Below are 56,586 nucleotides of genomic sequence, written 5' to 3'. Positions count from 1 at the left end.
TGCTCCACCCCGGCCCGGTGCTGCGCGACGCCGCCACCTGGTATGTCGTCGGTGGCACCGTGACCGGCGATCCGCGCCGCGCGAAGCTCGCCGGGCTTCAGGCACGCTTGCTGGGCGGCGATCCGCGCGCGCTGTCCCTGATCGTATCGAGCGAGGCGCGTCAGGGCGGGATTAATGCGATCACCGATTTCCTTTCCGCGTCGGGCGGAGTCAACGCGATGGCTGACCGCGCGCTGAAAACGCGTTAAGAGCGCATCCTATATGTGCGGGATCGCTGGCATCTATCATCTGGAAACGGCGAAACCGGTCGACCCGGCACGCCTGCGCGCGATGCTTCAGCCGATGCAGCACCGCGGCCCCGACGGATCGGGCGAATGGACCGCACCCGGCGTCGGGCTCGGCCATCTGCGCCTGTCGATCATCGATATCGCGGGTAGCCCGCAGCCGATGGCGAGCGACGACGAACTCGTCACGCTCACCTACAACGGCGAAATCTATAATTTCCGCGAGCTGCGTGCCGAACTCGAAGACCGCGGGCACCGGTTCCGTACCAGCGGCGATACCGAAGTCATTATCGCGGCATGGCGCCAATGGGGCCCCGACTGCCTGTCGCGGCTCAACGGCATGTTCGCCTTCGCGATCCACGACCACCAGCGCGGATGCCTGTTCCTCGCGCGCGACCGGCTGGGGGTAAAGCCGCTTCACTATGTCCGCCTGTCCGACGGATCGGTGGCCTTCGCGTCGGAGCTGAAGGGGCTGCTGCGCAATCCGCTGTTGCGGCAGGAAGCCAATCTCACCGCGATCGAGGATTTCCTCGCCTTCGGCTATGTTCCCGACGACAATTGCATCGTTGCGGGCGTTCAGAAGCTGCCCGCCGGCCATTACCTGATGCTCGAACGCGGCAAGCCCGTCCCCGCACCGACGCGCTGGTGGGCGCCCGACTTCTCGAAGCGGATTCGCGCGAGCGAAGGCGAGGCGGCCGAGCATCTGGTCCACCTGATGCGCGCTGCTGTGACCGACCGGATGGTCGCGGACGTGCCGCTCGGCGCCTTCCTGTCGGGCGGGGTCGATTCGAGCGCGGTCGTTGCGCTGATGGCGGAGGCGAGCGCGAAGGCGGTCAAGACCTGCACGATCGGTTTCGATCAGGCGGCGCTCGACGAGACCGCTTACGCCCAGCAGATCGCCGAGCGTTTCGCGACCGATCACCGCACGCGCACCGTGTCGTCGGGCGACTTTGCGCTCGTCGACCGGATTGCCGACATGTTCGACGAACCCTTTGCCGACGCGAGCGCGCTGCCGACGTACCGCGTGTGCGAACTCGCGCGCGAAGAGGTGACCGTTGCGCTGTCGGGCGATGGCGCCGACGAGGCTTTCGCAGGATATCGCCGCCTGGTGTTCCAGCATCAGGAAGAGAAACTGCGCGGACTGATCCCGGGCTTCCTGCGCCGCGGCGTGCTTGGACCGCTTTCGCACGTCTGGCCGCAGATGGATTGGGCGCCGCGCCCGCTGCGCGCGCGCGCGACGCTCGCCAGCCTCTCGAAAAGCGGTGCGGAGGGTTATGCCGAGGCGGTGGGCGTAACCGGGCTCCAGCAACGCTCGCGCCTGTTCAACGACGCCGCACACCATGCGCTCGGCGATCATGTCGCCGAGACGCGATACTGGAAGGCGATGGCGGAGGCGCCGGCGCGCGAACCGCTCGACCGCGCGCAATATGCCGACCTGATGATCTGGCTGCCCGGCGACATCCTGACCAAGACCGACCGGATGAGCATGGCGGTCAGCCTCGAAGCGCGCGAACCGCTTCTCGACTATCGCCTGATCGAATTCGCCGCGTCGCTGCCCGCGTCGATGCGGGTGAAGGGCAGCACCGGCAAGGCGATCATGAAGCAGGCGATGGAACGCTATCTGCCGCACGACATCCTGTATCGTCCGAAGATGGGGTTCGTGACGCCCGTATCGCACTGGTTCCGTGGGCCTTTGATCGAACAGGCGAAGGCATTGGCGAGTTCTTCGACGCTTGCGCGCTCGGGTTGGTTCGACATGGCGGAAATCGAACGGATCGTCGCGGCGCACCAGTCGGGGCGCCGCGATCATGGCCGCCTGATCTGGCAATTCTTCATGCTCGAAAAGTCGCTGGCGAAACTGTTCGGGATCTAGATTCTCTTCTTCGTACAGGCGCAGGGGCCATGCGAATCGCCACGCCATCTTAACGCTTGGCTGCTAGGCTCGCTTCCGATGACGGTGCATCCCGCCTTTCCGATCGACAGTGTCGAAGCCGCGCCGCTCGCCGTGCGCGTCGTCGATCCGCTGTCGCTTTCGGACGATCTCGCCGCCGCGTGGGACCGGCTGGCCGGCGAGGCGAGCGAACCCAATCCCTTTGCCGAGCGCTGGTGCCTGCAATCGGCGCTGCACCTGCTCGATCCCGAACGGAGCGCGCGGCTGGTGCTGGTGCAGGGCGGCAGCGACGGGCCGCTGATCGGCATCATGCCGGTCGCGCCCGCGGCGCATTATGGCCGCCTGCCGCTGCGTCATGTGACCGGCTGGGCGCACCCCAATCACTTCCACGGCGCGCCGCTGGTGCGCGCGGGTTTCGAAAGCCTCTTCTGGTCGATCCTGCTCGGCTGGTGCGATGCCGCGCCATGGGCGCACACGCTGGTGCAGGCGCCGCGATTGACCGAGGACGGGCCGCTCCACCGCGCGCTGGAGGGCGTCGCGCGGGCGCGTGGCGGCGAGGCCGTGGCGGTGCACCGCGAGGAGCGCGCACTGCTGGAGAGTGCGTCGTCGCCGGAGGAATATTGGGATGCCGCGGTGCGTGCGAAGAAGCGCAAGGAGCTGCGTCGCCAGGCGAACCGGCTGGCCGAGCAAGGCGCGGTGTGCTTTCGCCGCTGGCATCCGGGCGAGGCGATCGACGGCTGGATCGATGCCTTTCTCGATCTTGAGGTACGCGGCTGGAAAGGGCGCGCCGGATCGGCGCTCGCGAGCCACAGCGACACCGGGGCGTGGTTCCGCGCGATCCTGACGGGCGCTGCCGAGGCGGGCAAGCTCGACATGCGCGCGCTCGACCTCGACGACCGCCCGCTCGCGATGCTGATCAACTTCCTCTGCCCGCCGGGCGGCTTTTCGTTCAAGACCGCGTTCGACGAGGATTTCGCGCGCTTCTCGCCCGGCGTGCTGCTGCAACAGGCGAACCTCGACCTGCTCGAGGACCCGCGCATCGACTGGGTCGACAGTTGTGCTGCGCCCGGCCACCCGATGATCGACAGCGTGTGGCGCGAGCGGCGCGCGCTCGTCTGGGTCAATGTCGCCCTGTCGGCGCCGTCCGACCGGTTGCGGTTCGCGATGCTGACGCGGGCCGAGCGCGTCTGGCGGCGCTGGAAGGGTGCTGCGACGCCCGAAAATCAAGTAGAAGGCCTGTCATGACCGCGCACCAGCCGATCGCCCGACCCGTATTCCCCGCCGAGACGCTCGAACGGATGGCCGCGCTCTACCCGTTGCAGGCGGGGCTACTCCATCATCATCTGCCCGATCATCCGCTGCTGTCGCTCGAAGCTCTGGCGCAGCTCGGCGAAAGCCTGCCCGCGAGCGAGGTCGAATATAATCCGGGCAATGTTCCCATCGGCATCCGCCCTGAAGATATCCCGTCGAACGGCCTCTCGATCGGCGAGACGATCCGCACGATCGACAGCAACGGCAGCTGGGCGGTGCTCAAGAATATCGAGAATGTGGGTGCCTATCGCACTTTGCTGATGGACCTGCTCGGCGAACTGGAACCCGTCGTCACGCCGCGCACGGGCGGGATGCTGACGCCGCAGGGCTTTGTCTTCATCTCGTCGCCCGGGTCGATCACGCCATTCCACTTCGATCCCGAGCACAACATCCTGCTGCAACTGCGCGGGACGAAGGTGATGAACGTGTGGCCCGCGGGCGACGAACGCTTTGCCGACCGCCGCGAGCATGAGCGCTATCACGCGGGCGGCCACCGCAACCTGCCCTGGCAGGACGCCTATCGCGACGCCGCGCAGCAGGTGCCGCTCGGTCCCGGCGATGCGGTGCTGATGCCGGTGATGGCGCCGCATTTTGTCGCCAACGGCGATGCGCCGTCGATTTCGCTGTCGATCACCTGGCGCAGCGAATGGAGCTATCGCGAGTCCGAAGCCCATGCCGCCAATGCGGCGTTGCGCCGCGTGGGTCTCGACCCTGCCATGCCGCCACGCTGGCCAAGCTATGCGTGGTTCCGGTCGATGGGCTGGCGCGTCGCGCGCAAGCTCAAACTCGTATCGTAAACGGGCTTCGACAAAGGCGGCGCCCGCCCGTTCCAAAACAGATGACAGATTGCTTTCAATTGGCGCAAATTGCGGTTATGGGCGCGCATCCTTGAATTTCGAGCCCATAGAGGACTGATGGCGAAAGAAGAACTTCTGGAAATGCGCGGCCAAGTGGTCGAACTGCTGCCCAACGCGATGTTTCGCGTCAAACTGGAAAACGACCACGAAATTCTCGGCCACACGGCCGGCAAGATGCGCAAGAACCGCATCCGTGTGCTCGTCGGCGACGAAGTGCTCGTCGAACTGACCCCCTATGACCTGACCAAGGGTCGGATCACCTATCGCTTCAAGTGAGCGGCGCGGCGACATCCCCCGCGCTGGTACTGGCATCGACCTCGCCGCGCCGGCGCGAATTGCTGGCGCGGATAGGCCTTGTGCCGACCCGCATCGCGGCCCCTGAAATCGACGAAACGCCGCTGAAGGGCGAGCTTCCGCGCGACTATGTTGCCCGGCTTGCCGAGGGCAAGGCGCTTGCGGTCGCGCGCGGGGCGGACGAGGTTGTGCTGGCGGGCGATACCACCGTCGCGGTTGGTCGCCGTATCCTCGAAAAGCCCGCCGACGAGGCCGATCTGCGCCGGATGCTCGGCTTGCTGTCCGGCCGCCGGCATCATGTCTATTCGGGGCTGTGCGTCGTCGGAACCGACGGCAAGCCGCGCGTGCGCGTCGTCGATACGATCGTCGCCTTCAAGGCGCTGAGCGCCGCCGAGATCGACTGGTATGTCGAAAGCGGCGAGGGGATGGGCAAGGCCGGCGGCTATGCTATCCAGGGGCGCGCCGAAACCTTTGTCCGCTTCCTGTCGGGCAGCCATTCGAACGTCGTCGGGCTACCGCTGTTCGAGACGCGGGCGCTGCTCTCGAGCGCCGGAATCGCGCTTGGCTGAGTGGCTTTACGAAGCCGGAATCGGCGAGGCGCGGGCCGCGCTGGTCGAGGACGGCGAGATTGTCGAAGCGCGGATCGAGCGCGAAGGCGAGGGACCGCGCCCCGGCGCCATCCTCCATGCCCGGCTCGTCGAGGCCGGGCGCGGCGGCAAGGGCGCGCTGGTTGCGCTCGACTGGCCCGGCGCGCCGCACGCGACTGTCACCGAAATCCCGAAAGCGACGTCCATCGGCGCATCGCTGCTGGTCGAGATCACCCGCATGGCGCTGCGCGAGCGGGCACGCGACAAGCCTGCACGCGCGCGCCTTGCCGAGCCGGGTACTGTAGTCGCTTCCGGCCCCGACCTGCGCATGCGCATTGCCGCCACCGGTACGGCCGTCGTCGACCTGCGGCCGACCGATCCCGACCGCCTCGAACAGGCGGGGTGGAGCGAATTGATCGATTGCGTTCGCACCGGGCACTGGCCCTTCGCGGGCGGCGCGTTGTGGGTCGATGCGACCCCCGCGATGGTGCTGATTGACATCGACGGCGAGGGCGATGCACTGACGCTGGCAAAAGCGGGCGCAGATGCTGCGGCCGCCGTGATCCGCCGCTGCGATATCGGCGGATCGATCGCGATCGACTTTCCTTCGCTGCCCGACCGCGCGGGTCGGCAGGCGGTCGATGCGGCGGTCGACGCCGCGCTGGCCGCGCCGTTCGAGCGCACGGCGGTCAATGGCTTCGGGCTGATGCAGATCATCCGCCGCCGCGAGCGCCCTTCGCTGATCGAGCAGGTCCGTCTGGATCCCGTTGCAACCGACGCGGCACTGCTGCTGCGCCAGGCGGAACGCGCGGTCGGGACGGGCGTATTGACGCTAACCGCGCGGGGCGGCGTGGTCGACCATGTCGCAGCGCACCCCGATTGGGTGGAAGCGCTCCAAAATCGCACCGGCCGCGCGGTTCGCCTCGCGGCCGATCCCGCCATCAAAGGAGCAGGCCATGCCCAGTAAATCGCCGCGCTGCCCGCTTTGCGGCAACCCGCGCGTCCCCGAATTCAAGCCTTTTTGCAGCCGGGGCTGCCGCGACCGCGACCTTTTGACCTGGTTCGGCGAAGGCTATCGCGTGCCCGTCGACCAGGCGCCCGACGGCACCGCGGACGACGATCGTTTCGACGACGGATGATGTCCGGAAAGAGGGCGAAGAAAGGTGCTGGACAGGACGCAAAGCCCTGCCTATAGCCGCCGCTCGCCAGCGTGGCCGACCGGCCGCCACGGTTTGCCTGGGTAGCTCAGTTGGTAGAGCATGCGACTGAAAATCGCAGTGTCGGCGGTTCGATCCCGTCCCCAGGCACCACTTTTCCAAACCGGACGTACAGGGACTTGATGGCGCCGCGTGGCGGCAATCAATCGGTCTCGACGGGCGCGATCAAGCCCGATGGCAAAGAGATTTTCCCGATCGTATAGTTTCCGAACATCGCGTCCGGATCCCGCTTGAGCGACGCACGGATCGATGCCCGGGTCCGCTTCGCCTCGTCGCTGCCCTCCTGGTAAAAATAGTTGGGACATCCTGCCCGCGCGATGGTGACCTTGCCGGATGCGATACCCGCGACGCGCGCGGCCGAGATCGGCCCCCGCCCCTGGACCAACGAAGCGGCCACGACATTTGTGACGCGGTTCACCGCGCCGGATAATTGCCACTGCATCGATTCATACGACGTCAGCACCAGATAAAGTGGCTGCGAACTCGGCTCGATCGTGGCCTCGGCAAGATGGGTCCTCTTGGCTTTTCCCGGAATCGGCGCGGTCGCGGTCAAATCGCTTCGATAGCTTCCAACGACGATCAGCTTCGCATTGGAAGGCACCGGCGGGAGCGTGCAAATTTCCGCCGTCCATATCATTTGATTTTCGCGGATGCGGGGCATCAGCGGGGCGATTTCCTGATCGGTGGCCTGTCCGTCGCCATTGCTGTCGACCCGCCGGAACGCCTGTTCGGCCAGCGGGCGCAGCTCTTCGGCCGTCAGCCGGCCATCGCCATCGGGGTCGAGGATGAGAAGGGCGTTCAGCCGTCCGTCGAATCGTTGATATGGAGCGGTGGCGGCCGCTTCCTGCAGGGTGATGACCCCGTCGCCGTCGGTGTCGTATCGCAGGAGATGATGGTCGATTCGCCGGTCTCGCGTCGTTTGATCATCGGCTTCGTCGCTGGTGCTCGATCCGATTTCCGCGCGCGTGATCCGGAGATCGCCGTCGAGGTCCATCGGAAGCACTTGATGGATCGCCCCCGCACGTGCCTGAGCCGCGCGACGACGGGCGATGAAGTCGATATCGCCTTGGTCGAGGCCGTCGTTGGCTCGGTCGGCCTGGCGAAGGCGGCTGACCATTTCCGCCACATATTGCTCGATATGGACGTTACGATGAAACCCATCGGCGAGTCCGTCGGGGATGTCGGGCACTTGGGATTGCGAAACCGCGGCGGTGCTCAGTCCCAAGCTGATCGCGAGACCTGCGGCAGTGGTGGCGCCCAGTTTTCCAACGGTCATCAAACCCCTCCCTTGGTTGAACCCCTTCCGGCATAGGGCAGCAAGGTTAACCGATGCTATCGGGATCGGGGCATTTGCATTACGCTACGACAACCTTCTTGTTGCGCTGCAAACTGTTGCTTATTCGCCACAAATTTCATGAAAACTGCCAGAAAGTGCGGGGTGCGCGTTGACGCGGCAGGGCGGTGCATTAGACCGGTCGTTCACTGCCGGGCATCTCCCGATAAGCCTTTGGCTGCGTCTCGGCGGTTTTGGAGAGAGAGACATCATCATGACTTTGCGCAACATCCTGTTGGGCGCCACCATGCTGTGCGCCGCCACCACCCCCGCCTTTGCCCAGGATACCGCCGCACCGGCCGACAGCGCCGCGACCGGCGATGTGACCGATTACGGCAACGACATCATCGTCACCGCCAGCAAGCGTTCGCAGACGCTGCAGGACACCCCCGTTGCGGTTTCGGTCACCTCGGCTGCCGCGCTCGAAGAATCGCAGATCCGCGACCTCATCGACCTGCAATCGTCGGTCCCCAGCCTGCGCGTGTCGCAGCTCCAGTCGAGCGCGAACACCAACTTCATCATCCGCGGCTTCGGCAACGGCGCGAACAACGCCGGTATCGAGCCGTCGGTCGGCGTGTTCATCGACGGCGTCTATCGCTCGCGCTCTGCCGCCCAGATCGGTGACCTTCCGAACGTCGAACGCATCGAAGTGCTGCGCGGCCCCCAGTCGACGCTGTTTGGCAAGAATGCGTCGGCGGGCGTCATCAGCATCGTCACGCAAAAGCCGCAGTATGAATTCGGCGGCTCGGCCGAAGTCACCTACGGCAATTACAACGCAATCACCGTCAAGGGCGACGTCACCGGCCCGATCAGCGACACCGTCGCCTTCTCGATCGGCGGCAGCTACAATCGCCGCGACGGTTATGCGCAGGACCTGAAGCTCGACACCGACGTCAACGACCGCAACCGTTGGGGCGTCCGCGGCCAGCTCCTGTTCGAACCGACCGACGCGCTGTCGATCCGCCTGATCGGCGACTATGACAAGATCGACGAAAATTGCTGCATCGCGGGCAATGTCATCGCCGGCCCGACGGTCGCGATCACCAACGCGCTTGCCGGCGGCCCCAGCGTCGATGCGAACAATCCCTTCTCCTACGACGTCTACAACAACTTCCTGTCGTCGAACGAGATCGAGAATTACGGCGGTTCGGCGCAGATCGACTATGATCTCGGCAACCTCGCGCTGACCTCGATCACCGCGTACCGCAAGGTGCAGGCCGACACGAACCAGGATTCGGACTTCACCGCGGCCGACCTGATCGGCGAGAAGAGCGACAATGTCGGCATCGACACGTTCACGCAGGAAATTCGCCTGACGTCGGACTTCGACGGCCCGCTCAACTTCCTGATCGGCGGCTATTATTTCAACGAAAAGGTCGACCAGCAGAGCGCGATCAAGTTCGGCCAGCACTTCCGCCCCTATGGCGACGCGCTGATCCGGGCGGCGAGCGGCAATGCGCTCAACGTCGGCCTGCTCGAAGGCACGCTCGGCGCGCTCGAAGGCGCTCCGACGAAATATCTCGGCACCTTCTTCCGCGCGGGCAATGGTCTCGACGAAGATTATCAGATGAAGAACGAGGCCTTCTCGATCTTCGGCACCGTCGATTTCGAAGTCACCGATCGTCTGACGCTGACCCTCGGCGGCAACTACACCAAGGACCGCAAGCGCTTCTCGACCAACGTGGTCAGCAGCGACGTCTTCTCGGGCGTCAACCTCGACGCGGCGGCCTATACGCCGTTCCGCCAGGCGCTGCTTGTCGGTCAGGGTGTGCCGCTCGCGCAGGCCGCAATCCTCGCCGCCAACCCGACGATGACGCTCCCCGACGGGCGTAGCGCGAACCCGCTGGCCGGCCTGAAGGCGTTCCAGTTCCTGCCGCCCTTCCTCAACCTTCCGAACGCGGTCGAAAGCGGCAAGACGAACGACGGCGATTTCTCGTACAGCGTGCGCGCTGCCTATGAGCTCACCGACACGGTCAATATCTATGCGACCTATGCGACGGGCTTCAAGGCGAGCTCGGTCAACCTGTCGCGCGACAGCCGCCCGCTTGCTTCGGACCTCGCGGCGATCACTGCTGCGGGCTTGCGTACCCCGAACCTCGTCGCAGGTTCGCGTTTCGCCAACCCCGAGGAATCGACCGTTTACGAGTTCGGCCTGAAGGGCCAGTGGGACGTCGCGGCGGTGAACATCGCGGTGTTCAAGCAGTCGATCAAGGGCTTCCAGTCGAACGTCTTCACCGGCACCGGCTTCGCGCTGGCGAACGCCGGCAAGCAGTCGACCTTCGGCATCGAGTTCGACGGCTCGGTGCGCCCGGTCGACGGGCTCAACCTGACGCTCGCGGCGACCTATCTCGACGCCAAGTATGACAGCTTCGTCAATTCGGCGTTCGGCGACATCTCGGGCAGCACGCCCGCGGGTATCCCCGACCTGTCGCTGTCGCTCGGCGGTACCTATACGCATGAATTTGCGGGCGGGACGAAGGCGATCGCGCACGTCGACTACAGCTATGAAAGCCCGGTCCAGATCGTCGAAGGCCTCGGCGGTTTCCCGGCGAGCGTCGCGCAGAATCTGAAGCGTGAAGTCAATTCGCTCAACGCGTCGTTCACGATCCGCCTGACGAACGGCATCGACGTCGGCGTGTGGGGCCGCAACCTCACCAATGCGCAGTACCTCACGACGATCTTCCCGGCCGTCGCGCAGGCGGGCAGCGTCTCGGGCTATCCGAGCCAGCCGCGCACCTATGGCGGCACCATCCGCTACAAATTCTGATCGAGTTGGCCGGGGCGTTCGCTCCGGCCACTCCGACAGCGGACAAAAGAAACCCCGGCCTCTCGATCGAGAGGCCGGGGCTTTTTTGTCGGCGTTGCCGCCGGTGGTTTAGAACTTCACGCCCGCCGCGATGCCGTAGCGGCGCGGTTCGAGGGTGAAGATGTTGGTGTAGTTGCCTGACGACTGGTCGGTGATGTACAGGCCCGTGACGCTGTTGGCGTCGAAGACATTCTGGATGAACCCTTTCACATACCATTTGTCGTCGGCGCCGTTCAGCTGGATCTGGGCGTTGACCTGCGCATAGCCCTTGATGCGGTTGACGTTGCCGTTGAAGATGCTGCCATAGCTTTCACCGGTATAGGCCATGTCAACGCGCGGAACGAGCGACATGTCCCCCATACGCGCCGTATATTGTACGCCGGCGCTGAACTTGTAGTTCGGCGCCTGCGGCAGCTGGTTGCCCTTGATGTTGACCGGAACCCCGGCGGAGAAATACTCGATCCCGCCGAAGTTGGCCGGCGTCAGGCCCGCTGCTGCGAACGCGCCGGCCGCTGCCGCTTCCATCACCGAACAGATGCTGAATGCGCCTGTCGACGCGATTCCGCCGTCGGCGGGGAAAGAGGTCGTCGGCCGCAGGCCGGCACCCGCCTGGACACCGGGGACAAAGCCGCCGTTGATGACCTGCTGGACCCCGTTCACAAAGGCGTTCACCCCCGCGACATTGCCCGTCCGCGATGCGACGGCGCAGTTCGCGGCGTTGGTGATGTCCTTGATGATCACGGCATCGGAGCGGCCGCCGCCGAAGTCGCGCGGGTTGCTCGTGAACTTGTCGTCGGACACCTTGCTGTGCAGATAGCTGAAGCCCAGATTGACCACGACGTCGGGATCGGGCCGCACGATTGCTTCGGCCTCGAACCCGTAGATGTCGGCGCTGACGTTATCATTGACCGCGGTGCGCGCGACGATCTTGCTGAGCTGCAGATCCTTGTACTTGTAATAGAAGGCCGTGAGGTTCAGCTGCAGCGCGCCGCCGCCAAAGGTGTTTTTCGACCCGATTTCGAATGCGTCGACCTGTTCGGGCTTGAACGATTCGGGAACGGCGAAAATCGGCTGCAGCGGCGGATTGATGCCTCCCGATTTGTAACCGCGCGAGTAAGACGCATAGAGCAGGTTGTCGTCGGTGATCTTGAAATCGAGCACCGCGCGGCCTGTCAGCTTGTTGAACTTGACGCTGCGTTCCTGAATGATCTGGTTGCCCGGCGTGCCGGGGTCGGCGTCGAACGATCCGACGAAGGGCGAACCGAAGACGGTGTCGGTCGTCCCCGCATGCGGCGCGAGGAAACTCGCCAGCGTCGACCGGGCGCTCACGCTCTTCTTGTCGTTGTTGTAGCGCAGGCCCGCAGTGAGTTTCAGCCGGTCGCTGAACTCGAAATAGGCTTCGCCGAACAGGCCCCATGACTTGATATTCAGATCGTCGGTGTTGTTGCGGAAGAAGGGCGTCGCGAGGAACGACGGCGGCAGCGGCCCACCCGCGGCCGGCGGGTTCGTCGCCGCGGTGAATGCGCCCAGTACCCCGGTCAGATAGTCGATCGGGAAGGCGTTCACATAATAGCTGTTCTCGGTCAGGTGGTAATCGGCATAGATGCCGCCGACGAGGAAGTTGAACGGCCCGTCGAGGTCGCTCGACAGGATGCTTTCGACCGACCAGCTGCTGTTATACTGGTTCGACCGGTCGAACTGCAGCGACTGGTCGCTACAGATCTTGTTGCCGCCAAAGCTGCCGTAGCCGCTTTCTTCGGCCAGCGACGTACAAAGCTGTCCGGTCGGGCCGTTCGGGATGATCGCCGCGGCGACGGGCCGGAAATAGGGCGTGAACGCCGCGCCGAGCGCACCGTTTGCGGCCGCCTGCAACGTCGCGAGGCCGGTCGCGTAGAGCGCGCGGTTGCCGACATTGCTGTTATAGTCCTGCGACGCGTCGAGCTTGACCTTTTGGTACTGGCCCGAGACCTGCAGCGAGACGGGGCCGAAATTATGCTCGATCTGGCCCTGCAGCGTCAGTTCGCTGGTGAAATAGCTCGGCGTATAGGCGGTATTCACCTCGCGCGGATCCGACGGGATCGTCGTGTTGGCATAAACGTCGGGGCCATAAAGGCTGCCGAGGGCAAAGGCCTGCGGAATGCCGCGGATCGCGAGGAATTCGCGTGAGGTCAGCGCGGCGGTGAAGGTCGCGTTGCCGTTGAAGGGCGAATTGTCGAGGCGGCTGTTCAAACAGCCGAGGATGCCGGTCGGGTCGCGCTGGCAAAGCTGTTTCTGGATGCGCGTGCGCTGATCCTTTTCGCGGAAATAGGACGCGAGCAGGTCGATCGTCGTATCGGGCGAGGGTTCCCAGCGGAACGAGCCGCGGACCGAATAAAGGTCGCGATCGTCGATGCGCGTGTCGAGGAAGCTGTTCTTCGTATAGCCGTCGCGGTTGAGATAAATGCCCGCAACGCGAATGCCCATCGTGTCGCCGAGCGGGATGTTGACCATCGCCTTGCCCTTCATGGAATCATAATTTCCATATTCGGCTTCGGCGGCGGCCTCGAACGTGCCGAGCTTCGGCTTCGCGGTGATCACGTTGACCACGCCCGAGGTCGCATTGCGCCCGAACAGCGTGCCCTGCGGGCCGCGCAGCACTTCGATGCGTTCGAGGTCGAAGAATTCGGTTTCGAACAGGCGGGTCGAAAACAGCGGATCGCCGTTCAGGTGGATGGCGGTCGCGCTGTCGCAGGTCGTGCCGACGCAAAGGTCGCCGATGCCGCGGATCGTGAAGCTCGCGCCGGTGAAGTTGGTCTTGGTGAAGGTGACGTTGGGCAGGGTCAGCTGAAGATCGGACGGAGTCTTGATCTGCTGCGCTTCGAGCGCCTCGGTCGAGAAGGCGCTGACCGCGATCGGCACGTCCTGCAGGCGTTCCGACTGGCGCTGCGCCGTGACGACGATCTCGCCGCCGAAAGCATCGCGTTCCACTTCATCCGCCGCGTCCTGCGCATATGCCGGCGTCGCCACCGTCATCGCAAGGATCGAGGTTCCGATCAGTGCCTTGAACTTCATCTATAGCCTCCCTTTTTCGAACCCGCGCAGTGCGGGGCCGCCCAACGTCAAATTGTGGTAAGGGGAGGGGAAACGACCAGACATGGCAAAGGGCATCGGGCCGAAACGGCCGAGCGCCTGTGTGTATCCCACCTGCCAGCTGTGCTGGTCATCGTCCTCTCCCACCGGCGTCGGGGAATACGCCGGCCTCTCCGGATCACGACCCGCTTGAGCGAGTTCTGTAATGCAAGGTGAAGGTGCGCCGAGTTGACGAAAGCGTCAAGTCACTTGTTTGGCCCAAAAAAGGACGCGAAACCGCGCCTCTCCGAAAAGTCAAAAAGCCAAGATTCCGCAACGTAAAGTTGATGGGAGAGGACAATTTCTTTCCGTCTGGCCCTTGCTTATCGGCGTCCGGACGTCGAAATGTGCGGCATGATGGCAACAGTGAAAGCGCGGCGATGAGCGACAGCAAGAGTGAATTGGGACCCGACGGCAAGCTGGTCGTGCCGGATCATGTCGCCGACGCGGTCCGCACGCTCATCGAATGGGCCGGCGACGATCCGGCGCGCGAAGGGTTGCTCGATACCCCGCGCCGCGTCGCGCGCGCGTGGAAGGAATATTGTTCGGGCTATGCCGACGACCCGGCGATCCACCTGTCGCGCACTTTCGAGGAAGTCGGCGGCTATGACGAGATCGTGCTGCTGCGCGACATCCCGTTCCAGTCGCATTGCGAGCACCATATGGCGCCGATCACCGGCAAGGCGTCGATCGCCTATCTGCCGCGCGACCGCGTCGTCGGCATTTCGAAGCTCGCGCGCGTGCTCAACGGCTATGCGCGGCGGTTGCAGGTGCAGGAGCGCCTGACCGCCGAAGTCGCGAAGTGCATCTGGGACAATCTCCAGCCGCACGGCGTCGCGGTGGTCATCGATGCGCAGCATGGCTGCATGACCGGGCGCGGCGTCCGCACGCCCGGCGTCGGCATGGTGACCAGCCGCCTGCTCGGTTGTTTCCTGAACGACCAGAGCAGCCGCAAGGAAGTTCTGAGCCTGATGGGTTATTGATGGATAGGGGGCGGCCTAGCGCCGCCACATCCTGAGCAGCTGATACTGGACCGCCTGGAGCCGCGTGAAGTTAGCCGGGTCCATCTTGCGGCCCTCGATCGCCGCGACCTCATTGAGTTCGTACATCAGGTTCCGGTGCGTGACGTCGGGAATCAGGCTCTGGATGAAGGTGATTGCGACCAGCCGCTCGCCGCGCGTCACCGGTTCGACCTCGTGCAACGTGTGCGACGGATAGACGATGGCGACGCCGGGCGCTTCCTTGAAGCGCAGGTCGGCATTGCCGAGCTGAACATGCAGGGCGCCGCCGTCATAGTCGGCGGGGTCGTTCAGGAACACCGTGCAACTGACATCGGTCCGCAACTGGCCGTCGGGCAGGGGGATATAGGCGGCGTCGGGATGCAGCCCGTAGTGCATGCCGGGCGTGTAACGCGTCATTAGCGGCGGCGCGATACGCGCGGGAAAGGTGAATTCCATGAAATCGGGATTCTGCACCATCGCGTCGAGCAGGATCTTCGACGAGCGTTCGTAGGCGCCTGCGTCGTGGAGCTGGAGATTGTTCTTCACCGTCGAATGCGGGTTGCTGATCTTTCCGTCGACGAACTTGCCGCTGGCGGCAATTTCGCGCAGCGCGTGAACGGCGCCATCGTCGAGCAGCTGGACGAGCTTGAACATTATCGGCTTTCCCCGTTGCCGCGGATCGGCAGGTCGCCAAGGCTTGTATAGCGTGCGGTGAGCGCTTCAACCCATGCGATCGCTTCGGCGATGGCGGATGCGTGTTCCGCCGCCGCCTGCATCTGCAGTTCGCGGCGAAGGTCCGGGCTGTAACCATGTTCGGGCGCCTTGGAATATTGGCGCATGATCGGCCCGGCGAGCGCGGCGTCGATGCGCGCCTTGTCGGCGGGCAAGGCGAAATGTCCGGCTTGCGCCGCAAGCGCGGCGGCGGGATCGGCGAGCATCGCCTCGAAATCGGCCCACAGGTAACGCGGGTCGCCTGGCGGCAGCGTGTTTTGCGCGGTCGCCATCTCGCAAAGCCAGCTCATCGCGACGCGCGTGACCGGCGGCAACTGCCACAGCGCGTGCGGGAAATCGGGAAGCAGGGCTGCGAGCCGCGCCATGCGTGCGGGGGCCTGCGCCTGCGTCTCGGCCATCGAGGCCTCGCCGGCGAGGATCGTCTCGATATAGCGGGGAAGCGCAGCGTAGAGGAACAGCGCACGGCCATCGCCGCTCGTCAGTTCGCCGGCGATTGCGGTGATCACGCTCGACGCCTTGACCATCACACGCTGGCCGGGGCCGAAGCCGCGACCGAGCCAGCCGCGTATCTGCGCAAGACGTTGGCGGTAAAGTTCGGGCGACCACACCGATTCCGGCCGGTCGATCCGCTCGGCAACCTGCGCCAGCGTGCGCAGCAGCATCGGCTCGCGCAGCGGAAGCGCGCCGCTGGCCTCGGCAAGCAGGCGCGAGGCGAGCGTCGATCCGACATGGCCAATATGGAAGATGAAATCGGGCCGCGGCGCGGCGGGGCCAAGGTCGGGCAGCGCGTCCCACGCCATCCACTCGCGCCCGATGCGATCGGTGAGTAGCCGCTGGTCGAGGAAGCTTGCCGAACGGTAATCGGCCTCGCCGAGCAGCGCGATCAATACCCGGTCGTTCGCAAGATCCGCCATGTGCGGCAGCAGGCTCGCGTCGGCGGCGAAACGGGAATGGAAGCGATCGTCGGCCATCGCCGCTGCCATAGGAAAGGGCGGGGCATAAGAAAAGGGCCGCGTCTCCATCGGGAAACGCGGCCCTTTCAAAAGGCTTTGGCGAGATGAAGCTTAAGCTTCTTCGGCTTCGTCCGCAGCAGCTTCGGGAGCGAGTTCCGAAGGCGGCGTCGCGTCTTCGAATTCGTCCTCGCTGTCGGGTTCCAGAGCCGTCGCAACCGCTTCGGCCTGTTCTTCCTCGAACATCGCGGCGATGACGTCGATGCCCTGCTTCTGCATTTCGGCTTCGTCGGGCGAACGCGCGACGTTGACGCCGACGGTCACGGCGACTTCAGGGTGCAGCTTGACCTTGACGTCGACGAGGCCGAGCGACTTGATCGGGCGCTCGAGTTCGACCATCGACTTGGTCACGCCTTCGACGCCGTCTTCGGCAAGCGCGTCGACGATGTCACGGACCGAAACCGAACCGTAAAGCTGGCCGGTGTTCGACGCCTGGCGGATCAGGACGACCTGCTTGCCGTCGATGTCCTTGGCGCGGCCTTCGGCGTCGGTGCGACGTTCGGCGTTGTCGGCCTCGATCTTCGAGCGGTTGGCTTCGAACAGCTTGCGGTTGGTGTCGTTCGCGCGCAGCGCCTTGTTGTTGGGCAACAGGTAGTTGCGGGCAAAGCCGTTCTTGACGGTGACGACATCGCCGATGCCGCCGAGTTTCTCGATACGTTCGAGCAGGATGATTTCCATCGGTCCGCCCTCCTTACTTCACAATGTAGGGGAGCAGGCCGATGTGGCGCGAGCGCTTGATCGCTTTTGCCAGCTCACGCTGCTTCTTGGTGGACACCGCGGTGATCCGCGACGGGACGATCTTGCCACGCTCCGACAGGTAACCCTGGAGCAGACGGACGTCCTTGTAATCGATGACCGGTGCGTCCTTCTGGCTGAAGGGGCAGGTCTTGCGGCGGCGGAAAAAGGGTCGTGCCATGGTCGTTTTCCTTATTCTTCGCCGTCGCGGTCACGGCCGCGGCCGCCACGACGTTCCTGCTTGCGCATCATCACGGACGGACCCTTTTCGAGTTCGTCGACGCGGATGGTGAGCCAGCGGATGATATCTTCGTTGATCGCAGCCTGGCGCTCGATCTCTGCGATCGCTTCGCCCGACACTTCGGCCGACAGCATCACATAGTGACCCTTGCGGTTCTTCTGGATCTTGTAGGCGAGCTGCTTGAGGCCCCAGGTCTCGGTCTTGTGAACCGTGCCCTTGAATTCGCCGATGACGTTGGTGACGGTTTCCGCCAGCGCGTCGACCTGAGCCTGGCTCAGGTCCTGACGCGCGATAAAGACATGCTCGTAAAACGGCATGGTGCGCTTCCTTCGATTTGGCCGATCGCTGATTTCGCGCCGATCGCGAAACCCCTCCGGCTGTCGTCAAGCCTTGCGTATTGATGCAAAGCAAACGGGGCGAACGGCACAAGGCCTCGCCCCGAATGAGCGCGCCTATACAGATTCGCGGGGAGAAATCAAGCGCGGACGGCCAGCTTTTCCAAGAGTTCGTGGCCGAATTCGGTGAGCGTATCGTCGCGCGCGCCGAGGATGACGATGCGGTCGCACGCCTTGGCCTCGTCGAGCATCGCCGCGCCGCATGCCGCGCGGGTCGTCAGGTGCGCGGCTTCGGCTCCGCCCGCGACGATGTCGGCGACGAGCGCCTCGCTGCCGATGCTGCGATCGACCGTGCCGCCAAAATAGACGGGATCGCACACGAACAGCCGGTCGCCTTCGCGCATCCCGGCGGCGAAGCTGGCCGCAAGTTCCTTGCCCATCTGCCGCAGCGGGCCATAGCCGTGCGGCTGAAAGAAGAGCAGGGCGCGGCCGGGCAGCTCGGCGACGGCGGCGAGGGTCGCGGCGACCTTGTCGGGGTTGTGCGCGAAATCGTCGATGACGGTGACGCCGCCGGCCTGACCCAGCACCTCGTAGCGGCGCGCGAGCCCGGTAAAATCGGCGAGTGCTGCGACCGACTGCGCGACCGGTATGTTGACCGCACGCGCGGCGGCGATCGCGGCGAGGGCGTTCGCGGCATTGTGGCGCCCCGGCATCCGCAGCCGGACCTCGTGGCGGTCGTCGGCAAAGCTCACTGCAAAACGGCAGCCGTCGGGCAGCGCTTCGAAATCGCTGCCGCGCATCGCCGCGCCGTCGCCAAAGCCGAAGCGCAGATTGTTGCCGCCGTTCATCAACGGGGCGGATTCGGGATCGTCGGCGTTGATCACCGCGATGCGCGCCTTGGCGGTGAAGTCGCCGAACAGGCGGTGCAGTTCGTCGAGGCTCTTGTGGTCGAGGCTGATGTTGGTGACCACCGCAACATCGGGCTGGTAGAGCGCGATCGATCCGTCGCTTTCGTCGACCTCGCTGACATAAAAATCCTCATCGCCGACCAGCGCGCTGGCGAAGGGCATCTCGGCGCCCGAAAAATTGCGCATCACCGCGCCGTTCATCACGGTCGGCTTGCGGCCCACGCTCTCGAGGATCCAGCCGATCATCCCGGTGACCGTCGACTTGCCGCTCGTTCCTCCCACGCCGATCGCCTTGCCTGCGGCGTTGAACAGCGCGGCGTTGAGGTCGGCGCGCGTCATCCGGGGAAGGTCGAGCGCCTTGGCCGCGGCGATATCGGGAACGCTGTCCTCGATCGCTGCCGAGGCAACGAGGATCTGGCCCGCCTTCGGGCCGCTGCCGTCCTGCGGATAGAAAGCGATGCCCTGGCTTTCGAGCCAGGCGAATTTCTCGGGCGTCCGGCCTTGGTCGCGGCTGCGATCCGACCCCGAAACCGCGGCGCCGCGCGCCGCGACGATCATCGCGAGCGGCAACATGCCCGACCCGCCGATGCCGCAAAAGAAATAGGATTTGTTTTCGGCCATCGCGGCGCGATATGGGCTTGGGTCAGGTTTGGCAAGGCAGGGCAGGGGACAGGATTTGCGTATCGGGATCGTTGCCCCTTCGACCCCCATCCTGCCCGACGATGCGGAAGCCGTGCGCGCGCTCGCCAGCCTCGGCTATTCGGACATCGAACTCGAATTCGATCCGCAGTGTTTTGCGACGCACGGTCATTTCGCCGGTGAGGACGGGCACCGCTTCGCCGCGCTGGTCGAGATGGCGAACCGCCCCGATATCGACGCGGTCTGGTTCGCACGCGGCGGTTACGGCGCGTGCCGGATCGCCGAGGATGCGGTCGCCGCGATGACCGACGTCGCGCGGGGCAAGGCGTTCCTCGGCTATTCGGATCAGGGCAATTTGCTGGGCGCGCTCTATCGCGAGGGTTTCGACCATGTCGCGCACGGCCCGATGGTCGCCGATATCCGCCGCGATGGCGGCGATGCCGCCGTTTTGCGTGCGCTCGACTGGCTCGTCGCGCGCGATCCTGCTGCGTGCGAGGCGGGGTTGCAGCACGGCGCGCGTCACGCGGCCTTCAACCTGATGACGCTGTCGATGCTGCTCGGCACCCCGCTCGAACCCGACCTGTCGGCGCATGTCCTGCTCGTCGAGGAAGTGAGCGAATATCTCTACGCCTTCGACCGCGCCTTCTTCCATATGGCGACCAGCCTCGCGCCGCGCGGACTCGCCGGTTTGCGGCTCGGCCGCGTCAGCGCCGTTCCCGAAAACGACCGCCCTTTCGGCATGGAGGCCGAAGAGATTGCGCAGGACTGGTGTCATCGCACCGGCATTCCGTGGCTCGGGCGGGCCGACATCGGCCACGACGCGGCGAACAAGGTCGTGCCCTTCGGCTTGCATCGCGCGGGGTGAGGGAATAGGCGCGGGCCAAATCCATATTCTTCAGGGGACGCATCATGCGCGCATTCATCTTTCCGGGTCAGGGCAGCCAGGCCGTCGGCATGGGCAAGGCCTTGTTCGAGGCCTCGCCCGTCGCGCGCGAGGTGTTCCAGGAGGTCGACGACGCGCTCGGCCAGAAGCTGTTCCAGCTGATGAGCGAAGGCCCCGAGGACCAGCTCACCCTCACCGAAAATGCCCAGCCCGCGATCATGGCGAACGCGATCGCGACCTTGCGCGTGCTCGAAAAGGAAGGCGGCGTGACGCTCGCCGCCAAGGCCGATTATGTCGCGGGCCACAGCCTCGGCGAATATAGCGCGCTCTGCGCCGCGGGCGCCTTCGACCTCGCGACCACCGCGCGGCTTTTGAAGACGCGCGGGCAGGCGATGCAGGCGGCGGTACCCGTCGGCGTCGGCGCGATGGCGGCGCTGCTCGGCGCCGACATCGACACCGCGCAGAAGCTCGCCGATGCGGCGGCCGAGGGCGAGGTCTGCACCGTCGCCAACGACAACGACCCGTCGCAGGTCGTGATCTCGGGCCACAAGGGCGCGGTCGAACGCGCGGTCGCGCTGGTCAAGGATTTCGGGATCAAGCGCGGCGTGCTGCTGCCGGTGTCGGCGCCCTTCCACTGCCCGCTGATGCAGCCCGCCGCCGACGCGATGGCCGAGGCGCTCGGCGCGAACCCGCCTGCCGCGCCGCTGGTACCGGTGGTGGCCAATGTCACCGCGAGCCCGGTCAGCGACGCCGACACGATCCGGGACCTGCTCGTGAGCCAGGTCACCGGCCGCGTTCGCTGGCGCGAAAGCGTCGCCTCGATGGAGGACATTGGCGTCACGCACTTCGTCGAATTCGGCGGCAAGGTCCTCTCGCCGATGGTCAAGCGCAGCGCCTCGGGCGAAGTCGAGACGGTCAGCGTGATTTCGATGGACGACATCGAAGCCCTGCTCAAGTCGCTCTGACCGACGAATAGGCCTTTTCTCTACTTAAGAGATAAAGTATCATCGCCTTTCGGTTCAGGCCAAGGGAGAGGGCGATGGACGGGTTCACGCGAATTTGGGCTTATGGTCAGTGGGCGCTGGTGGCCGGGCTGCTGGCGGCACCGCTCTGGGTCGGCGCGTCCCCGGGGTCGTCGCAGCAATTTGCGGCCACGACGCAGGGGAGCGGGCAAATGCGCGCCTTTGCGGGAGAAGCCGAATTCAGGGCCTTTCTCGCCAAGCGCCTGAAACGGGCGCAGGAGGAAGCGAGAAAGGCCGGGAACGTCGTCTACGATCTGTCGGAGCCCGCCGCGCTGGAGGTTGCAGCGGCCGGTGCGGATGCCGCTGCCGCCCCGGAGGAGCCCGCCGCGCGCGCCGCGCCCGAGGGCGACGGCATCACCAACGTCCAGACCGCGGGGGTCGACGAGGGCGGCATCGTCAAGAAACAGGGCGATCTGCTGATCGTGCTTCGCCGTGGCCGCCTCTTCACCATCGACGCCGCGGGCGGCGGCATGCGTCCGGTCGCGGCGGTCGATGTCTTTCCCGGCCAGAGCGACCCCGAGGGCACCTGGTACGACGAAATGCTCGTCAGCGGCGATACGGTGGTCGTGCTCGGCTATAGCTATGCGCGCAATGGCACCGAAGTGAACCGCTTCCGGCTGTCGGACGACGGCAAGCTTGAGTGGCGCGACACCCATTATCTGCGCTCGGGCGACTATTATTCGTCGCGCAACTATGCCTCGCGGCTGATCGGTGACAAGCTGATCTTCTACGCACCGCTCTATCTGGAAGCCGATCCGGGCAACAGCCTGCCCGCGCTCGCGGCGTGGGAAAAGGGCAAGGTCGGCCGCTTCAAGCCCTTCGCGACCGCCGAGGAAATCTACATGCCCGAGCCGGCCTGGCACGACGACCGGCTGTCGGGCGAGATATTGCACAGCGTGATGATCTGCGATCTCGGCGGCGACGGGATGGATTGCGACGCGAACAATGTCCTCGGCGGCTGGGCGCGCAATTTCTACGTCTCGCAGGACGCGGTTTATGTGTGGACGGGCTTCGGCCCCGAGTGGGGCGAAAGCGCCGACGACAATCGCGCCATGCTCTATCGCATCCCTCTTGATGGAAAGGCGCCACAGGCGGTCGAGGTCGCCGGCATGCCGCTCGATCAATTCTCGTTTCGCGAGGAAAAGGACGGCTCGCTCCACGTGTTGACGATGGCGGCGGGCGGCGGCGATGCGATGTGGCAGGCAGAGGCGAACGACAAGGGCGATATGGCGTTGCTGCATCTCGCCGCGACGCGCTTCGGCAACGGCGCGGAGAAGGTAGACGCAAAGGATTATCGCGCGCTGCCGGGCGTCGAGAGCTGGGAACGGCAGAACCGCTTCGTCGGCGACTGGCTGCTATATGCGGGCGGGCAGGGGCATCGCGACTTGCGGAAGGAGGATGCGAAGACCGCGCCGCTCTATGCGGTGCCGCTGAACGGAGGAGCCGTCGTGCCGCTCGATCCCGGCCATGGTGTCGGGCGGATCGACATCATGGGCCGCGACGCGATCGTCGTGGGATCGGGCGAGGGCAATGCGCTGGTCTTCTCGACGGTCGCGCTCGGCGCGCGTCCTGCCCTCGCGAGCCGCTTTCGTTTCCCCGCGGCGGGTGAGGGCGAGAATCGCAGCCACGCCTTCTTTTACCGACCCGATCCCGGCAGCGACGGCGACGACGGGCTACTGGGGCTGCCGGTGATGCGCGAGCGCGACGGCGGCACCCGATATCTCGGCAGCGCGGCGTCGATCCTCTATCTGCGCCGCGACCAGCGCGACCTGTCGCTCGCCGGCACGCTCGACGCGCGGCCGGGGAAAGGCGAAGATCATTGTCTCGCCTCGTGCGTCGACTGGTACGGCAACGCGCGTCCGGTGTTTTTTGGCGGTCGCATCTTCGCCCTGATGGGCTATGAGCTTGTCGAAGGCCGCTGGCAGGCCGGGACGGTGCGCGAAAGCGCGCGCATCGACTTCACCCCGCGCCGCCGGACGGGCCGCTGACAAGGAGCTACAGGATAAAATGTTCGATCTTTCAGGGATGACCGCGCTGGTGACGGGTGCCAGCGGGGGTATCGGCTCGGCCATCGCGCAGGCGCTCGCGGCGCAGGGCGCGCGGCTCGCGGTGTCGGGTTCCAACGCCGACAAGCTGGGTGCCTTTCGCGACACGCTCGGCGGCGACCATGTCGCGCTGCCGTGCAACCTCGGCGACGGCGCGGCGGTCGATGCACTCGTGCCGTCGGCGGTCGAGGCGCTGGGCGGGCTCGACATCCTCGTGAACAACGCCGGGGTGACGCGCGACAATCTGATCATGCGCATGAAGGACGAGGAGTGGATGGACGTCATCCGCATCAACCTCGAAGCCAATTTCCGCCTCGCGCGTGCTGCGGCGAAGCCGATGATGAAGGCGCGTTTTGGCCGTATCATCTCGATCACCAGCGTGGTCGGCGCGACGGGTAATCCGGGGCAGGCCAATTATGCCGCGTCGAAGGCGGGCGTGACCGGCATGACCAAGGCGCTGGCGCAGGAACTCGCGAGCCGCGGCGTCACCGCGAACTGCGTCGCGCCGGGCTTCATCGCCACCGCGATGACCGACGACCTGCCCGACGCGCAGAAAGAAGCGCTCAACCAGCGCATCCCCGCGGGCCGGATGGGCGCCGGCGACGATATCGCGGCCGCCGTGGTCTATCTGGCGTCGAAGGAAGCCGGATATGTCACCGGGCAGACGTTGCATGTGAACGGCGGGATGGCCATGCTATCCTGAGCCAGGCGGGGCGTATGAGCCCCGGTTGGGGAGGGACGCTTTATGCTCAGATTCCTTTGGTGCAGCGGCATGCTGGCGGCGGCGATGCTGCCGGTCGCGGCGTCGGCGCAGCTGGGAGACAAGCTTGATTGTGCGGTCGACAGGGCCGACCCCGCGTTCAGGACTCTGCTCGCCGACGCGTTGATCGGCGACGGCGGCAATTCGGGTTCTGAACGGTTGATCGGCCAGTTTTCGACCATCGCCGATGCTTGCACCGCCGGCTTCACGCTCGATGCTGCGCAGAAAAAGGCCTATCTGGACTATGGGGTCAGCCGCATATTGCGCGAATGGCTGATCTCCCGGCTGGCCGGTTACGGGCTGTCCGGCTCGACGATCGACACGGCGCTCGACTTTGGACCGGGCCGAAGCAATCCGCGCCTGTCGGGCGAGATGGGCGAAGAGCAGGTCAAGATATTGGTCCAGGCCTTCATCGAAGGCGGAATCGATGCCGAAAACCTCAGCTCGCCCGCATGGGAAAGCGTCGGCACCTATGCAGCGGTGTCGTCGATCTATTGGCGCCAGCGCCAGGCATTGTCAGCGTGGACCGTGATTCCGCGAGCACTCCTCGCCGAGCCGGAACAGGCCGTTGCAGCGACACCTCCGGTGGAGGCGGTCGCGGCCCCGGTTCCGGCGCAGCCGACACCCGAAGCGGTGATCGCGCCGCCGCCAGCCGAAGCGGAACGAGCGCCGTCGCCGGAGCCCGTTCCGCCGTCGGAGAACTAGAAGCTCGCCCGAGCCGTCAGGCGGAAATCGCGGCCGGCCAGCGGCACATAGTCCTTGGTAAAGCTGGCGTGGCGGCGCGCTTCGACGTCGAAGATATTGTTCGCCGACAGGCCGAGCGTCAGATTCTTCGTATCGGGAAGCGGACGCCAGCTGATCGAGGCGTTGACGAGCGTGAAGCCGTCGGTCGGGGTCTCGAACTGTGCGGTGCGCGTCTGGTCGTCGGTCCATTCGACCTCGACGCGTGCATCGACACGCTCGCCCTGCGCTTCGAGCCCGCCGAGGATGCGGAGCGGCGGGATACGCGGGACATTGCGGTCGAGACCTGCGTTCTTGATCTTCGCACGCGTCATGTCGGCGGTCACGTCGCCGACGATGTTGAACCCGCCGATCTGCGCCAGCCGCGCGCTCGCTTCGGCCTCGAAGCCCCAGACGCGCGCGTCGCGCTGGAAATATTGGAAGACAGGCAATTCGTCCTCTTCGGCGCCCGTCGCGGCCGAATAGATGAAATTGTCGAACCAGTTCGAATAGCCGGTGAGGCTGAGGTTGAAGGCGTCGGTCTTGATCTTGAACGAGGCTTCGGCGCCCCAGTTGGACTCGCGCTTCAGATTCGGGTCGCCAAGCTCGAAGCTTTGGGTCGCGATGTGCGGACCGTTCGACAGCAGCTCCTCGGCCGATGGCGCACGCACCGCGCGCGATACCGAGACGCCGAATTTCGCGCCCTCGAACAGGTCATAGGTCGCACCGAGCGCGCCCGAAAAGCTGTCGAAATTGCGTTCGAAGCCCAGCGTCTGCGCGCGCACATTGGTCTTTTCATAGCGCGCCGCGGCTTCGAGGCCGAGCGGACCCATCGTCAGTTCCTGCAACGTGAACAGCGCGAACTGGTCGGTCAGGTTGCGCGGCACAAAGGCTTCGGCGCCGACCGCATCGAAGTCGCGGTGGCTATATTGCACGCCGCTCGCGCCGCGCCAGCCGCCGCGGTCGTTCTGCGCCAGCTCGATCCGGCCTTCGACGCCCTGGTTGGCGAATACGGTGCCGATTTCGTCGCCTTCGAACTCGGTGTGCTTGTAATCGGCAAAGCCTGCGCGGATGCGCAGCTTGTCGAAGAAGCCGTCGCCCAGCTCGACTTCGCCGCGCAGGTCGGCGCGCCATTGCTTCATACCGATGGTGACGGGGCCTTCGCCATGCTCGTGGCCGCCCTCTTCATGCTCGCCGCCATGATCGTGCGCGGTGTCCGGGCGGTCGGGCACGCCATAATTGGTGTCGAAATAGCCGATCGAAATGCCGAGCTGGCCACCATCGTTGATCAACGAGATGCCGCCACCGGCGGTCCAGGTCTCGCTCTGCGTATTGTCGATCTTGCCGCGCTTGCCCGCCTGCGCCGTAAGTTCCGCCGCCTCGTCGAGATGTCCGTCCTCGACTTCATGCTCTGCAAGATGGAGCAGGTCGTCGCGAATTCCGGGGGCATAGACAAAGCCGCCGCTGCGCGTGTCACCGGTCTTGCGCCAGCTGCCGTCGAGGTGCGCGACGATCTGCGGGCTCAGCGCGACGTCGATCGAACTGCCGATGTTGCGGTCGTTGGCGGCGGTCGCATAGCCGCCGATCGCGTCGATATGGACATGGTCGGCGGGCACCTTGCGGGGAATCCGGCGGTCGAACATGTTCACCGCGCCGCCGATCGCCTGGCTGCCGAACAGCAGCACCGCGGGGCCGCGCAGGATTTCGATGCGCTCGACGGTCAGCGGGTCGATGGTGACGGCATGGTCGGCCGAGGTGTTCGACGCGTCGATCGATCCGATACCGTCGGTCAGCACGCGCACGCGCTCGCCCGAAAAGCCGCGGAGGACGGGGCGCGACGCACCGGGTGAGAAGCTCGTCGCCGATACGCCGGGCTGGCGGGTCAGCGTGTCGCCGATCTGCCCGCGGATATCGCGCGCCAGTTCGTCGCCTTCGAGCACCGACACATTGCCGAGGATGTCGAGGCTGCGGACATAGGGAGCGGTCACGACGATCGGCTCGCCCGTGTGCACATCATCGTCGCTTCCTGCCGCGGCGCGGTCCTGCGCAAAGGCGGGGGCGGCGAGGAAGAGGGCAAAGGTGAAACCGGCAGAGCAAAGCAAACGCATAAGGGGAGAGTCCTGTTATATGGCGACCTGGTGGCGCACCCAGTAATGATATACTGTTACAATGACAACCCCCGAGGTCGCTTCGGCCTGTCGTTCGTCGGACGCCGATGTCCGTTAGTCGACAAACGCCGGCCATCGGCGGGGCAAGCGAAGCTGTCTTGCGGCGCGACGGGGGCCGCCCTAGATCAGGCGCATGACTATTGCTGCAAACAGCCTCGACCTCATCGGCAACACCCCGCTGGTGCTGCTGAAGGGACCGAGCGAAGCCACCGGCTGCGAAATCTGGGGCAAGTGCGAATATGCGAACCCCGGCGGATCGGTGAAGGACCGCGCCGCGCTTTATATCGTTCGCGACGCCGAGGCGAACGGCAGCCTGCGCCCCGGCGGCACGATCGTCGAGGGAACCGCGGGTAACACCGGCATCGGCCTAGCGCTCGTCGGCAACGCGCTCGGTTACAAGACGATCATCGTCATGCCCGACAACCAGAGCGCCGAAAAAATGGCGACGATCCGCGCCTTGGGTGCCGAACTGGTGCTCGTCCCGCCCGCGCCCTTCGCCAACCCCGGCCATTTCGTCCACACGTCGCGCCGCATCGCCGAGGAAACCGACAATGCGATCTGGGCGAACCAGTTCGACAATATCGCCAACCGCAAGTCGCACATCTTCGGCACCGCCGAAGAAATCTGGGAGCAGATGGACGGCCGCATCGACGGCTTCACCTGCGCCGCGGGCACCGGCGGCACGATCGCGGGAACCGGGCTGGGGCTGAAGGCGCATAATGCCGACATCGTCGTCGCGCTCACCGACCCGCACGGCGCCGGGCTCTATAATTATTACCAGTGCGGCGAACTGAAGGCCGAAGGAACCAGCGTCGCCGAGGGGATCGGGCAGAACCGCATCACCGCGAACCTCGACGGCGCGCCGATCGACACCCAGTTCCGCATTTCGGATGCCGAAGGGCTGGCGGTCGTCCGCGCGCTGCTCGACGAGGAGGGGCTGTGCCTCGGCCTGTCGTCGGGGATCAACGTCGCGGGCGCGATGGCGCTCGCGCGGCAGCTTGGCCCGGGCAAGCGGATCGCAACCATCCTGTGCGACAGCGGGTTTCGCTATCTTTCGACGCTCTACAACCCCGAATGGCTGGCGAGCAAAGGTCTGGAGGCGGCGGCGTGAGCGGGATCAGGATCGACACCAGTCCGGCGCCGCAACCCGCGCCGCCCCCGGCGCCCGTCGCACCGGTGAACGACACGATGCGCCGCCTGCAGATCGGCATTGCGGGGGTGCTCACGGTGCTGCTGCTCGTCGGCATGGCGGGGCTGATCGGCGAACGTGCGCGTGAACGCGCCGCGGGCGACGTCGCCGCAACGGCCGAGGTGAAGATGCCCGGCGACGAGCTGAAAAGCAGCGGTGCGCCATTGGAAGAGCTCGGCGTGCAGGCGGTCCAGCCTTCGTCGAAGGATGAAAATGCCGCGACCGCCGCGAAGGTGCCGCAGGCGGCGCCCTCGGTGTCGAGCGTCCCCGACCTCGAACCCGACCCCGCCCTCCAGCGCGCGCGCCAGTCGAAACAGTGACCGCGGCACCGCGCCGGCCGATGCTGCGCGCCCTGACAATTGCCGTCGCAATTGCCGCGCTGGCGTGGATCGCGGGCGGACAGGTGTTGCTCGGACGCATCGACCCGACGCTGGCGATCCCGTTGCTTGCGCTGCCGATGCTGCTCCTCGCGCGATGGCAACGCGATGAACCCGCCGCGACGCGAAAGCGCACCTGCCTTCTGACCCTCCTATTCCTGGCGATCGCGCAGGCCGCGCTTGCGGTCATTCTCGCGGGATCGGCGGGGTGGCTGCAACTGCTCGCGACGATTTTGGCAGGCGCGCTTGCGGCATGGCTCGGCGACCGGATCGTCCAATGGCGCCCCGGAACGCGAGGACTGTCGTGGCTGGCGGGGCTGCTGCTTGTGGTCGGCTGGTTCGGCGGCGGACATGCGCTGCTCGCATCGCTTTACCGACCCGGCGCGGCTTCCGCCGATGCGCCCGCGGTCACGATGCTCACCGGCCTGCCGTTGCGCTGGTCGGCGGGCGAGGGGATTGCGGCGATGATCGCCGAAGGGACGAATGACGACCCCGCGCTTGCCCGCCTGATGACAGCGGGGCCGGTGTCGCTGGTCGACAGCCTCGCCGACCATGTGCCGCCGCCCGGCGGCACCCTGCTGATCGCGCACCCCCGCGCGCTGGCGCCGCAGGAACTGGTTGCGATCGATGCCTTCGTGCGTGGGGGCGGGCGGGCGGTCGTGCTTGCCGATGCGCTCTCGGGCTGGCCCGCCCGCCATCCGCTGGGCGATCCACGCAATCCGCCGGTGACCAGCCTGCTCACCCCGCTGCTCGATCATTGGGGTGTGACGCTGGGCGCGGCGCCCGGCGACGAGGGCGCCGCGCTCCCCGCCGATATCGATGGCGCGCGCCTCCGCCTGTTCAGCGCCGGGCGCTTCGACCGGCTGCCGACGGCCTGCCGCGCCTTCGCCGACCGTCATGTCGCGCGCTGTTCGATCGGCGCGGGCGAGGTATGGCTCGTTGGCGACGCCGACCTGATCTTCGCGCCGCTGTGGCGACCGCTTGTCCCCGGCGCCGACCATTTGCGGCAGGCCGACACGATGGAATGGCTGTTCGCGCACCTTTGGCGCGGCGCGGGGAGCGCCTCGCTGCACCCGCTCTGGATCCGCGCCCGCGCCATTTGAGTCGGCGTTTTCGCCCCGATTTACCCCGACTGTCGTACACGTGCGGCGCCTTGCCTGCGCCATGAGACCGGTATTTACCCAATTCGGAGCGCTTTTTGCGGTAAATGGGGGTTAGATTCCCTATTTCACCCTAAATTACCCCTTTCCACCCCGATCTATAGTTGATACTCAGGAATCGGAGAGGGGCAATCTCCACCCGTGCCGAACCAGCTGGAATCCCGCGATTCCGGGGACGGGGAAGTTTTGCCCGGTGGCGCGAATACGGGGGGCAGAGCGATGGCGATTGTGACGCCCGGCCAGTATGCGGGCACCAATTTCGCCGCGATCGATGGCAAGGGGCGGATCGCCGTCCCCTCTCAGTTCCGCAACAATGTGCCCCTCACTGCGGACGGCCAGCGCGTGCTTTGGGTCGGTTTCCACGAGAAGCTGCCCTGCCTCGTCGCCTATGGCCAGGATCAGTATGACCGGCTGAACGGCGAGATCGAACGCGACCGCGAAACCGCGCGGCTGCGCAACCTCGACTTCGACGAGGATGCCGAATTCAAGAAGCGCTTCAGCTACACCGAGCCCTATACGCTCGACGACAGTGGTCGCTTCCTGCCCAGCTTCATCCACCGCGACCGCGTCGGCGATGCCGGCGCGACGGCTTTTGTGGGGTCGGGCCGCCGCCTCGAAATCTGGTGGCTGCCGACCTTGGCCGAATGCGCCGAGGCCGATCCGGTCCTCCAGCGCCTGGCTGCCTCGTGGGATGCCATGAAAGGGAAGGGGCGAAAGTGACCGATCTTCCCCCCGAACTTCCTCGGGATCCCCGTCACGATCCGGTCCTCCGTGAAGAAGTCATCGCCGCGCTCGCTATCCTTCCCGGAGAACGCCACGTCGATGCGACCTTCGGTGCCGGCGGCTACACGCGCGCGATGCTCGCCGCGGGCGCCGACGTCATCGCCTGCGACCGCGATCCCGATGCGATTGCGGGCGGACAGGCGCTCGTCGAAGAAGCTGGCGGCAAGCTCACGCTGGTCCACGGCCGCTTCGGCGAAATCGACCGGCTGCTTGCCGAGCGCGGGATCGACGCCGTCGACGGCATCACCTTCGACATCGGCGTCTCTTCGATGCAGCTCGATCAGGGCGAGCGCGGCTTCTCGTTCCAGAAAGACGGCCCGCTCGACATGCGCATGGCGCAGGAGGGCGAAAGCGCCGCCGACTGGTTGAACCGCGCCGACGAGACCGAGATCGCCGACGTGCTTTTCCATTATGGCGACGAGCGCCAGTCGCGCCGCGTCGCGCGCGCGATCGTCGCGGCGCGCCCGCTGACCCGGACCGGCGAACTGGCGACGGTGATCCGCAAGGCGCTGCGCCATCCGCCCGGCGCGCCCAAAGACCCCTCGACGAAGAGCTTTCAGGCGATCCGCATCCACATCAACGGCGAGCTCGACGAACTCGTCGCGGGGCTCAATGCCGCCGAGCGGCTGCTCCGCCCCGGCGGCCGGCTTGCGGTTGTCAGCTTTCACAGCACCGAGGACCGGATCGTGAAGAATTTCCTGCGCGAACGCTGCGGTGGCGATGCCGCGGGTTCGCGTCACCGGCCCGCGCCGACGACTCCTCTGGCGCGGGCCGCAACCTTCGAAACCCCGGCGCGCAAGGTCCGCCCGGGCAAGGCCGAAGAGGCGCGCAACCCGCGCGCCCGATCGGCGACACTGCGTAGCGCGATCCGGACCGCTGCTCCGGCCCATTCGACGATGAAGGAGGCAATGTCATGCTGATGGCGGCCCGCAAGCTCCAGGGGATCGGCCTGGTCCTGCTCGTGCTCATCTTCGCGATGATGCTTTACCCCGTGTCGCTCAAGGTTGCGGCGACGCGCAGCGAATTGACGCGCATCGAACGGCAGATCGACCGGACGCGCGACAATATCCGCTATCTCGAATCCGAACTCGCGGTGCGCGCCTCGATGCGCCAGCTCGAACAATGGAACGCCGACACCTTCGGCTATTCGGCGCCCGACGCCGGCCAATATCTGTCGAACGAACGCCAGCTCGCCTCGCTCGACCGCCTGCCGCGCGCCCGCGGCGCCAACGAAGTCGCGCCGGTGCTGATGGCGATGGTCTCGCCCGTCGGTACCCCCGCGCCGGTCAAGGCGGCCGTTGCGCCGAAACCCGCGGCGGCCAAACCCATCGTGATCGCGCAGGCCGATATTCGCAGCGATACGCCGCCGCGGATGGCGCCGACGCGCCGGCGCGAACAGCTCAAGATGATCGAGGACCAGCTGCTCGCCGAATCGACGCTCGCCGATCTCAAGCGCGCGGCCGCGGCCGAGGCGGCGGGAGGAAAGTCCGGCCGATGAACACGCTGGTCGTCCGTCCGACCCGGGTTCGTACCGCTGGTGTGCGGCAGCAGATCCTGCTGACCGCGCAGCAGCGTTTGATGATCCTGATGCTTTTGTTCGGCGCGGCCTTTTTCCTCGTTTCGGTGCGTCTCGTCTATTTCGCGCTGTTCGACACCTCGGCGAACCGCGGCGCGGCGACCGCCTTCATTCCGGCACGCGCCGACATTATCGACCGCAACGGGGTGCCGCTTGCGCGCACCATCGACGGCTATTCGATCCGCGTCGTGCCGTCGAAGCTGCTCAACAACCGGCAATATCTCGCCGACGAGCTGGCCAAGATTTTCCCCGACACGCCGCGCGAGGAACTGCTCGCAAAGGTCAGCGGCTCGCGCCCGACCTATATCCGCCGCCGCGCGCTGCCCGACCAGGTCGCCGCGGTGAACGCGATCGGCGACGTCGGTTTCGATTTCCCGCGTGAAAAGGAGCGCCTCTATCCGCAGCTCACCCTCGCGGCGCATGTGCTCGGCTTCACCAACGCCGAAGGCCATGGCGTCACCGGCGTCGAGGGCGCGCTCGACCAGCGGCTGATCGACAAGGCGACGCGCGGCCAGCCGCTCGCGCTGTCGATCGACGCGCGCGTGCAGGGCGTGCTCGAAAGCGAATTGAGCGCGGCGGTCGCCAATCTCGAGGCGATCGGCGGCGCGGGCGTCATTCTCGACGTCCACACGGGCGAGGTTGCGGCGATGACCTCGCTGCCGACCTTCAACCCGAACAAGCTGACCGGCAGCGACCCGGCGACGCGCCGCAACGCCGTGACCTATAATCTCTACGAGCTGGGTTCGACCTTCAAGCCGCTGTCGATCGCCGCCGCGATCGATGATGGCGTGGTGACGAACATGGCGCGCCGCTACGATGCGTCTGCGCCGCTCGCGATCGCGGGGTTCCGTATCCGCGACAGCCATCCCGGGCGCTGGTACAATGTCCCCGAAACGCTGATCCAGAGCTCGAACATCGCGACCGCACGCATCGCCGACGAACTCGGCCGCGAGAATATGGAGCGGCTCTTCCGTAACCTCGATTTCGACAAGCGTCCGCAGATCGACCTCAAGGAACGCGCCTTTCCGCTCTGGCCGCGCGATTGGGGGCGGTTGACGACGATGACGACCAGCTATGGCCACGGTATTGCGGTGACCCCGATGCACCTCGCCAGCGCCTATGCCGCGCTCGTCAACGGCGGCATCTATCGCCCCGCGACGCTGATGAAGCTCGGCGACAAGGCGCCGCCGCAGGGGCGCCGCGTGTTCAAGGCCGCGACCAGCGCGCGGATGCGCCAGCTCCTTCGCCTCATCGTTTCGGACGGCACCGGCAAACAGGCCGACGCGCCGGGCTTCCGCGTCGGCGGCAAGACCGGATCGGCCGAAAAGCCGGGCGCGGGCGGCTATCGCCGTCATTCGCTCGTCTCGACCTTCGCCGCGGCTTTCCCGATGGACAATCCGCGCTACATCGTTCTCGTGATGATCGACGAACCCAAGGGCAATGCGTACAGCTCGGGCCAGCGTACCGCCGGCTGGACCGCGGCGCCCGTGGTGCGCAAGGTCGTCACCCGCGCGGGCCCGATGCTCGGCGTCTTCCCCGACGAAAGCCGCGACGTCGATGTCTCCGAATTGATCCCGCTCGTGCGCAAGGGCGAGGAAGCGAACTGATGCGTCTCGCCGCGCTGCTCGACGATCAGGGACTGGAGGGCAGCGATCCCGTCGTGACGGGGCTCGCGATCGATCATCGCAAGGTAGCGCCCGGAACGATTTTCGGCGCCTTCGTCGGCGAAAAATTCAACGGCGAGGATTTCATCGCCGCCGCGATCGAAGCGGGCGCGGTCGCGATCGTCGCGCGCCCCGAAGCGAAGGTTGAGGGCGCGGTGCATGTCGCCGATACCAATCCGCGCCGCGCCTTTGCGCATATCGCGGCGCGCTTCTTCCACCGCTTCCCCGCGACCTGCGTCGCCGTCACCGGCACGAACGGCAAGACCTCGACGGTCGAGATGACGCGCCAGTTGTGGCGTATGGCGGGGTTCAACGCCGCATCGATCGGCACGCTTGGCATCACGACGTCGCTCGAAAGCGCCTCGACGGGCCTCACCACGCCCGACATCGTAACCTTCCTGTCGAACATGTCGGGCCTCGCCGCCGAGGGCGTGACGCACGCGGCATTCGAGGCATCGAGCCACGGCCTCGACCAATATCGCACCGAAGGACTGCCGGTGAAGGCGGTCGCCTTCACCAACCTCAGCCACGACCATCTCGACTATCACGGCACGATGGACGCCTATCTGGCCGCGAAGCTCCGCCTCTTCTCCGAAGTCGTCGAGCCCGGCGGTTCGGCGGTCGTCTGGGCCGACGACGAATATTCGCCCGCCGTGATCGACGTGGCGAAGGCGCGCGGCGTCCGGCTGCTGACCGTCGGTGCAGGCGGCGAAACGCTCCGCCTCGTCTCGCGCGAACCCACCCAGCTCGGCCAGTCGCTGGTGATCGCCGCGGGCGAACTCACCCAAAAGGTCGAATTGCCGCTGATCGGCGCCTATCAGGTCGCGAACGCGCTCGTGTCGGCAGGGCTCGTCATCGCGACCGGGGGCGACGTTGCGCAGACCCTCGGCAATCTCGCGCGGCTCCAGCCAGTGCGCGGACGGCTCGAGCGCGCCGCAATCACCAAGGCCGGTGCGCCGGTCTATGTCGATTACGCCCATACCCCCGACGCGATCGAGGCGGCGCTCGATGCGCTGCGCCCGCACGCGACCGGCCGCCTGATCCTCGTCTTCGGGGCGGGCGGCGACCGCGACCAGGCGAAGCGCCCCGAAATGGGCAAGGCGGCTGCTGCGAAGGCCGAGGTGCTGATCATCACCGACGACAATCCGCGCGGCGAAGACCCTGCCGTCATCCGCGCCGCTATCGCCGCCGCCGCGCCGGGTGCGCAGGTGATCGGCGACCGCCGCGCCGCGATGGCGGCCGCGATCGCCGAGGCGCGCGCCGACGATATCATCTGCATCGCGGGCAAGGGCCATGAACAGGGCCAGATCGTCGGGCGCGGCGACGACATGCGCGTCATCCCGTTCGACGATGTGATGGTTGCGCGCGAGGAGGCGGCATGAACCCGCTCTGGACCGCGCGCGCGATCGCTTCGGCAACGGGGGGAAGTGCGAGCGCCGATTTTACCGTCCACGGCGTCGCTTTCGATTCGCGCGAGGTGACGAATGGCGACCTCTTCATCGCGATGAAGGGCGAGGCCGCCGACGGCCACGCCTTTATCGACAAGGCGATCACCGCCGGTGCCGCGGGCATCGTCTGCGAAACCGCGATCGATCATCCGCACGTCCGCGTCACCGACAGCGCTGCGGCGCTGAATGCGCTGGGCATCGCGTCGCGCGCGCGCAGCCATGGCCGGATCATCGGCGTCACCGGCTCGGCGGGCAAGACGGGAACCAAGGAGGCGCTGTTCGCCGCGCTCGACCGCTTCCGTCCTGGCCGCGCGCATCGCTCGGTCAAGAGCTACAACAATCATGTCGGCGTGCCTTTAAGTCTCGCACGCATGCCCTCGACCGCCGACTTCGGCGTGTTCGAAATGGGGATGAACCACGCGGGCGAACTCGCCGACCTGACGCGCATGGTGCGTCCGCACGTCGCCATCGTCACGACGATCGCCCCCGCGCACATGGAGTTTTTCAGCGGCGAAGAGGCGATCGCCGACGCAAAGGGCGAGATTTTCGAGGGACTCGAGCCCGGCGGCACCGCGATCGTGCCGTTCGACAGCCCGCATTATGCGCGCCTTCGCGCCAAGGCGGAGCAGCACGCCGCGCATGTCGTCAGCTTCGGGCTGGACGAAGGCGCCGACGTACGCGCGGTCGACTGGCTTTCGGACGGGAAGGGCGGCTCGCTCGTCACTGCACAGGTGCAGGACTCGCTGCTCTGTTTCACCATCGCACAGGCGGGCGCGCACTGGGTGGCCAATTCGCTCGCGGTCCTCGCGGCGGTGAAGGCGGTCGGCGGCGACCTTCCGGCGGCGGGGCTCGCCTTTGCCGAGATGGGTGGACTCACCGGGCGCGGCGCGCGGCACCGCGTCGAAGTGCCGGGCGGCCATATCCTCGTCATCGACGAAAGCTACAACGCCAATCCCGCCTCGATGGCGGCGACGATCGACCAGTTCGGCACCGAATCCGCCGACCGCAAAGTGGCGATTCTCGGCGCGATGAAGGAGCTGGGCGCGGGCGGAGAGGCATATCACGCGGGCCTTGCGGCTCCGCTCGTCGCGGCGGGAGTGCAATTCGCCCTGCTTGTCGGCGAAGAGATGGCGCCGCTTGCCAAAGCGCTTGAGGGCCGCATCGATTTCGAGCATGTGCCCGCGCACTCTGCCGCGACCGCGCGGCTCAAACACCTGATCCGCGCCGGCGACGCCGTGCTGGTGAAGGGGTCGAACAGCGTCGGGCTGTCGCATGTCGTGGCGGCGCTGACCAACGGGGATTATTGATGCTTTACTGGCTGGCGGAATGGCTTGGCTTTCCGGGGGCTCTCAACCTCATTCGTTACCTGAGCTTCCGCTCGGGGGCGGCGGTTGCGACCGCGCTGATCATCGGGCTGTGGATCGGCCCGCGTTTCATCCTGATGCTGCGGATGCGGCAGGGGAAGGGGCAGCCGATCCGCGACGACGGGCCGCAAAGCCACCTCGCCAAAAAGGGCACGCCGACGATGGGCGGGCTGATGATCCTGATTTCGCTGATGATCTCCGCGCTGTTGTGGATGGACCTGTCGAACCGCTTCGTCTGGGCGTGCCTGTTCGTGACCGGCGGGTTCGCCGTGGTCGGATTTCTCGACGACCTCGACAAGGTGACCAAGGCCAGCCACCGCGGGATTCCGGGGCGCGTGCGCCTGCTGATCGAGTTCGTGATCGCCGCGGTCGCGGTGCTGCTGATCGTCTCGCGCACCGGCACCGACCTCTATCTGCCCTTCTTCAGCGGGATCGTGATCCCGCTCGGGCCATTCTATTATGTCTTCGCGATGGTGCTGATCGTCGGTTTCGGCAATGCGGTGAACCTGACCGACGGGCTCGACGGGCTCGCGACCTTCCCGGTGATCATCGCCAGCCTGACCTTCCTCGTCATCGTCTATCTTTCGGGTAACGTGAAATTTGCGGGCTATCTCGGCATCCCGCACGTTCCAGGCGCGGGCGAGCTTGCGGTCTTTGCCGCCGCGATCATCGGCGCCTGCCTCGCCTTCCTGTGGTTCAACGCACCCCCGGCGGCAGTCTTCATGGGCGACACGGGCAGCCTCGCGCTCGGCGGCGCGCTCGCGACGATCGCCGTCACCGCGCAGCACGAACTCGTCCTCGTCCTCGTCGGCGGGCTGTTCGTGGTCGAGGCGTTGTCGGTGATCATCCAGGTCTTCTGGTACAAGCGCACGGGCAAGCGCGTGTTCCGCATGGCGCCGATCCACCATCATTTCGAACAATTGGGCTGGCCCGAATCCACCGTCGTCATCCGCTTCTGGATCGTCTCGATCGTCCTCGCGCTCGCAGGGCTCGCGACCTTGAAACTCCGGTGATCACCTCGCGCGTCTTTGCCGGCCGCCGCTATGCGGTGCTGGGACTGGCGCGCTCGGGTCTCGCGACCGTCGAGGCGCTGATCGCCAGTGGCGCCGGCGTCACCGCGTGGGACGACCGCGAGGAAGCGCGCGACGACGCGATGGCATTGGGCGCCGACATCGGCAACCCGCTCGACATCGATCTCATCGGCTTTGCGGGCGTCGTCGTGTCGCCCGGCGTGCCGCTCAACCGTCACCCGATCGCCGTGCACGCGCGCGAGGCGCATGTACCCGTGATCGGCGACGTCGAACTTTTCGCCGAGGCGCAGGGCGAGTTGCCGCCGCACAAGGTGGTCGGTATCACCGGCACCAACGGCAAGTCGACCGTCACCGCGCTCATCGCGCATATGCTGGAGAGCGCGGGCGTACCGGTGCTGATGGGCGGCAATATCGGCCTGCCGATCCTCAGCCGCGAGCCGCTCCCCGAAGGCGGGGTCTATGTCCTCGAACTGTCGAGCTACCAGATCGACCTGTCGCACAGCCTCGCCTGCGATATCGCGGTGCTCACCAACCTCAGCCCCGATCACCTCGACCGCTACGACGGCTTTGCCGGCTATACAGCATCGAAGGCGCGGCTCTTCGGGCTCCAGCATCAGGGTCAGGTCGCGATCGTCGCGGTCGACGACGACCCGTCGAAGATGATCGCGAGCCGGATCAATCATCGCCTGCACCGCGTGTCGGCGAAGGATATCGATCCGGTCGATCAGATCCGCTGGACCGCGCTGCAAGGGCCGCACAACGCCCAGAACGCCGTGTGCGCGATTGCGGTGTGCCGCGTGCTGGGGCTGGATGACGAACAGATCGAGCGGGGGCTGGCGACGTACAAGTCGCTCCCGCATCGCATGGAATTGGTCGGCGAAGTCGGGGGGGTCAGCTGGTTCAACGACAGCAAGGCTACCAACGCGGCTTCCGCTGCACCGGCGCTGGCGGCTTTCCCGCCGGCGCCGGACCAGCGTCTTCACTGGATCGCCGGCGGCAAGGCCAAGGGCGACGGACTTGCGGCGTGCCATCCGTGGTTCGGCCACGTCAAACGCGCCTATCTGATCGGCGAGGCGATGGAGCCCTTCGCGGCCGAGATCGGCGACGCGATCCCGGTCGAGCGCTCGGGCGATATGGCGACCGCGGTGAAGCAGGCGGCGGCGGCGGCGAAACCCGGCGATATCGTGCTGCTGTCGCCGGCGTGCGCCTCGTTCGACCAGTTCAAGGACTATGAGCAGCGCGGCGACGCGTTTCGCGCCGCGGTACAGGCGCTCGGGGCATGAGCGGGGGGGACAATATGGACGCGACCGAACGGCCGGTGATCGCCACGACGACGCGTACGACAAAGCGCCGCGGCCCGCGCCTCAGCCGCGCCGACCGCACGCCGCTCGGGCTGTGGTTCTGGGAAATCGACCGCGTCCTCCTGCTGCTCGTGTCGATCCTCGTCGCGATCGGGCTCGTTGCCGTCGCCGCGGCATCGCCCGTCGCCGCGCAGAAACTATCGACCTCGACCGCGTCGCTCGACCCGCTCTATTATTTCTATCGCCAGCTGATGTGGGTGATGGTCGGCGTGCCGGTGATGCTCGCGGTGTCGATGCTGCCCAAGCCGCAGGCGCGGCGCTTCGCGATTTACGGCACCATCACCTTCCTCGTCCTGCTCTTCCTCGTGCCGCTGATCGGTACGTCGGTGAACGGTGCGCAGCGCTGGATCGGTAGCGGCGTGTTCCGGCTCCAGCCGTCGGAATTTCTCAAACCCTTCTTCGCGGTGTCGCTCGCGTGGATCCTGTCGCTGCGGCTGCACGACCAGAGCCTGCCCGTCGTCCCGCTCGCCGCCGCGCTCACCGGCGTTATCGCGCTGCTGCTGATGGGGCAGCCCGATCTGGGGCAGACGATCATCTTCGCTGCGACCTGGTTCGTGCTCGTGCTCGTCGCCGGCCTGTCGATGCGGATCATGGGGATGCTCGCAGGCGCGGGTGTCGTCGGGATCATCCTCGCCTATTTCTTCTATCCGGTCGCGCAGCAGCGCATCAACATCTGGCTGTTCGCCGAAGGCGACAGCTTCCAGGTCGACAAGGCGCATGCGACGCTGACGGCCGGGGGACTGATCGGCACAGGCCCCGGCGCGGGCCTTGCCAAATTCCAGCTTCCCGAAGCGCACACCGACTATATCTTCTCGGTCATCGGTGAGGAATTCGGGATGATCGCGTGCATCGCGATCGCGATCCTCTATCTCGCGATCATCGTCCGCGTCCTCGTCCGCCTGCTCGACGAGGAAGACAGCTTCCTGATCCTCGCCGTCGCGGGGCTCGTCGCGCAGTTCGGCGGACAGGCGGTGATCAACATGGCGGTGAACACGCAAATCTTCCCGTCGAAGGGGATGACGCTGCCGTTCATCAGCTATGGCGGTTCGTCGTTCATCGCTTTGTCGATCGGCATGGGTTTGCTCTTGTCGCTGACCCGCCGGAACCCCTATGCGGCTCGGGTATCGATGACCCGAAACTGGAACAAGAAATGACCGCAACACGCCACTTCCTTCTCGCCGCCGGCGGGACGGGGGGACATATGCTGCCCGCTTATGCCCTCGCGGGCGAACTGATCGCGCGCGGACACCGCGTTGCGCTGGTCAGCGACGACCGCGGGCTGAAGATTCCGGGGGCTCCCGCCGAACTCGAAACGCACGTGCTTCCCGCGGGCCGCGTATCGGGCGGACCGGTCGGCTGGCTCAAGGCCGCGCTCGCGATCCGCAAGGGACGCCGCATGGCGATCGACCTGATCCGCGATTTCGATCCCGCCGTCGTTGTCGGTTTCGGCGGCTATCCCTCGCTTCCCAGCCTGCTCGCCGCGGGCGCGACGAAGCGTCCGCGCGTACTCCACGAACAAAATGCCGTGCTCGGCCGCGTCAACCGGATGATGGCGCCGCGCGTCGATGCGGTCGCGGTCGCCTATCACAATATCCAGCGCTACCCCGAAGGGCATGAGCTGAAGAAGCATATCACCGGCAATCCGGTGCGCGACGAGATCGTTGCGATCCGCGACGACGGCTTTCCGCCGCTGCCCGAAGACGGCATCTTCCGCCTGCTGGTCGTCGGGGGCAGCCTTGGTGCGACGGTGCTGAGCGAAGTCGTGCCCGCGGCCATTGCGATGCTGCCGCGCGCGCTGCTCGACCGGCTGCAGGTCGTGCAGCAGTGCCGCGAGGATGATCTGGAGGCGGTGCGCGCCAAATATGCCGAGCTTGGCGTCGCGGCGGAATGTGCCCCTTACATCAAGGATTTTCCCGAACGGCTCCGCTGGGCGCATATGGTCATCGCGCGCGCTGGGGCGTCGACCGTCGCCGAACTGGCCTGCGCGGGGCGCCCCGCGATCTTCGTTCCCTATCCAAGCTCGATGGACAACCACCAGACCTATAATGTCGTCGACCTTGTCGAAGCGGGCGGGGCGATCGCGTTCCAGCAACCCGATTTCACGCCTGCCGAGGTGGCGAAACATATCCAGCGCATGGCGCTCGAACCCGGCGCGCTCGAAGCCGCCGCCGAACGCGCGGCAAGCTGCGGGCTTCCCGATGCGACGCGCGACCTCGCCGACCTCGTCGAATCGCTCGCTGCGCCGCCGATGATGGATGTGATCCGCGTCGGCGCCTCGTCGCGTTCGGCCGCGGTCGCCGGCGGCGTCGCCGCTACCCGTGCGGGAGATCACTGATGCGCGGCGTTGCGACCGATATCGGCACCATCCACTTCATCGGCATCGGCGGCATCGGCATGTCGGGTATCGCCGAGGTGATGCACAACCTCGGCTATCAGGTGCAGGGCAGCGACATTGCCGATGGCTATGTCATCGAGGGGCTGCGCAAACGCGGGATCAAGGTCGCGATCGGGCATGAGGCGTCGAATGTCGATGGCGTCGCCGTCGTCGTCACCTCGACCGCGGTCAAGCGCGGCAATCCCGAGGTCGAGGCCGCGCTCGCGCAGCGCATCCCGCTCGTCCGCCGCGCCGAGATGCTCGCCGAGCTGATGCGGCTGAAATCGACCGTCGCGATCGCAGGCACGCATGGCAAGACGACGACAACCAGCCTCGTCGCGGCGCTGCTCGACGCGGGCGGGATCGATCCGACCGTGATCAACGGCGGCATCATCAACAATTATGGCTCGAACGCGCGGCTCGGCGCGTCGGACTGGATGGTGGTCGAAGCTGATGAGAGCGACGGCAGCTTCCTGCGCCTCGACGGGACGATCGCGGTCGTCACCAATATCGATCCCGAACATCTCGATCATTATGGCAGCTTCGACGCGATCAAGGACGCGTTCGTCGAGTTCATCGAAAATGTGCCCTTTTATGGCGCGGCCATGCTCTGCCTCGACCATCCCGAGGTACAGGCGATCATCCCGCGCATCCGCGACCGCCGCATCGTGACCTATGGCTTTTCGGCCCAAGCGGATGTGCGCGGCACCAATGTGACGCCCGGCCCCGACGGCAACCGCTTCGATGTCGTCGTGCGCGACCGCGACGGCAACAGCCGGACGATCGAGGGTATCCACCTGCCGATGTCGGGCCGTCACAATGTCCAGAACTCGCTCGCGGCGATTGCGGTGGCGCTGCACATGGGGGTCAGCGACGACAAGATCGTGTCGGGCTTCCACGGCTTTGCCGGGGTCAAGCGCCGCTTCACCAGAGTCGGCGAGATTGCGGCAGGTGAGGGCGTTGTCACCGTGATTGACGACTATGCGCACCATCCGGTCGAAATTCGCGCTGTCCTGTCAGCCGCGCGCGAAGGCGTCGGCGCGGGCCGCGTCGTCGGCGTTGTCCAGCCGCACCGCTTCACGCGCCTGCGCGACCATATGGACGACTTCCAACAGGCGTTTAACGACGCCGATATCGTGCTCGCGCTGCCCGTCTATGCCGCAGGCGAAGCGCCGATTGATGGCGTGTCGTCGGACGCGCTGGTCGAAGGCCTGCGCGACCGCGGGCATCGCCAGGCGAATGTCGTCGCCGATGCTGGCGGGCTCGCTTCGGCCATCGCGGCGAGCATCGCCGCGGGAGACCTCGGCGCGGGCGACATGATCATCTGCCTCGGCGCGGGCGACATCACCAAGATGGCCGCGGGCCTCGCGGCGGCGGTCGAGGCGGCGTGAGCGCTGCCGATACCCTCCCGGCCGTGCGCGGCAAGCTGACGGCAAAGGCGCCGCTGGCGCCGCTCGTCTGGTTCAAGTCGGGCGGTCCCGCCGACTGGCTGTTCGAGCCGAAGGACGCCGACGACCTCGCCGATTTCCTTCGCGACCTCGATCCTTCGGTTCCCGTGATGGCGCTGGGTCTCGGATCGAACCTTATCGTTCGCGACGGCGGTTTTCCGGGCGTCGTCGTCCGGCTCGGCAAGGCCTTTGCGAAAGTCGAAGCGATCGATGCGACGACGCTGCGCTGCGGCGGCGGCGCGTCGGGCATCCTCGTTTCCTCGACCGCGCGCGACGCGGGCATCGCGGGCATGGAATTCCTGCGCTCGATTCCCGGCACTGTCGGCGGCTTCGTTCGCATGAACGGCGGCGCCTATGGCGGCGAGGTCAAGGATATCCTCATCGACTGCGACGTCGTGCTGCGTTCGGGCGAGCGCAAGACGCTGCCGCTCGCCGACCTTGGCTATACCTATCGCCACAGCGAATTGCCCGAAGGCGCGGTCGTTATCGGCGCGGCCTTCCGCGGCCGGCCCGGCGAGGCCGCCGCCATCCAGGCCGAAATGGACCGCATCTCGGCAAGCCGCGAAGCCTCGCAGCCCTTGCGTTCGAAAACCGGCGGCTCGACCTTCAAGAACCCCGACGGGCACAAGGCCTGGCAGCTCGTCGACGAGGCTGGCTGCCGCGGTTTTACCGTCGGCGGCGCGCAGGTCAGCGAGAAGCACACCAATTTCCTGATCAACGCCGGTGAGGCGACGAGCGCCGATATCGAGGCCCTCGGCGAGGAAGTCCGCCGCAGGGTGAAGGACAAGAGCGGCATCGAATTGCAATGGGAAATACAGCGCGTGGGAGTGAAAAAGTGAGCCGGGGTCCTTGGCATGTTGCCGTCCTGATGGGCGGCTGGTCCGCCGAACGCGAAGTGTCGTTGATGAGCGGCAATGGCGTCGCCGACGCCCTCGAAAGCCGCGGCCACAAGGTTACGCGCATCGACATGGACCGCGACGTCGCGCTGCGGCTGGCCGAGGCGAAACCCGACGTCGTGTTCAACGCGCTCCACGGCGTTCCCGGCGAAGACGGGACCGTGCAGGGCATGCTCGACCTGATGGGCCTCAAATACACCCACAGCGGCCTCGTCACCTCGGTGATCGCGATCGACAAGGAATTGACGAAGCAGGCGCTCGTGCCGCATGGTATTCCCATGCCGACGGGGACCATGGTCGACAGCGAAAGCCTCTTTTCCATCGACCCCTTGCCGCGCCCCTATGTGCTGAAGCCCGTAAACGAAGGCTCGTCGGTCGGCGTCGCGATCGTCAAGGACGACAGCAACTACGGCAACCCGATCGCACGCGAAGCCGTCGGCCCTTGGCAGGAGTTCGACCGCCTGCTCGCCGAACCCTTCATCAAGGGGCGCGAGCTGACCGTCGCGGTGCTCGGCGATCAGGCGCTCGCCGTCACCGAACTGCGCGTCAAGTCGGGCTTCTACGACTATGATGCCAAATATACCGATGGCCTGACCGAACATGTCTGCCCCGCCGATGTGCCCGACGAGGTGGCGCAGCGGATGAAGGATCTGGCGCTTCAGGCGCACCGCCTGCTCGGCTGCAAGGGCGCGTCGCGCTCGGACTTCCGCTGGGACGACGAACATGGCCTGACGGGCATCTTCCTGCTCGAGGTCAATACCCAGCCGGGGATGACACAGCTTAGCCTCGTGCCCGAACAGGGGCGCGCCGTCGGCATGGATTATGCCGAACTCGTCGAACGCATCGTGGGGGAAGCGTTGTCATGAGCAGCACGAAGATCAAGCGCGCCAAGGCGCCGCCGCGGCGGCCAGCGCGCGCGCCCAAAAAGCGCAAGACGATCAAGACATCGCGCGTCAACGCGATCATCAACGCGTTGCCGATCAGCCCGCAGCGGTTGCAAAGGCTTGCGAACTGGACGATCGGTCTCAGCCTGTTCGCGGTCGCCGGGATTGCCGCGCACGCGACCGGCGTGACCGCCAAGGTGCATGAGGAATATGCGCAGGCGGTCGGCCGCGCGGGGTTCCAGGTCAAGAAGGTCGAGGTCGTCGGCGCCGACCGCATCGACCGGCTGAAGGTTTACGACATCGCGCTCGCGCAGAAGGATCGCTCGATGGCGGCGGTCGACCTCGAGGATGTGCGCGGTGACCTGATGCGCTACGGCTGGATCAAGGATGCGCGCGTGTCGCGCCGCCTGCCCGATACGCTCGTCGTCGATATCGTCGAGCGCACCCCGGCGGCGATCTGGCAGCATAACAATCGTCTGTCGCTGATCGACGAAAAGGGCGTCGTGCTCGAACCCGTCACCGTCGCAACGATGCCCGACCTGCCGCTCGTCATCGGGCCGAAGGCGAACCAGCGTTCGCAGGACCTGGATCGCCTGCTGACCGAAGCGAGCAGTCTCAAGGAACTGCTCGCGGGCGCGACCTGGGTCGGCAACCGCCGCTGGGACCTCCGCTTCCGCAGCGGTGAAACGCTGTCGCTTCCCGAAGGCGAGGCCGAGGCGAAGGCCGCGCTCGCCAAATTCGCGCATATGGACGGCGCGAACCGCCTGCTCGGCCGCGGTATATTGCGCTTCGACATGCGCGACCCCGCACGCTTCGTGCTGCGCCTGCCGCACGAAGGGCAGGTGGCGCCCGCGAAGCTCGACGACGCGCGCGCCGCGGTCGACGCGGTCGCCGAAGCGTCGGCGGAGAAGGGCTAAGCCATGGCGCCGCCGCGCATCGAAAAGATCATTACCGCGCTCGATGTCGGGTCGTGGAAGGTGTGCGCGCTGATTGCCGGGCAGACCGCCGACGGCCAGCTCCATGTGCTCGGCACGGGCCAGCGCGAAAGCCGCGGCGTCCAGCGCGGCTATGTCGCCGACATGGAGCAGACCGAGCATATCGTGCGCGAGGCGATCGAGCAGGCCGAGCGGATCGCGGGCCTCAATATCGACGACGTGTGGGTCGCCTTTTCGGCGGGCGGTCTGATCAGCGACGTCGCGCCGATCGAAAGCGAGCTCGGCGGGCACCGGATCGAAAAGGAGGATGTCGACGACCTGCTCGCCGCGGGCCGCGCCGGCATCGATCCCGAAGGCCGCATGATCCTCCACGCGCAGCCCGCGCTCTACACGCTCGACGGACTTAACGGGGTGAAGAACCCCATCGGGCTCCACGCCGACCGGCTCGGCGTCGATATCCACATCATCATGGCCGACGGCGCGCCGGTGCGAAACCTCGAGGCCGCGGTGCGGCAGGCGCATCTCGACGTCAACGCGGTCGTCGCCTCGCCGATCGCGGCGGGGCTGGCCTGCCTGTCGGACGAGGAACGCGATCTCGGCGTCGCGCTCGTCGAACTCGGCGCAGCGGTCACCACTGTCTCGCTCTATGCCGGTGGTATGCTCGTCGAGATGGCATCGCTGCCCTTCGGCGCCAGCGATATCACCGACGATATCGCGTCGGCCTTCGGCATCCGCCGCAGCCAGGCGCAGCGGCTCCAGAGCTTCTACGGTTCGGCATCGGCCAGCCCGCGCGACAATAACGAGATCATCGAGCTCGAACCCGGCGCGCCGACGAATGGCGATTCCCCGCGCATCACCCGCGCGCAGCTCGTGTCGGTGATCCGCCAGCGGCTCGACGCGATGATGGGGGAGATTGGCCGGACGCTGAAGGACCTGCATTTCGTCGGCCCGATCGGGCGCCAGGTCGTGCTCGTCGGCGGCGGTGCCGACCTGAAAGGGATCGCCGATTACACGCAGGTCGCGCTCGGCCGCGCCGCGCGCGTCGGGCGACCGCGCGGCTTGCACGGCTTGCCCGATGCGCATAGCGGCCCCGCTTTCGCGACGCTCGCGGGTCTGGTTCTCTATGCCGCGTCGGACCCGGTCGATCTTCGCGATCTGCCGATGATGGCGCAGGATGTGTACAAGCCGGCCGGTACCTCGATCCTCCATCGGTTGATGGCCGCACTGAAAAGCAGTTTTTGAATGACACGCGACGAAAAGGTTAATTTTTTGGGTGATTCCCACGTCACAATAGTGCAATGCGGATGCAGAAAACCGGGCGGACGGACTACCGCCCGGTCGGGTCGCAAGGTTGGGGAAGCGGCACCTGTCCGCCGCTGCAGGGAGACTATTTGATGAGCATCAATATTGGCCCGCCGCAGGTCGATGAGCTGAAGCCGCGCATCGCGGTGATCGGCGTCGGCGGCGCGGGCGGCAATGCCATCGCAAACATGATCGCGGCACGCGTCGAGGGCGTCGATTTCGTCGTCGCCAACACCGACGCACAGGCGCTGAACGCTTCGCCGGCCGAACGGCGCATCCAGCTGGGGACGCAGATCACCCAGGGGCTGGGCGCAGGTTCGCGGCCCGAGGTCGGCCGCGCGGCCGCCGAGGAAAGCATCGCGCAGGTCGAAGAGGCGCTGAACGGCGCGCATATGTGCTTCGTCGCGGCCGGCATGGGCGGCGGCACCGGCACCGGCGCGGCGCCGGTCATCGCCAAGGCGGCGCGCGACCGCGGCATCCTGACCGTCGGCGTCGTGACCAAGCCCTTCACCTTCGAAGGCAACCGCCGGATGCGTTCGGCCGAAGCCGGCATCGCCGAGCTTCAGGACCATGTCGACACGCTGATCGTCATCCCGAACCAGAATCTCTTCCTCGTCGCCAACCCGAACACGACCTTCAAGGAAGCGTTCACGATGGCCGACGAAGTGCTCCAGCAGGGCGTGCGCGGCATCACGGACCTGATGGTCATGCCCGGCCTCATCAACCTCGACTTTGCCGACGTGCGCAGCGTGATGCGCGAAATGGGCAAGGCGATGATGGGCACCGGCGAAGCCGAAGGCGACGGCCGTGCGCTCGAAGCCGCGCAGAAAGCCATCGCCAATCCGCTGCTCGACGGCGTGTCGATGGCGGGCGCGAAGGGCGTCATCATCTCGATCACCGGCGGCGAGGACATGCGCCTGATGGAAGTCGACGAAGCCGCGAACCATATTCGCGAGCTGGTCGATCCCGACGCCAACATCATCTGGGGCAGCGCCTTCAACGACAATCTCGACGGCAAGATCCGCGTGTCGGTGGTCGCCACCGGCATCGACGGCAGCGGCGAAGCGGCAACACCGGCATCGCCCGCGGCGCGCAGCTTCTCCTTCGCCCCCGCGCGTGCGGCAGCGCCCGCGCCGGTGGCCGAAGAGGTTGTCGCACCCGTGGCCGAAGAAGAGCCTTTCGTCGCAGCTCCGGCACCCGAAAGCCATGATCCGGCTCCCGGCTTCTCGCTCGGCGATACGCCCGAGCCCGAGGCTCCGGTTGCCGAAGAAGAGCCGATGGAATTGTCGCAGGTCGCCGCGACCTATGACGATACGGCCGACGAACTCGTGCTCGGTGCGCCCGAAGCACCGGTTGCCGATTATCGCTCGGCTCCCGCTGCGGAACCTGCACCGGCGGACGAATCGCCCGCGCGGTCGGTTGGCGGCGGCACCCTGTTCGAACGCATGTCGCGGCTGTCGCGGGGCGCATCGGCGCCCGAAAGCGATGACGGCGGCAAGGAAGACGGGGTCGATATCCCGCGCTTCCTCGGGCGTCAGAACAACCAGTAACAGGGTATCGGGCGGCCGCCCGCCGGGCACGGCAGGCCGGGAATCGGGATGATTTGCCCATGCGGCAAGTGAAAATGACGGCGAAGCCGGCGCGCGCGCGATATATGGCCTGCGCGCTCGGCGCGCTGTTGCTCTCGGGCACCGGACTGGCGCCCGTACAGGCGATGCAGGCGACGCCGCCCGACGCGGCGACGAAGGCCGCGATGCAAAAGCGGACGGCGGCGCGCACCTTGCTGTCGTCGTCGCTCGCGCGGATCGCGTCGAACAACAGCGACACCTCCGCGCTGCTCGATGCCGGCCGCGCGTCGATCGACCTGGAGGATTATCGCGCCGCGGTGGGTTTCCTCGTTCGCGCCGAACAGGCGAACCCGCGCGACGGCGCGGTCAAGGCCGCGCTGGGATCGGCGATGGTCCACATGGAAAACCCGACGCGCGCGCTCGACTATTTCGGCGAAGCGCAATTGCTCGGCGCCTCCGAGCGACTGTTCCTCGCCGACCGCGGCCTCGCGCGCGACCTGCTCGGCCAGCAGGATGCGGCGCAGCGCGACTACCAGCTCGCCTTGTCGATTTCCCCCAACGACGAACTGACACGCCGTTACGCGCTGTCGCTCGGGATCAGCGGCGACGCCGACCGCGCGATCGCGATGCTGACGCCGCAGCTGCGCGCACAGGATCGCAGCGCATGGCGGCTGCGTGCGATGATCCTCGCGATGAACGGGCGCGACGGGGAGGCGACCGAGATCGTCAATGCGACGATGCCGCCCGCGATGGCGCAGAATATCCTGCCCTATCTGACCCAGATGGACCGGCTCAATCCGGCGCAACAGGCGGCCGCCGCGCATTTTGGTCGCTTCCCGAACGGACAGCTCGGCCCCAAACGCAAGCCGGTGCAGGTCGCCGCCGCCGTGCCGCCGCCACCGCCGCCCGCCGCGACGGGGAAGCGCCCGGCCACCAGCGGCAAGCGGCAAGTGATCACTTGGGCGACGCCTGCACCCACACCCGCACCCGCGACGCGCAAACCCGATCCGGCGCCGGTGACGCGCCCGCCGGTTGCTGCCGCGAGCACACCCGCACCATCAGCGGCGACGCCGCCACCGCCGAGCACCGCAGCCGCAGGCCCGCCGGTGCTCCAGTCACCATTCCGGCAGACGATTCGCACGGCGGTTTCGCCTCCGCCGGCTTCGCCGCAGCCCGGCACGCCAGCTCCCACTCCGGCGCCCGTTACTGCGACCCAAGCGACCCCCGAACCGATCGGCGCTGCCGTCGACGCGAGCAAGGGCCCGGTCGGTCCGGGCTTTTCGATCGCCGACATGGGCCGCTCGTCCGCCGCTGTCCCGGCCCCCGCGCCGTCACCCGTCGCGATCGCGCCCGCTCCGTCCGCTCCGCCGCCTGAAAGCGTAGCAGCCGCTGCTGCGCCGGCTGCCGTCGCCGCGGCCCCGCTTGCATCGCTTGCCGACATCGTGGGGTCGATCGAAATCCCCGCCGAGGAACTGGCGCGGCCCGACAATGCGATCGGTGCCGACACGCTGGCGAAACTGCTCGACGACAAGCGCAAGGCCGAGGCAGCCGAGGCCGCGAAGCGCGAGAAGGACGCCGCGGCGGCGAAGCTCAAGGCCGAAGCCGACGCCAAGGCGAAGGAAGAAGCTGCCGAGAAAAAGGCCAATCCCGCGCGCCTCTGGGTACAGGTCGCGACCGGCGCCAATGCGAAAGCGCTCGCGACCGACTTCGGCAAGTTCGCAAAGAAAAGCCCCGCCATCTTCAAGGGCAAGGCGGGCGCGACAACCGAATGGGGCAAGACCCGCCGCCTCCTCGTCGGCCCGTTCAAGGATCGCAAGGCCGCGCAGGACTGGCTTGCCGACTACAAGAAGGCGGGCGGCGACGGCTTCCTCTTCAACAGCGAGGCGGGCCAGTCCGTCGATCCGGTCAAGTGAGCGTTGCTGACTGTGCCAGCGATCCCGGGCGCAGCCGCGGGCGGCGTTATGACGAGCCCGGCCGTGTCGTACGCGGGCCGCGCGACGATTTCCAGCGCGACCGCGACCGCATCATCCATTCGATCGCCTTTCGTCGCCTGCGCCACAAGACGCAGGTGTTCGTCGCGCCCGACGGCGACCATTATCGCGTCCGCCTGACCCACAGCATCGAGGTTGCGCAGATCGGCCGCGGCATCGCGCGCGCGCTCGGGCTCAACGAGGACCTCACCGAGGCGTTGTGCCTTGCGCACGACATCGGGCACCCGCCTTTCGGCCATGCGGGCGAGGATGCGCTGAAGGCGGCGATGGCGGCGCATGGCGGTTTCGACCATAATGGCCATACGCTGCGCACATTGGCGCGGCTCGAATGTCCCTATCCGCGCTTCGACGGGCTCAACCTGACCTGGGAAACGCTGGAGGGGCTCGCCAAGCACAACGGGCCGGTGACGAACCCCGGCTGGGCGCTTGCCGAAATCGACGGCGATTTTTCGCTCGACCTCGGCAGCCATGCCAGCCTCGAGGCGCAGATCGCGGCGGTCGCCGACGATATCGCCTATGATAATCACGATATCGACGACGGGCTGCGCGCGGGTCTGCTCGACCTCGACCAGTTGATGGAACAGCCCTTCGTTGCCGCCAATTATCGCGCGGTCGAGGGACGCTTTCCGGGGGCGCCGCGCGACCGGCTGCTGCGCGAACTGGTCCGCGACCAGATCGGCGTGATGGTCAACGACGTGATCGCCGCGACCACGGCCCATGTCGCCGATGCCGGTGTGGCGAGCGTCGAGGGGGTCCGGGCGGCCGGCCGTGCGCTTGGCGGCTTTTCGGCGGGCCTCGCGGCGGAAGAGCGCGAGCTCAAGCGCTTCATGTACGCCAATCTTTACCATCACCCCGAACAGGTCGCCGCCGCCGAAGGGGCGAATCAGGTCGTCGGGCGGCTGTTCGCGGCCTACGCCGACGATCCGCGCCTGATGGGCGCGGACTGGTCCGCGCGCCTGCCGCAGGAAAATTGCGCGACAGTGCGCCATATCGGTGATTATATCGCCGGCATGACCGACCGCTTCGCCATCGACCGCTATGCGGATATCTTCGGGCGCGACGCGGTGCCCGACGCGCTGGCGCATGCCTGACGTGCTGATCGTCGGCGCGACGGGGCTCGTCGGGCGCGCGGTGATCGACCATTTCGGTTCCCATCCCGTCACCGTGCTTGCGCGCCGCGAAATCGAGGGGCTGGCGGCGCATCACAAGCAACTGGTCGCGCCCTCGGACGGCTGGGGCGATATCATCGCCGCCGAAGGGCCCGCGGTCCTCATCGCCTGCCTCGGCACGACGATCCGGCAGGCGGGATCGCAGGCCGCCTTTCGCGCCGTCGATCATGATCTCGTCCTCGCGGCGGCACGCGGGGCAAGGGCGGGCAGCACGCCGCACATGATTTCGGTCAGCTCGGTCGGCGCTGCTGCAAAAAGCTCCAATTTCTACCTTCGTACCAAGGGCGAGACCGAAGACGACCTGCGCGCGCTCGGCTTCGACCGGCTCGACCTGATCCGCCCCGGCCTGCTGCGCGGTGACCGGCCGGGCCCGCAGCGGTTGGGCGAGGGATTGGCGACGATCGCGGCACCGCTGACCGACGCGCTGCTCCACGGATCGTTTCGCCGCTACCGCTCGATTTCGGGCGATACGGTCGCGGCAGCGATTGTATCGCTCGCGCGGCAGGGCGGTTCGGGCGTGCATATCCACGAAAACGACGCAATCCGCGCGCTGGCCGATTGACTCCGTAAAGGGGCAGCGCCAAGGCTCGCAGCGTCTGTCGGGCCTCTCACAAGAGATTCGACCGGCCGCGCGGGAGAGCGTGAGGGCAGGGCAACCGGCGCCTCACCACCGAAGGAGCAACCGCCCCGGAAACTCTCAGGTCAAACGGACCGCGCAGGCTGGAACGGACACTCTGGAAAGCGTTCCGGTCGTTTCGCCGGAACCACCGAAGGGGTAACTCTGTCTTTTGATGGAGGAAAACTCTCAGGTTCCCGTGACAGAGGGGGCATGGCGAAGGGCGCGGCGATGGGTCGCGCCTATGCCGTGCAACCGCGGGAGACTGGCATGACCGACACGGAATTCACAGGCGACGAAGCGGCCATCGAGACCGCGACGCTGCCGCTCGACGCCTGGCACCGCGCGAAGGGTGGCCGGATGGTCGAATTCGCCGGCTACTGGATGCCGATCCAGTATGAAGGCATCATGGCCGAACATCTGTGGGTCCGCGAAAACGCCGGCCTGTTCGACGTCAGCCATATGGGACAGCTGGCGCTCTCGGGCGACAATGTCGCCGAGGCGCTCGAAACGCTCGTTCCCGGCGACATCTCGGCGCTCAAGCCCGGCCGGATGCGCTATTCGCTGCTGCTGGGCGAAGACGGCGGCATCCTCGACGATCTGATGATCACCAACGAGGGCGACCAGTACGGCATCGTCGTCAACGGCGCGGTGAAGTGGGAAGATATCGGCCACCTCCGCGAAAATCTGCCCGATAACATCACGCTCAATCACAACGAGGATTATGGCCTGCTCGCGCTGCAGGGGCCGAAGGCGGTCGATGCGCTGACGCGGCTGGTGCCCGAGGCGGCGACCCTCGTCTTCATGCAGGCGGCCCGCGCGACCTGGCAGGGGCATGCGATCGCGCTCAGCCGCTCGGGCTACACCGGTGAGGACGGGTTCGAGATTTCGCTGCCCAACGAAGCGCTGACCGCCTTCGCCGACGCGCTCTGCGCGATGGAGGAAGTGAAGCCGATCGGGCTCGGCGCGCGCGATTCGCTACGGCTCGAGGCGGGCCTGCCGCTCTACGGCCACGACCTCACCCCCGCGATCGACCCCGCCGAAGCCGACCTCGGCTTTGCGATCAGCAAACGCCGCCGCGCGGAAGAGAATTTCCCGGGCGCCGCACGCATCCTCGGCCATCTCGAAGACGGCCCGCCGCAGAAGCGCGTCGGGCTGCTCGTCGATGGAAAATTGCCGGTGCGCGAAGGCGCGAAGCTGTTCGACGGCGAGGACGAGATTGGCGTCGTGACCTCGGGCGGGTTCGCGCCGAGCGTCGGCGCGCCGATCGCGATGGGTTATGTCCCCACGGGCCTGTCGGCGCCCGGCACCGCGGTCGCTGCCGAAGTGCGCGGCAAGCGCGTGCCTTGCACCGTCGCCGCCATGCCCTTCGTTCCGCATAATTATATTCGTAAAACAGGAGGTTGACTGATGCCGCGTTATTTTACCGAAGAGCATGAGTGGATCGACGTCGACGGCGACGTCGCGACGGTCGGCATCACCGACTTCGCGCAGGGCCAGCTTGGCGACATCGTGTTCGTCGAGGTTCCCGACACCGGCGCCGAGCTCAGCAAGGGCGGCGACGCCGCGGTCGTCGAATCGGTGAAGGCGGCAAGCGACGTCTACGCCCCCGTCGACGGCACCGTGACCGAAGGCAACGGCCAGCTCGAGGAAGACCCCGCGCTCGTCAATTCGGATCCCGAAGGCGAAGGCTGGTTCTTCCGCATGACGCTGGCCGACAAGGGCCAGCTCGACGGCCTGATGGACGCTGCCGCGTACAAGGTCTTCTGCGACACCCTGTAACCGATCGCCCCTCCCGCGGGCGGGAGGGGGAGGGATGAGATGAGCGATACCGCGCTGACCCATTGCCGCCTGATGGTGGCGACACCCATCTATGAGGGCGCGCAGGGCACCTATGTCCGCGCGGCGCTCGACCTTGCGCTGCGCGCGCAGGCGATGGGCGTGGCGGTGCGGTTCGAATTCATCCTCTACCAGCCGTCGATCACGCGTGCGCGCAACATGCTCGCCGCGATGTTCCTCGCGAGCGACTGCACGCACATGCTGTTCGTCGATGCGGACATCGATTTCTCGCCCGACGACGTCTTTTCGATGGTGCGCGCGATGGACGCGCATCCCGAAGTCGGCATCCTCGGCGGCGCCTATCCGCGGCGAATGGTCAATTGGCGGAACGTCGCGCGCGCCGTCGAGCTGGGGCTTGCAAGGGATAATCCCGCCGATCTTGCGCGCTATGCGGGCGAATTCGCGCTGCATTTCCTGCACCCCGACCAAAGCTTCAAGATGACCGACCTCGTCGAACTGTCGCGGCTCGGAACGGCGATGATGCTGATCCGCCGCGACGTGCTCAAGGGCGTGCACGCCGCCTTGCCCGAGCTGGTTTTCCGGCCCGATCCGGCCGAGCGGCAGGCGCATGGCGTCGGTGAGCTCGAACCCGCTTTTTTCTGCCCGCTCATCGAACCCGAAAGCCAGGCGCTGCTTTCGGACGATTATGCCTTTTGCCGCCGGGCCCGCGATGCGGGCTTCCGTATCTGGCTCGCCCCATGGGTCCGGACAACCCATGCGGGGCCGACCGTCTTTTCGGGCACACTCGCCGACACCGCGCAGCTTTTTTCTTCAAATCCAGCTTCTTCTCCGGAGTAGTTCATGCGTTATCTCCCCCTGACTTCCGATGATCGCGTCGCGATGCTCGCGACCATCGGCGCATCGTCGATCGACGACCTGTTCGTCGATGTCCCCGCCGAGGCCCGCCTCGATGGTCCGATCGCCGGCCTGCCGAACCATGCGAGCGAACTCGCGGTCGAGCGCCACATGGGCGCGCTCGCACGCCGCAGCCGCGCGGCGGGCGAAGGTCCCTTTTTCCTCGGCGCCGGCGCCTATCGCCACCATGTGCCCGCCAGCGTCGATCATCTGATCCAGCGCGGCGAATTCCTGACCGCCTACACACCGTACCAGCCCGAAATCGCGCAGGGCACGCTGCAGATGCTGTTCGAATTCCAGAGCCAGGTCGCGCGGCTGCTCGGCACCGACGTCGCCAATGCGTCGATGTACGACGGTTCGACCGCCTGCTGGGAAGCGATCGTCATGGCGCGCCGCATCACCAAGCGGGCAAAGGCGTTGCTGTCGACCGGCCTCCATCCGCATTACCGCAGCGTCGCGCGCACGATGGCCAAATATACCGGCGATATACTCGTCGACGGCGACCCCAGCCTCGAGCCCGGCACCGACTGGGCGGCGCTTGGCGAGAGCATCGACAAGGACACGAGCTGCGTCGTCGTCCAATATCCCGATATCCTCGGCCGCATCGACGATATGACGAAGCTCGCCGAAGCGTGTCAGGCCTCGGGGGTGCTGCTGATCGCGGTGGTGACCGAACCCGTCGCGCTCGGCCTCATCAAGTCGCCCGGCGAAATGGGCGCCGACATCGTCGTGGGCGAGGGGCAGTCGCTCGGCGTCGGGCTCCAGTTCGGCGGTCCTTACGTCGGCCTTTTCGCGTGCAAGACCAAATATGTGCGCCAGATGCCCGGACGCCTCTGCGGCGAGACGGTCGACGCTAACGGCAAGCGCGGTTTCGTTCTGACGCTCTCGACGCGCGAACAGCATATCCGCCGCGAAAAGGCGACGAGCAATATCTGCACCAATTCAGGTCTTTGCGCGCTGGCTTTCAGTATCCACATGACTTTGCTCGGCGAAGCGGGCCTGCGCCAGCTCGCCGCGATCAACCACAGCCGCGCAAAGGCGGCAGCGGCAGAACTGGCGAAGGTCCCCGGCGTGTCGGTGCTGAACGACAGCTTCTTCAATGAATTCACGCTGCTGCTCCCGACCGCGGCGCGGCCGGTGATCCACAAGCTTGCGGAGAAGGATATCCTCGGCGGCGTCTCGCTCGGCCGTCTCTATCCCGACAACACAGGCCTCGAAAACGGCCTTGTCGTCGCCGTAACCGAAACCGTGACCGAGGTGGATATTTCCGCCTTCGCCGCAGCCCTGAAGGAGGTGCTGGCATGACCGCGCTCAACCGCGCCGGCTGGCGCCCCGAAATGAATGTCGCCGGCGGCGCCGACGACAATGTCACCTTCACCGGCAATCGCGCGCTGATGCTCGAAGAGCCGTTGATCTTCGAGATTGGCGGCAGCGAGACGACGGGGGTCGACTTCGACGAAGCCGCGCCTGCCGCCGACCTCGGCGCGCTCGCGCGCACCGCGCCGATCGGCCTGCCGGGACTCAGCGAATCCGAAACGGTGCGCCACTATACGCGCCTCAGCCGCCAGAATTACGCGATCGACCTTGGCCTGTTCCCGCTCGGCAGCTGCACGATGAAGCACAACCCGCGCCTCAACGAAAAGGTCGCGCGGATGCCGGGCTTTGCCGACGTCCACCCGCTCCAGCCGCAGGAAACGGTGCAGGGCGCCTATGCGGTGATCCACGAGCTCGCCGAATGGCTGATCACGCTTACCGGTATGGACAGCGTCGCGATGTCGCCCAAGGCGGGCGCGCATGGCGAGCTTTGCGGCATCCTGTGCATCAAGGCGGCGCTCGAAGCGCGCGGCGAAGACCGCCGCGTGATCCTCG

52 protein-coding genes, 1 tRNA gene and 2 riboswitches (2 of these 55 cut by a window edge) are annotated in these 56,586 nt (G+C 66.4%); of the genes, 44 read left to right on the top strand and 9 right to left on the bottom strand.

Annotation, left to right across the window (positions count from 1 at the left end; all coding sequences use genetic code 11):
• The 9 genes from xrtA to ACIPPQ_RS09750 form a co-directional block, all read left to right on the top strand.
• Window positions 1-248: the final stretch of an exosortase A gene (gene xrtA / locus ACIPPQ_RS09790; RefSeq protein ID WP_446543912.1), read on the top strand. Its footprint begins 1,231 nt before the window's first position; only the last 248 of its 1,479 coding nucleotides appear in the window; its start codon lies beyond the left edge, outside the window; it ends in the stop codon at window positions 246-248.
• A gap of 13 nt (window positions 249-261) precedes the next feature.
• A complete protein-coding gene (locus ACIPPQ_RS09785; RefSeq protein ID WP_446543911.1) occupies window positions 262-2,157 on the top strand; it encodes an XrtA/PEP-CTERM system amidotransferase in 1,896 nt (631 codons plus the stop codon).
• 78 nt (window positions 2,158-2,235) lie between these two features.
• The gene (locus ACIPPQ_RS09780; protein ID WP_446543910.1) at window positions 2,236-3,420 is read left to right on the top strand and encodes a GNAT family N-acetyltransferase; all 1,185 of its coding nucleotides are present in this window, start codon (window positions 2,236-2,238) and stop codon (window positions 3,418-3,420) included.
• Entirely contained in the window at window positions 3,417-4,283 is an 867-nt protein-coding gene (locus tag ACIPPQ_RS09775; RefSeq protein WP_446543909.1) for a cupin-like domain-containing protein, read from the top strand. The genes ACIPPQ_RS09780 and ACIPPQ_RS09775 overlap by 4 nt, the downstream gene beginning before the upstream one ends.
• 117 nt (window positions 4,284-4,400) lie before the next feature.
• Window positions 4,401-4,619 carry a translation initiation factor IF-1 gene (gene infA / locus ACIPPQ_RS09770; RefSeq protein ID WP_010162480.1) on the top strand — a complete coding sequence of 73 codons (219 nt, stop codon included), beginning with the start codon at window positions 4,401-4,403 and terminating at the stop codon, window positions 4,617-4,619.
• On the top strand, window positions 4,616-5,206 hold the full coding sequence (locus tag ACIPPQ_RS09765; protein WP_446543908.1) for a Maf family protein: 591 nt from the start codon (window positions 4,616-4,618) through the stop codon (window positions 5,204-5,206). The genes infA and ACIPPQ_RS09765 overlap by 4 nt, the downstream gene beginning before the upstream one ends.
• Complete coding sequence (locus ACIPPQ_RS09760; RefSeq protein ID WP_446543907.1) at window positions 5,199-6,191, top strand: ribonuclease E/G; 993 nt, start codon at window positions 5,199-5,201, stop codon at window positions 6,189-6,191. The genes ACIPPQ_RS09765 and ACIPPQ_RS09760 overlap by 8 nt, the downstream gene beginning before the upstream one ends.
• The gene (locus tag ACIPPQ_RS09755; protein ID WP_327457523.1) at window positions 6,181-6,363 is read left to right on the top strand and encodes a DNA gyrase inhibitor YacG; all 183 of its coding nucleotides are present in this window, start codon (window positions 6,181-6,183) and stop codon (window positions 6,361-6,363) included. The genes ACIPPQ_RS09760 and ACIPPQ_RS09755 overlap by 11 nt, the downstream gene beginning before the upstream one ends.
• 95 nt (window positions 6,364-6,458) lie before the next feature.
• A tRNA-Phe gene (locus tag ACIPPQ_RS09750) sits at window positions 6,459-6,534 on the top strand.
• Between the two features lie 49 nt (window positions 6,535-6,583).
• Here the strand turns inward: ACIPPQ_RS09750 and ACIPPQ_RS09745 are convergent.
• Entirely contained in the window at window positions 6,584-7,102 is a 519-nt protein-coding gene (locus ACIPPQ_RS09745) for a hypothetical protein (RefSeq protein WP_446543906.1), read from the bottom strand.
• Between ACIPPQ_RS09745 and ACIPPQ_RS09740 the strand changes: the two genes are divergently transcribed.
• On the top strand, window positions 7,079-7,753 hold the full coding sequence (locus tag ACIPPQ_RS09740) for a hypothetical protein (RefSeq protein WP_446543905.1): 675 nt from the start codon (window positions 7,079-7,081) through the stop codon (window positions 7,751-7,753). The genes ACIPPQ_RS09745 and ACIPPQ_RS09740 overlap by 24 nt on opposite strands.
• 235 nt (window positions 7,754-7,988) lie before the next feature.
• Complete coding sequence (locus ACIPPQ_RS09735; RefSeq protein ID WP_446543904.1) at window positions 7,989-10,541, top strand: TonB-dependent receptor; 2,553 nt, start codon at window positions 7,989-7,991, stop codon at window positions 10,539-10,541.
• A 108-nt stretch (window positions 10,542-10,649) separates the two neighbouring features.
• On the opposite strand, the gene ACIPPQ_RS09730 is transcribed toward ACIPPQ_RS09735, so the two are convergent.
• Window positions 10,650-13,631 carry a TonB-dependent receptor gene (locus tag ACIPPQ_RS09730; protein WP_446543903.1) on the bottom strand — a complete coding sequence of 994 codons (2,982 nt, stop codon included), beginning with the start codon at window positions 13,629-13,631 and terminating at the stop codon, window positions 10,650-10,652.
• A 437-nt stretch (window positions 13,632-14,068) separates the two neighbouring features.
• On the opposite strand from ACIPPQ_RS09730, the gene folE reads away from it, so the two are divergent.
• Window positions 14,069-14,671, top strand: coding sequence for a GTP cyclohydrolase I FolE (gene folE, locus ACIPPQ_RS09725; RefSeq protein ID WP_446543902.1), 603 nt, complete (start codon window positions 14,069-14,071; stop codon window positions 14,669-14,671).
• A 15-nt stretch (window positions 14,672-14,686) separates the two neighbouring features.
• Here the strand turns inward: folE and ACIPPQ_RS09720 are convergent, their stop codons facing one another.
• The 6 genes from ACIPPQ_RS09720 to ACIPPQ_RS09695 form a co-directional block, all read right to left on the bottom strand.
• Complete coding sequence (locus ACIPPQ_RS09720) at window positions 14,687-15,343, bottom strand: Fe2+-dependent dioxygenase (RefSeq protein WP_446543901.1); 657 nt, start codon at window positions 15,341-15,343, stop codon at window positions 14,687-14,689.
• Window positions 15,343-16,392, bottom strand: coding sequence for a hypothetical protein (locus ACIPPQ_RS09715; protein WP_446543900.1), 1,050 nt, complete (start codon window positions 16,390-16,392; stop codon window positions 15,343-15,345). The genes ACIPPQ_RS09720 and ACIPPQ_RS09715 overlap by 1 nt, the downstream gene beginning before the upstream one ends.
• 93 nt (window positions 16,393-16,485) lie before the next feature.
• A complete protein-coding gene (gene rplI / locus ACIPPQ_RS09710; RefSeq protein WP_327457511.1) occupies window positions 16,486-17,109 on the bottom strand; it encodes a 50S ribosomal protein L9 in 624 nt (207 codons plus the stop codon).
• 13 nt (window positions 17,110-17,122) lie between these two features.
• Entirely contained in the window at window positions 17,123-17,347 is a 225-nt protein-coding gene (rpsR, locus tag ACIPPQ_RS09705) for a 30S ribosomal protein S18 (RefSeq protein WP_037517582.1), read from the bottom strand.
• Between the two features lie 11 nt (window positions 17,348-17,358).
• On the bottom strand, window positions 17,359-17,724 hold the full coding sequence (gene rpsF / locus ACIPPQ_RS09700) for a 30S ribosomal protein S6 (protein ID WP_446543899.1): 366 nt from the start codon (window positions 17,722-17,724) through the stop codon (window positions 17,359-17,361).
• 158 nt (window positions 17,725-17,882) lie between these two features.
• The gene (locus tag ACIPPQ_RS09695; RefSeq protein WP_446543898.1) at window positions 17,883-19,271 is read right to left on the bottom strand and encodes a Mur ligase family protein; all 1,389 of its coding nucleotides are present in this window, start codon (window positions 19,269-19,271) and stop codon (window positions 17,883-17,885) included.
• 55 nt (window positions 19,272-19,326) lie between these two features.
• On the opposite strand from ACIPPQ_RS09695, the gene ACIPPQ_RS09690 reads away from it, so the two are divergent.
• From ACIPPQ_RS09690 to ACIPPQ_RS09670, 5 genes are all read left to right on the top strand, one after another.
• A complete protein-coding gene (locus tag ACIPPQ_RS09690) occupies window positions 19,327-20,154 on the top strand; it encodes an LD-carboxypeptidase (protein ID WP_446543897.1) in 828 nt (275 codons plus the stop codon).
• A gap of 44 nt (window positions 20,155-20,198) precedes the next feature.
• Window positions 20,199-21,137, top strand: coding sequence for an ACP S-malonyltransferase (fabD, locus tag ACIPPQ_RS09685; RefSeq protein ID WP_446543896.1), 939 nt, complete (start codon window positions 20,199-20,201; stop codon window positions 21,135-21,137).
• A gap of 74 nt (window positions 21,138-21,211) precedes the next feature.
• Window positions 21,212-23,182, top strand: coding sequence for a beta-propeller domain-containing protein (locus ACIPPQ_RS09680; protein ID WP_446543895.1), 1,971 nt, complete (start codon window positions 21,212-21,214; stop codon window positions 23,180-23,182).
• A gap of 19 nt (window positions 23,183-23,201) precedes the next feature.
• Window positions 23,202-23,942 carry a 3-oxoacyl-[acyl-carrier-protein] reductase gene (gene fabG / locus ACIPPQ_RS09675; protein WP_446543894.1) on the top strand — a complete coding sequence of 247 codons (741 nt, stop codon included), beginning with the start codon at window positions 23,202-23,204 and terminating at the stop codon, window positions 23,940-23,942.
• A gap of 42 nt (window positions 23,943-23,984) precedes the next feature.
• A complete protein-coding gene (locus ACIPPQ_RS09670) occupies window positions 23,985-24,704 on the top strand; it encodes a hypothetical protein (RefSeq protein WP_446543893.1) in 720 nt (239 codons plus the stop codon).
• Here ACIPPQ_RS09670 and ACIPPQ_RS09665 read toward each other — a convergent pair.
• Window positions 24,701-26,827 carry a TonB-dependent receptor gene (locus tag ACIPPQ_RS09665; RefSeq protein WP_446543892.1) on the bottom strand — a complete coding sequence of 709 codons (2,127 nt, stop codon included), beginning with the start codon at window positions 26,825-26,827 and terminating at the stop codon, window positions 24,701-24,703. The genes ACIPPQ_RS09670 and ACIPPQ_RS09665 overlap by 4 nt on opposite strands.
• 193 nt (window positions 26,828-27,020) lie before the next feature.
• On the opposite strand from ACIPPQ_RS09665, the gene ACIPPQ_RS09660 reads away from it, so the two are divergent.
• The 27 genes from ACIPPQ_RS09660 to gcvPB all read left to right on the top strand — a co-directional run.
• Window positions 27,021-27,998, top strand: coding sequence for a cysteine synthase A (locus ACIPPQ_RS09660; protein ID WP_446543891.1), 978 nt, complete (start codon window positions 27,021-27,023; stop codon window positions 27,996-27,998).
• Complete coding sequence (locus ACIPPQ_RS09655) at window positions 27,995-28,396, top strand: hypothetical protein (RefSeq protein ID WP_446543890.1); 402 nt, start codon at window positions 27,995-27,997, stop codon at window positions 28,394-28,396. The genes ACIPPQ_RS09660 and ACIPPQ_RS09655 overlap by 4 nt, the downstream gene beginning before the upstream one ends.
• Window positions 28,393-29,556, top strand: a complete 1,164-nt coding sequence (locus ACIPPQ_RS09650; protein ID WP_446543889.1) for a Gldg family protein — start codon at window positions 28,393-28,395, stop codon at window positions 29,554-29,556. Before ACIPPQ_RS09655 ends, ACIPPQ_RS09650 begins: the two co-directional genes overlap by 4 nt.
• Before the next feature lie 276 nt (window positions 29,557-29,832).
• Window positions 29,833-30,333: a division/cell wall cluster transcriptional repressor MraZ gene (locus ACIPPQ_RS09645; protein WP_446543888.1), complete on the top strand. Its 501-nt coding sequence runs from the start codon at window positions 29,833-29,835 to the stop codon at window positions 30,331-30,333.
• Entirely contained in the window at window positions 30,330-31,316 is a 987-nt protein-coding gene (rsmH, locus tag ACIPPQ_RS09640) for a 16S rRNA (cytosine(1402)-N(4))-methyltransferase RsmH (RefSeq protein ID WP_446543887.1), read from the top strand. Before ACIPPQ_RS09645 ends, rsmH begins: the two co-directional genes overlap by 4 nt.
• Complete coding sequence (locus ACIPPQ_RS09635) at window positions 31,310-31,894, top strand: hypothetical protein (protein ID WP_446543886.1); 585 nt, start codon at window positions 31,310-31,312, stop codon at window positions 31,892-31,894. The genes rsmH and ACIPPQ_RS09635 overlap by 7 nt, the downstream gene beginning before the upstream one ends.
• On the top strand, window positions 31,891-33,579 hold the full coding sequence (locus ACIPPQ_RS09630; protein ID WP_446543885.1) for a peptidoglycan D,D-transpeptidase FtsI family protein: 1,689 nt from the start codon (window positions 31,891-31,893) through the stop codon (window positions 33,577-33,579). Before ACIPPQ_RS09635 ends, ACIPPQ_RS09630 begins: the two co-directional genes overlap by 4 nt.
• Window positions 33,579-35,018 carry a UDP-N-acetylmuramoyl-L-alanyl-D-glutamate--2,6-diaminopimelate ligase gene (locus ACIPPQ_RS09625; protein WP_446543884.1) on the top strand — a complete coding sequence of 480 codons (1,440 nt, stop codon included), beginning with the start codon at window positions 33,579-33,581 and terminating at the stop codon, window positions 35,016-35,018. The genes ACIPPQ_RS09630 and ACIPPQ_RS09625 overlap by 1 nt, the downstream gene beginning before the upstream one ends.
• Window positions 35,015-36,391, top strand: coding sequence for a UDP-N-acetylmuramoyl-tripeptide--D-alanyl-D-alanine ligase (locus tag ACIPPQ_RS09620; RefSeq protein WP_446543883.1), 1,377 nt, complete (start codon window positions 35,015-35,017; stop codon window positions 36,389-36,391). The genes ACIPPQ_RS09625 and ACIPPQ_RS09620 overlap by 4 nt, the downstream gene beginning before the upstream one ends.
• Window positions 36,391-37,461, top strand: coding sequence for a phospho-N-acetylmuramoyl-pentapeptide-transferase (gene mraY / locus ACIPPQ_RS09615; RefSeq protein WP_327457475.1), 1,071 nt, complete (start codon window positions 36,391-36,393; stop codon window positions 37,459-37,461). Before ACIPPQ_RS09620 ends, mraY begins: the two co-directional genes overlap by 1 nt.
• Window positions 37,458-38,762, top strand: a complete 1,305-nt coding sequence (murD, locus tag ACIPPQ_RS09610) for a UDP-N-acetylmuramoyl-L-alanine--D-glutamate ligase (RefSeq protein ID WP_446543882.1) — start codon at window positions 37,458-37,460, stop codon at window positions 38,760-38,762. Before mraY ends, murD begins: the two co-directional genes overlap by 4 nt.
• Window positions 38,759-39,994, top strand: coding sequence for an FtsW/RodA/SpoVE family cell cycle protein (locus ACIPPQ_RS09605; protein ID WP_327457471.1), 1,236 nt, complete (start codon window positions 38,759-38,761; stop codon window positions 39,992-39,994). The genes murD and ACIPPQ_RS09605 overlap by 4 nt, the downstream gene beginning before the upstream one ends.
• Entirely contained in the window at window positions 39,991-41,175 is a 1,185-nt protein-coding gene (murG, locus tag ACIPPQ_RS09600; protein ID WP_446543881.1) for an undecaprenyldiphospho-muramoylpentapeptide beta-N-acetylglucosaminyltransferase, read from the top strand. The genes ACIPPQ_RS09605 and murG overlap by 4 nt, the downstream gene beginning before the upstream one ends.
• Window positions 41,175-42,605, top strand: a complete 1,431-nt coding sequence (murC, locus tag ACIPPQ_RS09595) for a UDP-N-acetylmuramate--L-alanine ligase (protein ID WP_446543880.1) — start codon at window positions 41,175-41,177, stop codon at window positions 42,603-42,605. The genes murG and murC overlap by 1 nt, the downstream gene beginning before the upstream one ends.
• Window positions 42,602-43,501: a UDP-N-acetylmuramate dehydrogenase gene (gene murB / locus ACIPPQ_RS09590; RefSeq protein WP_446543879.1), complete on the top strand. Its 900-nt coding sequence runs from the start codon at window positions 42,602-42,604 to the stop codon at window positions 43,499-43,501. Before murC ends, murB begins: the two co-directional genes overlap by 4 nt.
• Complete coding sequence (locus tag ACIPPQ_RS09585; RefSeq protein WP_446543878.1) at window positions 43,498-44,424, top strand: D-alanine--D-alanine ligase; 927 nt, start codon at window positions 43,498-43,500, stop codon at window positions 44,422-44,424. Before murB ends, ACIPPQ_RS09585 begins: the two co-directional genes overlap by 4 nt.
• The gene (locus ACIPPQ_RS09580; RefSeq protein WP_327457461.1) at window positions 44,421-45,359 is read left to right on the top strand and encodes a cell division protein FtsQ/DivIB; all 939 of its coding nucleotides are present in this window, start codon (window positions 44,421-44,423) and stop codon (window positions 45,357-45,359) included. Before ACIPPQ_RS09585 ends, ACIPPQ_RS09580 begins: the two co-directional genes overlap by 4 nt.
• Before the next feature lie 3 nt (window positions 45,360-45,362).
• Complete coding sequence (gene ftsA, locus ACIPPQ_RS09575) at window positions 45,363-46,619, top strand: cell division protein FtsA (RefSeq protein WP_327457459.1); 1,257 nt, start codon at window positions 45,363-45,365, stop codon at window positions 46,617-46,619.
• A gap of 152 nt (window positions 46,620-46,771) precedes the next feature.
• Window positions 46,772-48,229: a cell division protein FtsZ gene (ftsZ, locus tag ACIPPQ_RS09570; RefSeq protein WP_446543877.1), complete on the top strand. Its 1,458-nt coding sequence runs from the start codon at window positions 46,772-46,774 to the stop codon at window positions 48,227-48,229.
• 74 nt (window positions 48,230-48,303) lie between these two features.
• Entirely contained in the window at window positions 48,304-50,160 is a 1,857-nt protein-coding gene (locus ACIPPQ_RS09565) for a tetratricopeptide repeat protein (RefSeq protein WP_446543876.1), read from the top strand.
• On the top strand, window positions 50,157-51,329 hold the full coding sequence (locus ACIPPQ_RS09560) for a deoxyguanosinetriphosphate triphosphohydrolase (protein WP_446543875.1): 1,173 nt from the start codon (window positions 50,157-50,159) through the stop codon (window positions 51,327-51,329). Before ACIPPQ_RS09565 ends, ACIPPQ_RS09560 begins: the two co-directional genes overlap by 4 nt.
• Complete coding sequence (locus ACIPPQ_RS09555; RefSeq protein WP_446543874.1) at window positions 51,322-51,969, top strand: NAD-dependent dehydratase; 648 nt, start codon at window positions 51,322-51,324, stop codon at window positions 51,967-51,969. Before ACIPPQ_RS09560 ends, ACIPPQ_RS09555 begins: the two co-directional genes overlap by 8 nt.
• A gap of 60 nt (window positions 51,970-52,029) precedes the next feature.
• Window positions 52,030-52,131: riboswitch (glycine riboswitch) on the top strand.
• Window positions 52,132-52,239, top strand: a riboswitch (glycine riboswitch). It abuts the riboswitch before it with no gap.
• A 54-nt stretch (window positions 52,240-52,293) separates the two neighbouring features.
• Window positions 52,294-53,430 carry a glycine cleavage system aminomethyltransferase GcvT gene (gcvT, locus tag ACIPPQ_RS09550; protein ID WP_446543873.1) on the top strand — a complete coding sequence of 379 codons (1,137 nt, stop codon included), beginning with the start codon at window positions 52,294-52,296 and terminating at the stop codon, window positions 53,428-53,430.
• 3 nt (window positions 53,431-53,433) lie between these two features.
• Window positions 53,434-53,805, top strand: coding sequence for a glycine cleavage system protein GcvH (gene gcvH / locus ACIPPQ_RS09545; protein ID WP_446543872.1), 372 nt, complete (start codon window positions 53,434-53,436; stop codon window positions 53,803-53,805).
• Between the two features lie 39 nt (window positions 53,806-53,844).
• The gene (locus ACIPPQ_RS09540; protein WP_446543871.1) at window positions 53,845-54,660 is read left to right on the top strand and encodes a glycosyltransferase; all 816 of its coding nucleotides are present in this window, start codon (window positions 53,845-53,847) and stop codon (window positions 54,658-54,660) included.
• 3 nt (window positions 54,661-54,663) lie between these two features.
• The gene (gcvPA, locus tag ACIPPQ_RS09535; protein ID WP_446543870.1) at window positions 54,664-56,022 is read left to right on the top strand and encodes an aminomethyl-transferring glycine dehydrogenase subunit GcvPA; all 1,359 of its coding nucleotides are present in this window, start codon (window positions 54,664-54,666) and stop codon (window positions 56,020-56,022) included.
• A gap of 32 nt (window positions 56,023-56,054) precedes the next feature.
• Window positions 56,055-56,586 carry the 5' portion of an aminomethyl-transferring glycine dehydrogenase subunit GcvPB gene (gene gcvPB, locus ACIPPQ_RS09530; protein ID WP_446543980.1) on the top strand. Its footprint extends 977 nt past the window's final position, so the window shows 532 of its 1,509 coding nt (coding positions 1-532); its start codon is at window positions 56,055-56,057; its stop codon lies beyond the right edge, outside the window.

This window comes from Sphingopyxis sp. LARHCG72, from assembly GCF_052871675.1.
The sequence above is the reverse complement of the archived record's forward strand: the minus strand, read 5'-3'. Positions and strand labels throughout refer to the sequence as shown.

Excerpts from the sequence above, each read along its gene's own strand:
- ACIPPQ_RS09630 (WP_446543885.1), top strand. The coding sequence starts at position 31,891 with ATGAACACGCTGGTCGTCCGTCCGACCCGGGTTCGTACCGCTGGTGTG.
- ACIPPQ_RS09660 (WP_446543891.1), top strand. The coding sequence starts at position 27,021 with ATGACTATTGCTGCAAACAGCCTCGACCTCATCGGCAACACCCCGCTG.
- ACIPPQ_RS09715 (WP_446543900.1), bottom strand. The coding sequence starts at position 16,392 with ATGGCCGACGATCGCTTCCATTCCCGTTTCGCCGCCGACGCGAGCCTG.
- infA (WP_010162480.1), top strand. The coding sequence starts at position 4,401 with ATGGCGAAAGAAGAACTTCTGGAAATGCGCGGCCAAGTGGTCGAACTG.
- rpsF (WP_446543899.1), bottom strand. The coding sequence starts at position 17,724 with ATGCCGTTTTACGAGCATGTCTTTATCGCGCGTCAGGACCTGAGCCAG.
- folE (WP_446543902.1), top strand. The coding sequence starts at position 14,069 with ATGAGCGACAGCAAGAGTGAATTGGGACCCGACGGCAAGCTGGTCGTG.
- ACIPPQ_RS09625 (WP_446543884.1), top strand. The coding sequence starts at position 33,579 with ATGCGTCTCGCCGCGCTGCTCGACGATCAGGGACTGGAGGGCAGCGAT.
- ACIPPQ_RS09635 (WP_446543886.1), top strand. The coding sequence starts at position 31,310 with ATGCTGATGGCGGCCCGCAAGCTCCAGGGGATCGGCCTGGTCCTGCTC.
- ftsA (WP_327457459.1), top strand. The coding sequence starts at position 45,363 with ATGGCGCCGCCGCGCATCGAAAAGATCATTACCGCGCTCGATGTCGGG.
- rplI (WP_327457511.1), bottom strand. The coding sequence starts at position 17,109 with ATGGAAATCATCCTGCTCGAACGTATCGAGAAACTCGGCGGCATCGGC.
- ACIPPQ_RS09735 (WP_446543904.1), top strand. The coding sequence starts at position 7,989 with ATGACTTTGCGCAACATCCTGTTGGGCGCCACCATGCTGTGCGCCGCC.
- murC (WP_446543880.1), top strand. The coding sequence starts at position 41,175 with ATGCGCGGCGTTGCGACCGATATCGGCACCATCCACTTCATCGGCATC.
- ACIPPQ_RS09785 (WP_446543911.1), top strand. The coding sequence starts at position 262 with ATGTGCGGGATCGCTGGCATCTATCATCTGGAAACGGCGAAACCGGTC.
- gcvH (WP_446543872.1), top strand. The coding sequence starts at position 53,434 with ATGCCGCGTTATTTTACCGAAGAGCATGAGTGGATCGACGTCGACGGC.
- ACIPPQ_RS09665 (WP_446543892.1), bottom strand. The coding sequence starts at position 26,827 with ATGCGTTTGCTTTGCTCTGCCGGTTTCACCTTTGCCCTCTTCCTCGCC.
- ACIPPQ_RS09670 (WP_446543893.1), top strand. The coding sequence starts at position 23,985 with ATGCTCAGATTCCTTTGGTGCAGCGGCATGCTGGCGGCGGCGATGCTG.
- ACIPPQ_RS09620 (WP_446543883.1), top strand. The coding sequence starts at position 35,015 with ATGAACCCGCTCTGGACCGCGCGCGCGATCGCTTCGGCAACGGGGGGA.
- ACIPPQ_RS09580 (WP_327457461.1), top strand. The coding sequence starts at position 44,421 with ATGAGCAGCACGAAGATCAAGCGCGCCAAGGCGCCGCCGCGGCGGCCA.
- gcvPA (WP_446543870.1), top strand. The coding sequence starts at position 54,664 with ATGCGTTATCTCCCCCTGACTTCCGATGATCGCGTCGCGATGCTCGCG.
- ACIPPQ_RS09645 (WP_446543888.1), top strand. The coding sequence starts at position 29,833 with ATGGCGATTGTGACGCCCGGCCAGTATGCGGGCACCAATTTCGCCGCG.
- ACIPPQ_RS09695 (WP_446543898.1), bottom strand. The coding sequence starts at position 19,271 with ATGGCCGAAAACAAATCCTATTTCTTTTGCGGCATCGGCGGGTCGGGC.
- ACIPPQ_RS09565 (WP_446543876.1), top strand. The coding sequence starts at position 48,304 with ATGACGGCGAAGCCGGCGCGCGCGCGATATATGGCCTGCGCGCTCGGC.
- ACIPPQ_RS09755 (WP_327457523.1), top strand. The coding sequence starts at position 6,181 with ATGCCCAGTAAATCGCCGCGCTGCCCGCTTTGCGGCAACCCGCGCGTC.
- ACIPPQ_RS09540 (WP_446543871.1), top strand. The coding sequence starts at position 53,845 with ATGAGCGATACCGCGCTGACCCATTGCCGCCTGATGGTGGCGACACCC.
- ACIPPQ_RS09680 (WP_446543895.1), top strand. The coding sequence starts at position 21,212 with ATGGACGGGTTCACGCGAATTTGGGCTTATGGTCAGTGGGCGCTGGTG.
- ACIPPQ_RS09720 (WP_446543901.1), bottom strand. The coding sequence starts at position 15,343 with ATGTTCAAGCTCGTCCAGCTGCTCGACGATGGCGCCGTTCACGCGCTG.
- ACIPPQ_RS09775 (WP_446543909.1), top strand. The coding sequence starts at position 3,417 with ATGACCGCGCACCAGCCGATCGCCCGACCCGTATTCCCCGCCGAGACG.
- ftsZ (WP_446543877.1), top strand. The coding sequence starts at position 46,772 with ATGAGCATCAATATTGGCCCGCCGCAGGTCGATGAGCTGAAGCCGCGC.
- ACIPPQ_RS09745 (WP_446543906.1), bottom strand. The coding sequence starts at position 7,102 with ATGCCCCGCATCCGCGAAAATCAAATGATATGGACGGCGGAAATTTGC.
- ACIPPQ_RS09555 (WP_446543874.1), top strand. The coding sequence starts at position 51,322 with ATGCCTGACGTGCTGATCGTCGGCGCGACGGGGCTCGTCGGGCGCGCG.
- ACIPPQ_RS09605 (WP_327457471.1), top strand. The coding sequence starts at position 38,759 with ATGAGCGGGGGGGACAATATGGACGCGACCGAACGGCCGGTGATCGCC.
- fabD (WP_446543896.1), top strand. The coding sequence starts at position 20,199 with ATGCGCGCATTCATCTTTCCGGGTCAGGGCAGCCAGGCCGTCGGCATG.
- ACIPPQ_RS09780 (WP_446543910.1), top strand. The coding sequence starts at position 2,236 with ATGACGGTGCATCCCGCCTTTCCGATCGACAGTGTCGAAGCCGCGCCG.
- murG (WP_446543881.1), top strand. The coding sequence starts at position 39,991 with ATGACCGCAACACGCCACTTCCTTCTCGCCGCCGGCGGGACGGGGGGA.
- rpsR (WP_037517582.1), bottom strand. The coding sequence starts at position 17,347 with ATGGCACGACCCTTTTTCCGCCGCCGCAAGACCTGCCCCTTCAGCCAG.
- fabG (WP_446543894.1), top strand. The coding sequence starts at position 23,202 with ATGTTCGATCTTTCAGGGATGACCGCGCTGGTGACGGGTGCCAGCGGG.
- ACIPPQ_RS09730 (WP_446543903.1), bottom strand. The coding sequence starts at position 13,631 with ATGAAGTTCAAGGCACTGATCGGAACCTCGATCCTTGCGATGACGGTG.
- mraY (WP_327457475.1), top strand. The coding sequence starts at position 36,391 with ATGCTTTACTGGCTGGCGGAATGGCTTGGCTTTCCGGGGGCTCTCAAC.
- gcvT (WP_446543873.1), top strand. The coding sequence starts at position 52,294 with ATGACCGACACGGAATTCACAGGCGACGAAGCGGCCATCGAGACCGCG.